At 70.6% G+C, this 56,609-nt stretch carries 52 protein-coding genes and 1 riboswitch (1 of these 53 running past the window's edge); of the genes, 26 read left to right on the top strand and 26 right to left on the bottom strand.

The features are described from left to right. Positions 1-321, bottom strand: partial view of a sugar kinase gene (locus ABT304_RS10350; protein ID WP_350714952.1) — the 5' end (the start) only. The gene continues 699 nt to the left of window position 1, outside the view; 321 of the gene's 1,020 nt are visible here — the first part of the coding sequence; it begins with the start codon at positions 319-321; its stop codon lies beyond the left edge, outside the window. A 125-nt stretch (positions 322-446) separates the two neighbouring features. On the opposite strand from ABT304_RS10350, the gene ABT304_RS10345 reads away from it, so the two are divergent. The 5 genes from ABT304_RS10345 (at position 447) to ABT304_RS10325 (ending at position 6,081) form a co-directional block, all read left to right on the top strand. Continuing rightward, positions 447-1,778 carry a type III PLP-dependent enzyme domain-containing protein gene (locus ABT304_RS10345; RefSeq protein WP_350714951.1) on the top strand — a complete coding sequence of 444 codons (1,332 nt, stop codon included), beginning with the start codon at positions 447-449 and terminating at the stop codon, positions 1,776-1,778. A 12-nt stretch (positions 1,779-1,790) separates the two neighbouring features. Then, complete coding sequence (locus tag ABT304_RS10340) at positions 1,791-3,401, top strand: N-acyl-D-amino-acid deacylase family protein (RefSeq protein WP_350714949.1); 1,611 nt, start codon at positions 1,791-1,793, stop codon at positions 3,399-3,401. Continuing rightward, positions 3,398-4,039: a bifunctional 4-hydroxy-2-oxoglutarate aldolase/2-dehydro-3-deoxy-phosphogluconate aldolase gene (locus ABT304_RS10335; protein ID WP_350714947.1), complete on the top strand. Its 642-nt coding sequence runs from the start codon at positions 3,398-3,400 to the stop codon at positions 4,037-4,039. Before ABT304_RS10340 ends, ABT304_RS10335 begins: the two co-directional genes overlap by 4 nt. A gap of 37 nt (positions 4,040-4,076) precedes the next feature. Continuing rightward, positions 4,077-5,465 carry a GntP family permease gene (locus ABT304_RS10330; protein ID WP_350714945.1) on the top strand — a complete coding sequence of 463 codons (1,389 nt, stop codon included), beginning with the start codon at positions 4,077-4,079 and terminating at the stop codon, positions 5,463-5,465. Between the two features lie 157 nt (positions 5,466-5,622). Further along, positions 5,623-6,081: an OsmC family protein gene (locus ABT304_RS10325; RefSeq protein ID WP_350714943.1), complete on the top strand. Its 459-nt coding sequence runs from the start codon at positions 5,623-5,625 to the stop codon at positions 6,079-6,081. A gap of 56 nt (positions 6,082-6,137) precedes the next feature. Here ABT304_RS10325 and ABT304_RS10320 read toward each other — a convergent pair whose 3' ends face one another. From ABT304_RS10320 to ABT304_RS10310, 3 genes are read right to left on the bottom strand one after another with little or no spacing between them, the layout of a single operon-like run. Further along, entirely contained in the window at positions 6,138-6,674 is a 537-nt protein-coding gene (locus ABT304_RS10320; protein ID WP_350715099.1) for an HIT family protein, read from the bottom strand. A gap of 54 nt (positions 6,675-6,728) precedes the next feature. Next, on the bottom strand, positions 6,729-8,612 hold the full coding sequence (locus tag ABT304_RS10315; protein WP_350714941.1) for an FtsX-like permease family protein: 1,884 nt from the start codon (positions 8,610-8,612) through the stop codon (positions 6,729-6,731). Further along, positions 8,609-9,400: an ABC transporter ATP-binding protein gene (locus ABT304_RS10310; protein ID WP_350714940.1), complete on the bottom strand. Its 792-nt coding sequence runs from the start codon at positions 9,398-9,400 to the stop codon at positions 8,609-8,611. The genes ABT304_RS10315 and ABT304_RS10310 overlap by 4 nt, the downstream gene beginning before the upstream one ends. A 110-nt stretch (positions 9,401-9,510) precedes the next feature. On the opposite strand from ABT304_RS10310, the gene ABT304_RS10305 reads away from it, so the two are divergent. The 3 genes from ABT304_RS10305 to ABT304_RS10295 all read left to right on the top strand — a co-directional run bounded on the left by ABT304_RS10305 (position 9,511) and on the right by ABT304_RS10295 (position 13,058). Beyond that, the gene (locus ABT304_RS10305; RefSeq protein WP_350714938.1) at positions 9,511-10,782 is read left to right on the top strand and encodes a sensor histidine kinase; all 1,272 of its coding nucleotides are present in this window, start codon (positions 9,511-9,513) and stop codon (positions 10,780-10,782) included. Continuing rightward, on the top strand, positions 10,761-11,423 hold the full coding sequence (locus ABT304_RS10300; RefSeq protein ID WP_350714936.1) for a response regulator: 663 nt from the start codon (positions 10,761-10,763) through the stop codon (positions 11,421-11,423). The genes ABT304_RS10305 and ABT304_RS10300 overlap by 22 nt, the downstream gene beginning before the upstream one ends. A gap of 111 nt (positions 11,424-11,534) precedes the next feature. Next, on the top strand, positions 11,535-13,058 hold the full coding sequence (locus tag ABT304_RS10295) for a hypothetical protein (RefSeq protein WP_350714934.1): 1,524 nt from the start codon (positions 11,535-11,537) through the stop codon (positions 13,056-13,058). Between the two features lie 3 nt (positions 13,059-13,061). Here ABT304_RS10295 and ABT304_RS10290 read toward each other — a convergent pair whose 3' ends face one another. From ABT304_RS10290 to thrS, 5 genes are all read right to left on the bottom strand, one after another. After that, positions 13,062-14,114 carry a M36 family metallopeptidase gene (locus ABT304_RS10290; RefSeq protein ID WP_350714932.1) on the bottom strand — a complete coding sequence of 351 codons (1,053 nt, stop codon included), beginning with the start codon at positions 14,112-14,114 and terminating at the stop codon, positions 13,062-13,064. A 57-nt stretch (positions 14,115-14,171) separates the two neighbouring features. Further along, complete coding sequence (locus tag ABT304_RS10285; protein ID WP_350714931.1) at positions 14,172-14,879, bottom strand: TetR/AcrR family transcriptional regulator; 708 nt, start codon at positions 14,877-14,879, stop codon at positions 14,172-14,174. 41 nt (positions 14,880-14,920) lie between these two features. After that, a complete protein-coding gene (locus tag ABT304_RS10280) occupies positions 14,921-16,558 on the bottom strand; it encodes an FAD-dependent oxidoreductase (protein ID WP_350714929.1) in 1,638 nt (545 codons plus the stop codon). 82 nt (positions 16,559-16,640) lie between these two features. Then, positions 16,641-17,636 carry an AurF N-oxygenase family protein gene (locus ABT304_RS10275; RefSeq protein ID WP_350714928.1) on the bottom strand — a complete coding sequence of 332 codons (996 nt, stop codon included), beginning with the start codon at positions 17,634-17,636 and terminating at the stop codon, positions 16,641-16,643. Between the two features lie 281 nt (positions 17,637-17,917). Further along, positions 17,918-19,906 (bottom strand): threonine--tRNA ligase, encoded by a 1,989-nt coding sequence (gene thrS, locus ABT304_RS10270; RefSeq protein ID WP_350714926.1) that lies wholly within the window; start codon positions 19,904-19,906, stop codon positions 17,918-17,920. A 243-nt stretch (positions 19,907-20,149) separates the two neighbouring features. Here thrS and ABT304_RS10265 point away from each other — a divergent pair, with 243 nt between their 5' ends. The 8 genes from ABT304_RS10265 to ABT304_RS10230 all read left to right on the top strand — a co-directional run bounded on the left by ABT304_RS10265 (position 20,150) and on the right by ABT304_RS10230 (position 29,082). Beyond that, positions 20,150-21,148: a hypothetical protein gene (locus tag ABT304_RS10265; protein WP_350714925.1), complete on the top strand. Its 999-nt coding sequence runs from the start codon at positions 20,150-20,152 to the stop codon at positions 21,146-21,148. A gap of 37 nt (positions 21,149-21,185) precedes the next feature. After that, positions 21,186-22,340 (top strand): zinc-binding dehydrogenase, encoded by a 1,155-nt coding sequence (locus ABT304_RS10260; RefSeq protein ID WP_350714923.1) that lies wholly within the window; start codon positions 21,186-21,188, stop codon positions 22,338-22,340. A 158-nt stretch (positions 22,341-22,498) separates the two neighbouring features. After that, entirely contained in the window at positions 22,499-23,797 is a 1,299-nt protein-coding gene (locus tag ABT304_RS10255) for a DEAD/DEAH box helicase (RefSeq protein WP_350714922.1), read from the top strand. Between the two features lie 57 nt (positions 23,798-23,854). Then, positions 23,855-25,222, top strand: a complete 1,368-nt coding sequence (locus ABT304_RS10250) for a sensor histidine kinase (protein ID WP_350714921.1) — start codon at positions 23,855-23,857, stop codon at positions 25,220-25,222. After that, positions 25,219-25,890, top strand: coding sequence for a response regulator (locus ABT304_RS10245; RefSeq protein WP_350714919.1), 672 nt, complete (start codon positions 25,219-25,221; stop codon positions 25,888-25,890). The genes ABT304_RS10250 and ABT304_RS10245 overlap by 4 nt, the downstream gene beginning before the upstream one ends. A gap of 86 nt (positions 25,891-25,976) precedes the next feature. Then, positions 25,977-26,858: an ABC transporter ATP-binding protein gene (locus tag ABT304_RS10240; RefSeq protein WP_350714917.1), complete on the top strand. Its 882-nt coding sequence runs from the start codon at positions 25,977-25,979 to the stop codon at positions 26,856-26,858. Continuing rightward, positions 26,855-28,042 (top strand): ABC transporter permease, encoded by a 1,188-nt coding sequence (locus tag ABT304_RS10235; RefSeq protein ID WP_350714915.1) that lies wholly within the window; start codon positions 26,855-26,857, stop codon positions 28,040-28,042. Before ABT304_RS10240 ends, ABT304_RS10235 begins: the two co-directional genes overlap by 4 nt. Positions 28,043-28,188: 146 nt before the next feature. After that, complete coding sequence (locus ABT304_RS10230; protein WP_350714913.1) at positions 28,189-29,082, top strand: SMP-30/gluconolactonase/LRE family protein; 894 nt, start codon at positions 28,189-28,191, stop codon at positions 29,080-29,082. Positions 29,083-29,094: 12 nt separating this feature from the next. Here ABT304_RS10230 and ABT304_RS10225 read toward each other — a convergent pair whose 3' ends face one another. From ABT304_RS10225 to ABT304_RS10215, 3 genes are all read right to left on the bottom strand, one after another. After that, a complete protein-coding gene (locus ABT304_RS10225; RefSeq protein WP_350715097.1) occupies positions 29,095-30,054 on the bottom strand; it encodes a lipid kinase in 960 nt (319 codons plus the stop codon). A gap of 73 nt (positions 30,055-30,127) precedes the next feature. Then, positions 30,128-30,889 carry an MOSC domain-containing protein gene (locus ABT304_RS10220; protein WP_350714912.1) on the bottom strand — a complete coding sequence of 254 codons (762 nt, stop codon included), beginning with the start codon at positions 30,887-30,889 and terminating at the stop codon, positions 30,128-30,130. A gap of 8 nt (positions 30,890-30,897) precedes the next feature. Beyond that, positions 30,898-31,689 (bottom strand): isocitrate lyase/PEP mutase family protein, encoded by a 792-nt coding sequence (locus ABT304_RS10215; RefSeq protein ID WP_350714910.1) that lies wholly within the window; start codon positions 31,687-31,689, stop codon positions 30,898-30,900. Positions 31,690-31,752: 63 nt separating this feature from the next. On the opposite strand from ABT304_RS10215, the gene ABT304_RS10210 reads away from it, so the two are divergent. Continuing rightward, positions 31,753-32,658 (top strand): cation diffusion facilitator family transporter, encoded by a 906-nt coding sequence (locus ABT304_RS10210; RefSeq protein WP_350714908.1) that lies wholly within the window; start codon positions 31,753-31,755, stop codon positions 32,656-32,658. 12 nt (positions 32,659-32,670) lie between these two features. Here ABT304_RS10210 and ABT304_RS10205 read toward each other — a convergent pair whose 3' ends face one another. After that, positions 32,671-33,354 (bottom strand): TetR/AcrR family transcriptional regulator, encoded by a 684-nt coding sequence (locus ABT304_RS10205; protein WP_160022780.1) that lies wholly within the window; start codon positions 33,352-33,354, stop codon positions 32,671-32,673. 108 nt (positions 33,355-33,462) lie between these two features. Continuing rightward, positions 33,463-33,777 carry a DMT family transporter gene (locus ABT304_RS10200; protein WP_160022778.1) on the bottom strand — a complete coding sequence of 105 codons (315 nt, stop codon included), beginning with the start codon at positions 33,775-33,777 and terminating at the stop codon, positions 33,463-33,465. Between the two features lie 10 nt (positions 33,778-33,787). Beyond that, positions 33,788-33,851, bottom strand: a riboswitch (guanidine-III (ykkC-III) riboswitch). 104 nt (positions 33,852-33,955) lie between these two features. Between ABT304_RS10200 and ABT304_RS10195 the strand changes: the two genes are divergently transcribed. Together ABT304_RS10195 and galK are read left to right on the top strand one after the other, a co-directional pair. Beyond that, a complete protein-coding gene (locus tag ABT304_RS10195) occupies positions 33,956-34,531 on the top strand; it encodes a LysR family substrate-binding domain-containing protein (RefSeq protein WP_350714906.1) in 576 nt (191 codons plus the stop codon). 128 nt (positions 34,532-34,659) lie between these two features. Continuing rightward, on the top strand, positions 34,660-35,820 hold the full coding sequence (gene galK / locus ABT304_RS10190; protein WP_350714904.1) for a galactokinase: 1,161 nt from the start codon (positions 34,660-34,662) through the stop codon (positions 35,818-35,820). 22 nt (positions 35,821-35,842) lie between these two features. On the opposite strand, the gene ABT304_RS10185 is transcribed toward galK, so the two are convergent. From ABT304_RS10185 to ABT304_RS10170, 4 genes are all read right to left on the bottom strand, one after another. Further along, positions 35,843-36,772 (bottom strand): patatin-like phospholipase family protein, encoded by a 930-nt coding sequence (locus ABT304_RS10185; RefSeq protein WP_350714903.1) that lies wholly within the window; start codon positions 36,770-36,772, stop codon positions 35,843-35,845. Between the two features lie 74 nt (positions 36,773-36,846). Continuing rightward, positions 36,847-37,383 (bottom strand): nucleosidase, encoded by a 537-nt coding sequence (locus tag ABT304_RS10180; protein WP_350714901.1) that lies wholly within the window; start codon positions 37,381-37,383, stop codon positions 36,847-36,849. A 19-nt stretch (positions 37,384-37,402) separates the two neighbouring features. Continuing rightward, positions 37,403-38,617, bottom strand: coding sequence for an acyl-CoA dehydrogenase family protein (locus ABT304_RS10175; protein WP_160022764.1), 1,215 nt, complete (start codon positions 38,615-38,617; stop codon positions 37,403-37,405). After that, complete coding sequence (locus ABT304_RS10170) at positions 38,617-39,981, bottom strand: acyl-CoA dehydrogenase family protein (protein ID WP_350714900.1); 1,365 nt, start codon at positions 39,979-39,981, stop codon at positions 38,617-38,619. The genes ABT304_RS10175 and ABT304_RS10170 overlap by 1 nt, the downstream gene beginning before the upstream one ends. A 95-nt stretch (positions 39,982-40,076) precedes the next feature. Between ABT304_RS10170 and def the strand changes: the two genes are divergently transcribed. Beyond that, entirely contained in the window at positions 40,077-40,691 is a 615-nt protein-coding gene (gene def, locus ABT304_RS10165) for a peptide deformylase (protein WP_350714898.1), read from the top strand. Here def and lhgD read toward each other — a convergent pair. The 3 genes from lhgD to ABT304_RS10150 form a co-directional block, all read right to left on the bottom strand. Further along, the gene (gene lhgD, locus ABT304_RS10160; protein ID WP_350714896.1) at positions 40,688-41,872 is read right to left on the bottom strand and encodes an L-2-hydroxyglutarate dehydrogenase; all 1,185 of its coding nucleotides are present in this window, start codon (positions 41,870-41,872) and stop codon (positions 40,688-40,690) included. The two genes, def and lhgD, sit on opposite strands and share 4 nt — an antisense overlap. After that, on the bottom strand, positions 41,869-42,216 hold the full coding sequence (locus ABT304_RS10155; protein ID WP_350714894.1) for a YciI family protein: 348 nt from the start codon (positions 42,214-42,216) through the stop codon (positions 41,869-41,871). The genes lhgD and ABT304_RS10155 overlap by 4 nt, the downstream gene beginning before the upstream one ends. 110 nt (positions 42,217-42,326) lie before the next feature. After that, the gene (locus ABT304_RS10150; protein WP_350714893.1) at positions 42,327-43,226 is read right to left on the bottom strand and encodes a patatin-like phospholipase family protein; all 900 of its coding nucleotides are present in this window, start codon (positions 43,224-43,226) and stop codon (positions 42,327-42,329) included. Positions 43,227-43,451: 225 nt separating this feature from the next. Here ABT304_RS10150 and ABT304_RS10145 point away from each other — a divergent pair, with 225 nt between their 5' ends. Further along, on the top strand, positions 43,452-44,126 hold the full coding sequence (locus ABT304_RS10145; protein WP_350714891.1) for a Pr6Pr family membrane protein: 675 nt from the start codon (positions 43,452-43,454) through the stop codon (positions 44,124-44,126). A gap of 96 nt (positions 44,127-44,222) precedes the next feature. Further along, positions 44,223-45,176 carry an NHL repeat-containing protein gene (locus ABT304_RS10140; protein ID WP_350714890.1) on the top strand — a complete coding sequence of 318 codons (954 nt, stop codon included), beginning with the start codon at positions 44,223-44,225 and terminating at the stop codon, positions 45,174-45,176. Positions 45,177-45,248: 72 nt separating this feature from the next. On the opposite strand, the gene ABT304_RS10135 is transcribed toward ABT304_RS10140, so the two are convergent. Continuing rightward, positions 45,249-46,220, bottom strand: a complete 972-nt coding sequence (locus ABT304_RS10135; protein ID WP_350714888.1) for a GNAT family N-acetyltransferase — start codon at positions 46,218-46,220, stop codon at positions 45,249-45,251. 41 nt (positions 46,221-46,261) lie between these two features. Beyond that, positions 46,262-47,251 carry a LacI family DNA-binding transcriptional regulator gene (locus ABT304_RS10130; protein WP_502890309.1) on the bottom strand — a complete coding sequence of 330 codons (990 nt, stop codon included), beginning with the start codon at positions 47,249-47,251 and terminating at the stop codon, positions 46,262-46,264. Between the two features lie 208 nt (positions 47,252-47,459). Here ABT304_RS10130 and ABT304_RS10125 point away from each other — a divergent pair, with 208 nt between their 5' ends. The 4 genes from ABT304_RS10125 (at position 47,460) to ABT304_RS10110 (ending at position 52,255) form a co-directional block, all read left to right on the top strand. Continuing rightward, entirely contained in the window at positions 47,460-48,728 is a 1,269-nt protein-coding gene (locus tag ABT304_RS10125) for an extracellular solute-binding protein (RefSeq protein ID WP_350714884.1), read from the top strand. A gap of 112 nt (positions 48,729-48,840) precedes the next feature. Next, positions 48,841-49,764 (top strand): carbohydrate ABC transporter permease, encoded by a 924-nt coding sequence (locus ABT304_RS10120; RefSeq protein WP_350714883.1) that lies wholly within the window; start codon positions 48,841-48,843, stop codon positions 49,762-49,764. Beyond that, on the top strand, positions 49,748-50,626 hold the full coding sequence (locus ABT304_RS10115) for a sugar ABC transporter permease (protein ID WP_350714881.1): 879 nt from the start codon (positions 49,748-49,750) through the stop codon (positions 50,624-50,626). The genes ABT304_RS10120 and ABT304_RS10115 overlap by 17 nt, the downstream gene beginning before the upstream one ends. A 15-nt stretch (positions 50,627-50,641) precedes the next feature. Then, a complete protein-coding gene (locus ABT304_RS10110) occupies positions 50,642-52,255 on the top strand; it encodes a glycoside hydrolase family 13 protein (RefSeq protein WP_350714879.1) in 1,614 nt (537 codons plus the stop codon). Positions 52,256-52,355: 100 nt separating this feature from the next. Here ABT304_RS10110 and ABT304_RS10105 read toward each other — a convergent pair whose 3' ends face one another. The 3 genes from ABT304_RS10105 to ABT304_RS10095 are packed head-to-tail and all read right to left on the bottom strand — an operon-like array spanning position 52,356 to position 56,307. Next, the gene (locus ABT304_RS10105) at positions 52,356-54,377 is read right to left on the bottom strand and encodes a hypothetical protein (RefSeq protein WP_350714877.1); all 2,022 of its coding nucleotides are present in this window, start codon (positions 54,375-54,377) and stop codon (positions 52,356-52,358) included. After that, positions 54,374-55,561, bottom strand: coding sequence for a 5'-methylthioadenosine/S-adenosylhomocysteine nucleosidase family protein (locus ABT304_RS10100; RefSeq protein ID WP_350714875.1), 1,188 nt, complete (start codon positions 55,559-55,561; stop codon positions 54,374-54,376). The genes ABT304_RS10105 and ABT304_RS10100 overlap by 4 nt, the downstream gene beginning before the upstream one ends. A gap of 38 nt (positions 55,562-55,599) precedes the next feature. Continuing rightward, positions 55,600-56,307 (bottom strand): NUDIX hydrolase, encoded by a 708-nt coding sequence (locus ABT304_RS10095; protein WP_350714874.1) that lies wholly within the window; start codon positions 56,305-56,307, stop codon positions 55,600-55,602. Positions 56,308-56,609 lie beyond the last annotated feature (302 nt).

The raw sequence follows: 56,609 nt of genomic DNA, 5'->3' as shown, positions 1-56,609 counted from the left end.
GTAGTGCATGCGGCTGCCGCCGGGGGCGGGGTCCTTGACGTAGAGCCCGGTCGGGCGCTCGGGATCGCGCTCGGCCTCGACGATCACGCCGCGGCCGGTCAGGTCGTCGGTCACGACGTCGCCGAACGGGTCCTGACCGAGGCGGGAGACCCAGGCGGTCCGCACCCCGAGGGCGGCCAGGGCGCCGGCCACGTTGGCCTCGGCGCCACCGACCGAACGGCGCAGGGTCGTCGCCGCGGCGAGCGGCTGGTCGCCCTCCGGACGCAGGACGACCATCGCCTCCCCGAGACAGACCACTCGCACGTCTCCGCTACTGCCCACGGATGGAGCTCCTCCCCTGTTGGTTCATCGCCGAGCCGTTGACGCCCGGTGTGCCCGATGCTACAACTAACGAATCGAAATACGCAATCACCGTTGCATAATGCGCAACGAAGGAAGGACGGGCCATGGATCACCCGGCAGCCCACATCGACACAGCGGCCGTCGCGGCGCTGCGCGAGGAGCGGGTCGACTGGCGCCACAAGGCGATCCCACCCGCGCTGTGGGGACGTACGGTCGCCGAGGTGCTCGAGGCGGCGCCCCGGCTCTCGCAGCTGCCCACGCCCGTGCTCTCCCTCTCCCGCGTCGCGATGACCCACAACCGTGACGTGCTGGCCGCCTGGTGCGCGGAGCGCGGCATCGCCCTGGCTCCGCACGGCAAGACCACGATGGCTCCGCAGCTGTGGGCCGAGCAGCTCGCCGCCGGCGCCTGGGCGATCACCGTGGCGAATCTCCCCCAGCTCGCCGTCGCCCGCGCCTTCGGCGTCTCCCGGGTGATCGTGGCCAACGCGATCGTCTCCCCGCTCACCCTGCGCTGGATCTCCGACCAGATCACCGAGGACGCGGGACTGGAGGTGCTGGTGTGGGCCGACTCGCCACGGACGGTGGCCCTGATGCACGAGGCGCTCGCCGCCCATGCCGCCGAGGCCGGGCCACGCCGACCGCTCGGCGTCCTCGTCGAGCGTGGCGCCACGGGCGGACGCACCGGCGCCCGTGACGAGGAGACCGCGGTCGCCGTGGCCGAGGCCGTCGCGTCCTCACCCCACCTGGAGCTCGCCGGGGTCACCGGCTACGAGGGCGCCCTGGCGCACACCACCGACGAAGCCGCGCTCGGCGTCGTCCATGCGTACGTCGACAGCCTGGTCTCCCTGCACCGGCGGATCACCGGCCTGCTGCCCGCCGGTCGGACGCCCGTGGTGAGCGCCGGCGGCAGCGCCTACTTCGAGCAGGTCGCCGACGCGCTCGCGCCGCTGGTGGCCGGCGAGGAGGCTCGCGTGGTGCTCCGCAGCGGCGCCTACATCACCCACGACGACGGCTTCTACCGCGGCATCTCCCCGCTGGGGAGCGCGCCCCGCACGACCGGCCCCGCCCTGCGCAGCGCTCTCCACGGCTGGGTGCGGATCTCCTCCCAGCCGGAGCCGGGGCTCGCCCTCTTCGACGCGGGCAAGCGCGACCTGCCCTTCGACGAGGGCATGCCCGAGGCGCAGCTGCTGCGGGCACGGACGACCGGCTCCCCCGCGACCCCGCTCTCGGGGGTCGCCGTGACCGCGCTCAACGACCAGCACGGCTTCCTCCGCTGGGACCCCGCCACCGAGGCGCCCGTCCTGATCGGCGACGAGCTCCGTCTGGGGCTCTCGCACCCGTGCACCGCCTTCGACAAGTGGGGCCTCATCCCGGTCCTCGACGACGCCGACGCCGACGACCCGCTCGTCGTCGACCTCGTGCGCACCTGGTTCTGAGAGGACCCCGCCATGACCGACCTGCTCATCCGGGACGCGACCGTCATCGACGGCAGCGGCGCTCCGGCCTTCCACGCCCACGTCAGCATCGACGCCGGGCGGATCACCGGCATCCACACCGATGCTCCGGCACCGGTCGCGCGGCGCACGATCGACGCCGCCGGGCGGGCGCTCACCCCGGGGTTCATCGACATGCACGCCCACTCGGACCTGCAGATCCTGGTGAACCCCGACCACACCGCCAAGGTGAGCCAGGGCGTCACGCTCGAGGTCGTCGGGCAGGACGGCCTCTCGTTCGCACCCGCCGACCCGGCGACGCGCGCCCACCTGCGCAGGCAGATCGCGGGCTGGAACGGCGAGCCGGACGACTTCGACTTCGACTGGGACACCGTCGCCGGCTACCTGGACCGGCTCGACCGCGGGATCGCGTGCAACGCGGCGTACCTCGTCCCGCAGGGGACGCTGCGGCTGATGGTCGTCGGTCCGGACAACCGGCCGGCGACCGCTGCTGAGATCACCGAAATGGCCCGGCTGCTCCGGGTCGGTCTCGAGGAGGGCGCGGTGGGGATGAGCAGCGGCCTGACCTACCCGCCGAGCATGTTCGCCGACGACGAGGAGCTGGCCACGTTGTGCCGGGTGGTCGCCGAGGCGGGCGGCTACTACAGCCCGCACCACCGGTCCTACGGGGCCGGTGCGCTGGAGGCGTACGCCGAGATGATCGAGGTCGCCCGGGCCTCGGGGTGCGCGCTGCACCTGACCCACGCGACCATGAACTTCGAGCCCAACCGCGGACGCGCCGGGGACCTGATCGACATCATCGACGCGGGGTTGGGCGACGGGGTCGACATCACCCTCGACACCTACCCCTACCTCCCCGGCGCCACGACGCTCAGCGCCGTGCTGCCCAGCTGGTCGACCTCCGGCGGCCCCGACGCCCTGCTCGCGCGGATCGCGCACCCCGGCGATCGTGCCCGGATAGCGCACGAGCTCGACCATATCGGCACCGACGGCTGCCACGGCTGCGTGACCGACTGGCGCACGATCCAGATCAGCGGCGTACGCAACCCGGAGCTGTCGCGTCACGTCGGCCGGACCGTCGCCGAGATCGCCGCGGAGTCCGGCCAGGTGGCCACGGACGTCTTCTTCGACCTGCTCGTCCGCGACCGGCTGGCCACGACGATCCTCCAGCACGTCGGCCACGAGGAGAACGTGCAGACGATCATGCGACACCGCACCCACTGCGGCGGCAGCGACGCCATCCTCGTCGGCGATCGCCCGCATCCGCGCGCGTGGGGCACCTTCCCCCGCTACCTCGCCCGCTATGTACGCGAGCTCGGCGTGATCGACCTGGTCGACTGCGTCCACCACCTGACCGGCCGTCCCGCGGCCAGGCTCGAGCTGCACGAGCGCGGACTCGTCCGGGAGGGGTACGCCGCCGACCTGGTGCTCCTCGACCCCGACACGGTCCAGGACACCGCCACCTTCGAGCAGCCGCGGCAGCAGGCGTGCGGCATCGACTGGGTGCTGGTCAACGGCACCGCCGTCATCGAGGACGGCCACCGCACCGACGCGCTTCCCGGACGGGCGCTGCGCCGCACCGACGAAGGGACCCGACCCCGATGAGCAACCACGTGATCGAGACGCTGCGGGCCGACCAGGCACTGGTCGTCGTACGCGCCTCCCGGCTCGACGACCCCGTCGCGCTGTGCCACGCACTGGCCGCCGGGGGCATTCGGACCGTCGAGCTGACCTACACGACCCCGGGCCTCACCGATCTCCTCGCCGAGGTCAGCGCCCGGGTCGACGCCGACGACATCGTGGTCGGCGCCGGAACGGTGCTGAGCGCCGATCAGGCTCGCGCCGCGCTCGCGGCCGGCGCCCGGTTCCTGGTGACGCCCGGCCTGCCGCCGGAGGCGGCGGAGATCGTCGCCGAGGGTCGTGCCGCAGGTGCGGCCGTCGTCCTCGGTGCCCTCACCCCGACCGAGGTCCTCACCGCGACCGCGCTCGGCGCCGACGCGGTCAAGATCTTCCCGGCGCGGGCCGTCGGCCCGCGCTACTTCTCCGACCTGCGGGGGCCGTACCCCGAGGTCGCTCTGATCCCTTCCGGCGGAGTCGACGAAGACAACGCCGCGGAGTTCCTGCGGGCCGGCGCCATCGCCGTGACCGCTGGGACGTCGGTGGTCCAGCCCGCCGACGTCGACGAGGCCCGGTGGGAGCAGATCACCACCAACGCCGCCCGGTTCCGTGCAGCTCTGCGCTGAGTCCATCCCCCACCCCTGACCCGAGGGAGAACCAACCATGCATTGGCTCCAGACAAGCACCACCGGCCTGCTGCTGCTCTGCGCAGCGGCGATCGCCGTGCTCCTCTTCCTGATCATCAAGGTGAAGCTCGAACCGTTCATCGCCCTCTTCATCAGCGGCATCGGCCTCGCCGTCGCGGCCGGCCTCTCCGTCGAGCAGATGGTGGGCACCGCGCTCTCCTCGAAGGAGTCGCTCATCGAGACCGGCTTCGGGGGCGTGCTGGGCCACATCGCGCTCATCATCGGTCTCGGCACCGTGCTCGGGTCGCTGCTCGAGCGGTCCGGCGGCGCCGACGTCCTCGCCGCGAGGCTGATCGGCATCTTCGGCGAGCGTGGCACCCCGGTCGCGATGGGCCTGGTCGGCCTGATCTTCGGCATCCCGGTCTTCTTCGACATCGGCATCTTCGTGCTCGCGCCGCTGGTCTACGTCGCGGCTCACCGCGGCGGCAAGTCGCTCGTCCTCTACGCCCTCCCGGTTCTCGCGGGCCTGTCGATGACGCATGCCTTCCTGCCTCCCCACCCCGGCCCCACGGCGCTGGGCGGCCTCCTCGGCGTCGACCTCGGCTGGCTGATCATCATGGGCCTGCTGTGCGGCCTGCCCGCGTTCGCCGCGGCCGGGATCCTCTTCCCCATGTGGATCGCCCCGCGCGTCCAGGTCTCGGTGCCCGAGGAGTTCCTGGTCGCGGAGACCGAGGCGGAGCAGGACAAGACGCCCACCACCCCGGTCGCGCTGCCGCTCGTCCTCGGGGTCATCGCGGTGCCGCTGATCCTGATCCTCGGCGCGACCTTCGGCACGATGCTGCTCGAGCCGGGCCGGCTGCTCAACGTACTCACCTTCCTCGGCAACCCCGCGGTCGCACTCACCATCGCCGTACTCCTCGCCTTCTGGCTGCTCGGCATCCGGCGCGGGATGAGCATCGAGGAGATCTCGGAGTTCACCGGGGCCTCGCTGCGGCCGGTCGGCATGATCTTGCTCGTCGTCGGCGCCGGCGCCTTCTTCGGCGCGGTGATCTCCGCGACCGGCGTGGGCGCCGCGCTCGCCGAGGTGCTCTCCGACGCGGGCCTGCCGATCCTGCTGCTGGCCTACGTCATCTCCTGCGCGCTCCGGATCGCCCAGGGCTCCGCGACCGTGGCGATCGTGACCACCGGCGGCATCATCGCGCCGACCCTCGGCACCGGCTATTCGCAGCCCGAGCTCGCGGTGATCGCGGTCGCGATCGCCGCCGGCTCGATCATCCTCAGCCACGTCAACGACGGTGGCTTCTGGATCGTCTCGCGCTACTTCAACCTCACCGTGAAGCAGACCCTGGCGACCTGGACGGTGCTGGAGACGGTGCTCTCGATCGTCGGGTTCGCGGCTGCCGCCGTGGCCTGGGCGATCGTCTGAGGTCGCTCTCCGCAGGGCCTGGGCTGCCATGCCTGGGCCCTGTCGGGACCCCCTCGAGGCGGCGTCGCGGATGCAGGGTGCGACATGGGCCGTCGGGCCCTCGCGTCTGGGACGTCCTGCTCTGTCCACACCCAGGCGCCGAGACGACGCTCGAATCATGGATACCAGCACAAGCACACCGTCGTCCGCCGCCCCGATGACCTACACGGTCACGGGTCGCTCGATCGCAGGCGGACCCGCTCAGGTCGACGCTGCCAGCGAAGCCGTCCCCCTGGACGCCAGCTGGGGTGCGGCACCCTCCGAGCTGCCAGGTCCGGCACATCTGCTCGCCGCGGCGCTGGCGGCGTGCCTGCTGAAGAACCTGGCTCGTGCCAACGACCTGCTGTCGTTCCAGTACGAGCGCGCCGAGGTGCAGGTCACCGCCCGCCGCCAGGATGCCCCGCCGAAGTTCACCGAGTTCGTCTACCAGCTGCGGCTGGTCACCAGCGAACCCCAACGCCGTCTCGACCTGCTGCAACGCAACCTGGCAGGCTACGGCACCGTCTACAACACCCTTGCCGCCACCTGCGACGTCCACGGCACCATCGTTGTCATTGCCTCCTCGGACGCACACTGACCTGGGCCGGGGCGCCGTCGAGCGTGGCGGTGGTCCATCCCGACTATCTGCGGTGACTAACCCCAAGCCTGCGCGAGCAGGTCGCGGGTGTCGGTCAGCAGCTGTGGCAGGGTCTTGGTGCGGCCGATGATCGGCATGAAGTTCTGGTCGCCGACCCAGCGGGGAACGATGTGCTGGTGCAGGTGCGCGGCGATGCCGGCGCCGCCCGCGGTGCCCTGGTTCATCCCGATGTTGAAGCCCTCGGCCCGCGAGACGCCGGCGAGGGTGCGTACGGCCTGCTTGGTCAGCACCGCCATCTCGGCGGCCTCCTCGTCGGTGGTCTCGACGTAGCCGGCGATGTGGCGGTAGGGGCACACCATCATGTGGCCCGGGGCGTACGGATAGAGGTTGAGCACCACGAAGCAGGTCTCTCCGCGGTGGACGACCAGGCCCTCGGCGTCCTCGAGCGTCGGCACCCGGCAGAACGGGCACTCCGTCTCCGAGGGGTCGGTGGGCTTGTTCTCGCCGCGGATGTAGGCCATCCGGTAGGGCGTCCACAGCCGTTCCAGACCGTCGCCCTCGCCGATGCCGTCCTGGGTGAGTACGCCGTCCATCTCTGTCACGCGGCAAACACTACTTAACCCCTCGCAGGCCCCTTCAGGACAGGCTCAGTCGGACGCTTCGCCGCTCCGCAGCGTGTACGCCCCGGCGACGGCGGCGGCGAGCAGCACGACCAGGCAGGCCGCCGTGATCCCGGACAGCGCCTGCCACGGGAAGGTCAGCGGCGCCTCGGGCACGTCGCGTACGACCGCCTGCCGCATCAGCCAGCCGGTGAACCCGGTGACCGCGCCGCCGACCAGCAGAGCACCGGCGCCGGTGAACACCGTCTCCCAGAGCGCGGTTCGGCGAACTTGGGCAGGGGTCGCGCCGACCAGCCGGGCGGTGGCGGTCTGGCGGCGGCGCTGGCTCGCCCCGATCAGGACCGCGTTGACGGCCGCGATCGCGGCGTAGACCCCGGCCGGGCCGAGCATCACCCACAGCACGACCGTGTTCATCTCGCGCGCCTCGGCCGAGACCGCTTCGACCCACTCCTCGCCGGTGCTCACCTCGGCCCCGGTCTCCCGGATCGACCGTGCGGTCGCGGCGACGTCCGCGCCGGCGTCGGTGCGCACGAAGACCGTGCCGGTGTCGCGGGCGACCCTGTCGATGCGTGGCAGGTCGTCGGGCACGATGATGTCGCTCCACAGGTTCGGGGCATCGGGGACGACGGCGACCAGGCGCACCTTGACGACCCGGCCGTCGATGCGCATCCGGCGGACCTGGCCGACCCGGCCGCCGAGGTCGGTGACGTAGGAGGCGGTGACCGCCATCGCCCGGCCGCGCAGGTCGGTGAGACTCCCCCGCGTCGCCCGCAGGCTGCGCGTCGCGGCAGCACTGGAGACGTCGACGACCTCGACGTCCTCGGGACCGCCCCCGAACCCGACCTGCGCCGTGCGGCGTACGTCGCTCACCCCGACCCCGGGCACGTCCTGGATTCGCTCGGGGCGGTCCGCCTGCTCGACGACCAGCTCCGACCTGAGCGCGGCCCGGTCGGCGCCCTCGCTCCAGTCCGCGGTCGCACCGACCGCGAGCACCATCGAGCCGGCCACCGCCATGATGGCCACCACCGGAGCCGCCACCGCGGCGGTCATCCGGCTGCTGGTGCGGGCGAGGTCACGGGCCAGGTGCGCCGCCGGGTCCCGGTGGGCCACCGTGGCACCGGCGTACGCCGCGAGCTCGGTGTAGAGCAGCCCGCCCACCGCGTTGGCGCCGATCACGGCGACGATCGGCAGGAACATGCCCACGAGCAGGGCGAACAGCAGCGGCATCTCGGGAGCGAGCACGGCGGTCGCGACCAGCGCGCCGGCGGCGGTGAGCGCGACCAGAGCCTGGACGACCGTGGGGCGTCGTCGCTCGAGGACCGCGTCGCGGAGCGCCTCGACCGGCTGCGTACGTCCCGCCCGGGCGCCCGCGCGCCAGGCCCCGACCAGGGCGACCCCGACACCGCAGGAGGCGGCGATCGCCCATCCCGTGCCCTGGCTCGGCATCGCGAGCAGGACCGGGGTGACCCCGGCCTGGTGCAGGATGCGCAGCACCGGCACCGTCACTGCGGTGCCGAGCAGGCAGCCCGCGACCGTTCCGACGGCCGCGACCGCGAGCGCCTCTCCGAGCAGCAGGGTCCGCACCTGGCGCGGGGTGGCGCCGAGCAGACGGAGCAGGCCGAGCTCGCGTCGGCGGGTGGCCACCACGAACCCGAAGGTCGAGGAGACCACAAAGAGCGCCAGGAAGAGCGAGATGCCGGCCATGATGCCGAACAGCGACCCGAGGTCGTCGATCTGCGTCCGGGTCTGCGGGTCCAGCCCGTCGGTGGCGGTGCCGAGCGCTCCCAGCATGTTGGTGGCGAGGGTGATCAGGGCGATGCCACCGGCGAGAGCGACGGCGGCCCCGGCGTACGGAGGCCAGGACTGGCGCAGGCTCTTCAGGCTGTGCGCGACCATCGCGACGACGCTCATCGCAGCGGCTCCAGCTCGGCCATGCGGGCGGCGATCCGGGCGGCGTCACTGCGCTCCATCTGCCCGACAATCCGGCCGTCGGCGAGGAACAGCACGCTGTCGGCGTACGAGGCGGCGAGCGGGTCGTGGGTGACCATCACGACCGTCTGCGCCGGCCCGTGGGTCACCGGCGCGTCGACGAGGTCGCGCAGCAGCTCGAGCACGTCGCGTCCGGCGTGACGGTCCAGCGCACCGGTGGGCTCGTCGGCGAAGAGCACCGCCGGCCGGGCATGCAGCGCACGCGCGATCGCGACGCGCTGCTGCTGGCCGCCGGAGAGCTCCGGCGGCCGCCGCCTGGCGAGCCCGTGCAGACCGACCTGCTCGAGCGCCCCGATCACCTGAGCGCGATCCGGGCGCCGCCCGGCGAGGCGGGCGGGCAGGGCGACGTTGTCGTACGCGGTGAGTGCGTCGAGCAGGTTGTACTGCTGGAACACGAAGCCCATCATCTGTCGGCGCAGCTTCGTCAGCGTCGTCCGGTTCAGGCCGGCCAGGGCGGTGCCTGCGACCCGGACGCTGCCCTGAGTGGGCCGGTCGAGGCCGGCGGCGATCTGCATGAGCGTGGACTTGCCCGATCCCGAGGGGCCCATGATCGCGGTGAACGTTCCCGCGGCGAAGGCATGGCTCACGCCCCGCAGCGCGTCGACCTTGCCGGAGCGGGAGCGATAGCTGCGGGTGACGTCGTCGAGCACGACGGCGGGCGGGCCGGGCGGCCGGGGAGCGTGGACGGCGTCCGGGATGGTGGCGGTCATGGTTTCCAGCAAACGCCGCCTACGCGGCGCGCACACGGGCGCAGACGCCACGGCGAGGTAGCGCGTGCGCTACCCCGCCGCGGGGTCGTGAGTGCCTAGGCTCGAGGGTCATGAGACCTCCACCCGACGTCTGGGCCGCGCTGCGCTCCTCGCCCTGGCGGCTGCTCGCCTCCAGCTGGCCCTGGCGCGCCCTGGCCTACCTGGCCTCCGGTGCGCTGGTCGGTCTCGTCGTCGCCGTCCTGCTGTTCGTGCTGGTCGGCGTCGGACTGCTCACCCTGGTCATCGTGGTCGGGGTGCTGGTGCTCGCCGGGATTCCGCTGCTGGCGGCGCTCGTCGCCGACGTGGAGCGCGTACGCCTCCGGCTGGTCCTGCCCGAGGCACGTCCGGAATCGGCCGAGCCTGCGCCGATCGCCTGGAGCGACCGGCTCCGGGCACTGCGCCGGCTGCGGATCTCCGGACCCGAGGTCGGCTACACCGTGCTGTTCGCCACGGTCATGTGGCTGGTCGACGCCGTCGCGCTCAACCTGATCATCACCATCCCGGGTGTGCTCGTGCTCGCCCCTGCCCTGGTCCGGATCGACGGTCCCGTCGCCTTCGGACCCTGGCAGCTCACCACGCCCACCGAGGCCTGGATCGCCGTGGCCCCGGGGCTGGTGCTGCTGATCGCCGGCCTGTACGCCGCCACCCTCCTCGCCGCCGCCCAGGCCAGCCTGGCGCGGCTCCTGCTCGAACCGGCCCAGGCCAGGCTGGCCGCGGCCGTCGCCGACCTGCGCCGGTCCCGGGTCGACCTCGTCGACGCCTTCGAGACCGAGCGCAGCCGGATCGAGCGCGACCTGCACGACGGCGCGCAACAGCGGCTGGTCGCGCTGACCATGACGCTCGGCCTGGCCGAGCTGGAGGTGCCCGAGGGGTCCGGGCTCGACCTCGTCCGGCAGGCCCACGCCCAGGCCGAGACGGCGCTGGCCGAGCTCCGCGCCACCGTCCGCGGGATCCATCCGCGGGTGCTGGTCGACCACGGGCTCGCCGCTGCCGTCCGCGAGCTCGCCGACGCCGCCGGGCTGCCGGTCTCGGTCGACCTGCGGGTGGACGGCCGGTTGCCGGCGCCGGTCGAGGCCGCGGCGTACTTCGTGGTCGCCGAGGCGCTCACCAACGCGGTCCGCCATGCCGATGCCCGCTCCGCGCGCGTGCAGGGGCAGGTCACCGGTGACCGGCTGCAGGTCTGCGTACGCGATGATGGGGCCGGCGGCGCCACCGTGCGTCCCGGGGGCGGGCTCGCCGGCCTGACCACCCGGCTGGCCGCCCTGGACGGCACGCTGGAGGTCACCAGCCCGCCGGGCGGACCGACGGAAGTGAGGATGACGTGCCCGACCGTGCTCCCCTGAGGATCGTCCTGGCCGAGGACGCCGCGCTGCTGCGCGAGGGCCTCCTCGCCATCCTCGAGCGCGCCGGCCACGAGGTCATCGCCGCGGTCGGCGACGCCGACGCCCTGCTCGCCTTCACCGACCACACCCGCCCCGACGTGGTGATCACCGACATCCGGATGCCGCCGACCCACACCGACGAGGGGCTGCGCGCCGCCGCCGAGCTCCGCCGACGGCACCCCGACCTGGCGGTCCTGGTGCTCTCGGCCTACGTCGCCGACGCCTACCTCGCCGAGCTCCTCGACACCACTGGTGGGGGCGGTATCGGCTACCTGCTCAAGGACCGGGTCGGCCACGTCCGGGACTTCCTCGACAGCCTGGACCGGGTGGCCGGCGGCGAGACCGTCGTCGACCCCCAGGTCGTACGCGGCCTCCTCAACCGGCACCAGCCGGACGGTCCGCTCGAGGTGCTCTCGGAGCGCGAGCGAGAGGTCCTGGGCCTGATGGCCGAGGGGCGTACCAACGGCAGCATCGCCACCGCGCTCTTCGTCTCCGAGGCCGCCGTGCGCAAGCACGTCGGCAACATCTTCGCCAAGCTCCACCTCGACCCCACCACCGACCGACGCGTCTCGGCCGTCCTCGCCTACCTGCGCGAGGCCTAGACCGACCAACCCGGCACTGGCTTGGGTAACGGTCATAGAGTGGGAACACCCCACGACGTCGCGCGCAAGCGGCTCCATCGCCCTTGATCCAGCCTCACCCAGCGTGCCGAAGTGACCACTCCCGTCAGCGACCGCACCTCTGCGTCGACGCCAGCGAGGCCCGGCGGCAGCGCCGCACGCTTCGCAGGCAGAGGCTGGACAGACACCGCGATCGTGCTGGTCGCTGCTCTGCTGGCGACGGCCGCGTGGCTGCCCTTCCTCCACCGGCCGCTGACCTCGGACGAGAGCGGTTTCCTGATGCTCGCCGAGCAGTGGCGGCCGGGCCGTTCGCTGTACGGGGACTACTGGGTCGACCGGCCACCACTGCTGCTGTGGCTGTTCACCATCGCCGGCCACCTCGGGCCTGTGGACGTGACGAGCTCCGGGCTCGTCGCCCCCGGGCTCAAGCTGCTCGGCGCCGTGGCCAGCGGGATGTCGGTGGTCCTGGCCGGCGTCCTGGCGAATCAGGTGTCCCCTGGCCATCGCTCAGCGCGGCTCGCGACAGTCGTGCTCGCGGCCGCACTGCTGTCGAGCCCGCTGCTCGGGATGTCAGCGGTCAACGGCGAGCTGCTCGCGGTCCCGTTCGTCCTGCTCGGTCTGGTGTGCGCGGTGACGGCGATGCGCAGATCATGGGGATGGCGTACGGCCGTGCTCGCCGCCGGGGCGGGGGCAGCCGGCATGGCTGCCGCTCTGGTGAAGCAGAACTTCATCGACGTCTTCGTGTTCACAGCCGTCCTTGTCGCGGTGTCCCACGGGCGGGTTCCCCGGTTGTGGGAACGGGCCGCCACGTTCGCGGGCGGCGCCGCGGTGCTGCTCGGCGCGGCCGTCCTCGGAGCCTGGGCGCGGGGCACCTCCGCGCCGGAGCTGTGGAGCGCGGTCGTGGTCTTCCGTATCGAGGCCGTGGCGACGATCGACGGCTCGGCATCGTCAGAGACCGTTGCCCGGGGCATGCTGCTCGCGGCGGCGTCGCTGGGCAGCGGTGCCGCCGTGGTGCTCGTCATCGCGTTCGCCGCAGTCTTCATGCGCGGGGCGCCGTTGGCCGGGCCCGTGCTCGCCATGACCGCGTGGGAGCTGTTCGCGATCGCCGCGGGCGGCAGCTACTGGCTGCACTACCTGACCGGCATCGTTCCCGGCCTGGTGCTGCTCGTCGCCATCGCCCGACCCGGTCCGCGGTCCGGTCCGGCACTGAGCTGCGCCGTGGCGTACTCGGCCGCGGCCGCCGTCGCGGTCTGGACGTCGTGGGTTCTCGTGCCACCGCAGATCACACCGGAGAGCCGGGTCTCCTCCTACCTGCGCGAGCACGCGCGCCCCACCGACGCTGTCGTCGTCGGCTTCGGGCACCCCGAGATCATCGCTGCGAGCGGACTGGACAGCCCGTACGAGAATCTGTGGAGCCTCCCGGCGCGTGTCCGCGACCCACACCTGGCCCAGCTGCACGGCGTGATGGCCGGGGCCTCGGCGCCGCAGTGGGTGGTCGTCCACGGCGACAGTCTCGACACCTGGGGGCTCGACGGCGACCACGCGCAGCAGTATCTCCAGCGGCATTACGCCAAACGTGCCAGCTACGACGACTGGCACGTCTGGCGGCGCCGCTGATGATCAGAAGGTGATCCCCCGGGCGGCGAACCGGTCGCGGACCAGGTCGGCGGCGGCCTGGCCGTCGCGAGCAGCCGCTGCGGCGTACGTCTCGGCTGCGGCGGCCTGGAAGCTGGTGTCCGGGGCGTAGGAGAACTGGGAGTAGATCAGCGTGGTGTCCCAGTCGCGGGTGGAGAGGCCGAGTGCCTCGTAGCCCTCGCGGATCTCCCACAGCGCCTGGCTCCAGATCTGGCCGTCGTAGTGGACCTGGTTGCGGCGGTCCTCGAGGGTCAGGTCGAGGTGGAAGCTGCGGATGCAGTGCGGGGCGTCGGTGTAGGAGGTCGCGTCCCAGTCCATCGGGCAGGACGGGTCGGCGGCGACCGGCCAGCCGAACTCCGCGGCGGCGTCGAGCCCGACGGTCACGGCGAGGTAGTCGCCGAACGACTCCCCGATCGCGCCGGCGTCCAGGCTGCTGCCGTAGCCGGGCACCTGGGTGGCGTGGACGGCGTGGCCGTACTCGTGGACGATCACCTCGGCGTCCTCTGCGTCGTCGACACCGCCCTTGCCCAGCCGGATCCGGTAGGGCTTGTCGGTCTGGTAGGAGTTGTCGCCGCCGTACTGGTTGATCTTGACCGAGAACGGCTGGTTCAGGACGCCCGGGAGCGTCTCGCCGAAGCCGAGGGTGTGCAGGTAGGTCTGCGCCCGGGTCACCCAGAAGTAGCCCATGACCTGCTCGAACTGGTCCTGGTGGCGGTCGTAGGAGTAGCTGTTGGTCGTGGAGTACGCAGGCGTGCCGGTGCTCGACTCGACGACGGCGTAGTCGCCGCGGAGGTAGCCCGAGCCATCCAGGTGGGTGAGCGGCACCTCGGCGTAGGCGCTCTCCGGGACGGCGCTCGCGGCGTCCTTCTGGTCGGCCAGGTCCTGGTCGTTGCTGGACTGGACCGGGTTCACCATGAACACGCGGGCGCTGCCCTCGGAGGAGCCGCTGCCCGGGGCCGCGGTCACCGGGCTCAGCGGGACGGCGAACCCGGCGGTGGCCGCCAGTCCGGCGGTGACGGCGATCGAGAGTCTGCGCATGTGGGGCATGGTCTTCTCCTGGAATGAACGGCCGTGTGGCCGGGTGATACCGGGAGGCTATACCGCGAGGATGTCCTTGGACAGGAGTTCTTCCAGAGGAAGGTCGGGGTCGAGCTCGATCCCGAAGCCGCGAGCATGGCCATCGATGACGAACCAGATGGAGCGAGCGGTGAGCCGCTCCAGCGTCTCGGCGGGCAGCCGGTCGCCGGTGCGGGTCAGCCAGCGGCGTACGGCCCCGAAGACCGCGCCGACCAGACCGTAGATCAGCGGGTCGAGGGCCTCGGCCTCCTCCTCGGTGGGCGTGCCCCCGAGGGCGAGGACGGCGGTGCCGACGATCGCCGAGATCCGGCCGGCGAGCTGCTCCATGCCCTGCTGGAACGGGCCCTCGTCGTCGCCGCCTTCGATGTCGTGGTCAGCAGCGAGGTGGAGCGCTGGATGTGCCCGCGCCCAGTGGATGTAGGTGCCGATGATCCGCTCGATGATCTGCGGGACCGTGCCGTCGAGGGTGATCCCCGGCAGCAGATCGGACCAGAGCCCGTCGAGGATCGCCTGCTGGACGGCTCGGTCGAGGTCGGCGCGGTCCTCGAAGTGGCGGTAGATGACCGTGCGGGACAGCCCGGCGCGCACCGCGATCTGCTGCACCTGCACGTCGGCGCCGGGCTCACCGGCCTCGATCACCGCGATCGCGGCGTCGATGATCTGCTGGCGGCGCTGCTCGTTGTGCTTGCTCCACCGGTCCTGCCGACCATCGCGCTTCTCGGCCACCGCTTCTCCCCCTGATCCCGTGACGTTTGTCGAGAGCGTTTTCAGCGCTCCTTGCGACGCCCAAGAGAGTATCGGGGTTTCCGTGACTTCGCGGCGATGCCCCGCATCTCCTCGACATCGGTGATCTTCACCCGCGGACGACCGGACTCGGCGCCACGTCGCTTCTCCTCGCGGTCGATCGCCTGCCAGCCGGCCAGGTCGACCATGCCGGGCTGGCGGCTGCGTACGACCGCGGAGATCTCGGCGGCGTCACCGACCGGAGCCGGGATGCGGTCGGTGTCGAGGTCGTCGAGCAGCTGCTCGACCGTCTCCTCGGCGTCGGACTTGTTGGTGCCGATGAAGCCGTTGGGACCACGCTTGACCCAGCCCGCGACATAGACGCCCGGGAGCACCCGGCCGCGCTCGTTGGGGACGGTGCCGGTCGCGGCGTCGTAGGGGAGGTCGGCCACGGGCAGCCCCTTGTAGCCGACCGCGCGCAGCAGCATCCCGGTCTCGAGGACCTCGGTCTCGCCGGTGGGAACCGCCCGGACGACGCCGTTCTCGTCGCGCTCGAGGCGGTTGCGCCCGACCTCGACCCCGGTGACCCGGCCCTCACCCAGGACGCGCACCGGCGAGCTGAGGAAGCGAAGGACGATCGTACGCAGCTCCGGGCGGACCTCGCGGCCGGCGAGCTCGCGCAGCAGCCGGGTGGTGGTCTCGCCGCCGGCGAGCGCCTCCTCGATCGGCAGGTCCCCCGTATCGACGATGACGTTGATCCCGGTGTGGCCCATCAACCCGACCAGCTCGGGCACGGTGAAGGCCGCCTCCCCGGGCCCCCTGCGCCCGAGGACGACGACCTCCTTCACCGCGCTGTCGCGCAGTGCCGCCAGCGGTCCCTCGGCGACGTCGGTCCGGGCCAGCCGCTCGGGGTCCTCGGCGAGGATCCGGGCGCAGTCGAGCGCCACGTTGCCGTTGCCGACCAGGACGACCCGACGCGACGGGAGGGACTCCACATCGAGGTGGACGGGCAGGTCCTGCTTGTCCGGATGGCCGTTGTACCAACCGACGAAGTCGGTCGCGCTCAGCGAGCCGGGCAGGTCGTCGCCCTCGATCCCGAGGGCGCGGTCGCTCGCCGCGCCGACGGTGTAGACGACCGCGTGGTAGCGAGCGGTCAGCTCGGCATGGGAGACGTCCTTGCCGACCTCGACGCCCAGGAAGTAGCGGAACCCGGGCTGCGACTCGATCTGCGCGAAGAGCTTCTCGACCTGCTTGGTGTTCTGGTGGTCAGGGGCGACACCGGCCCGGACCAGGCCGTACGGCGTCGGCAGCCGGTCGAAGACATCGACGGAGATCTCGGGGTGCTTGAGCAGCTCGTCGGCGGCGTACATCCCCGCCGGCCCGGCGCCGACCACCGCGACCCGGAACGGTCCGGTGCGGGTCAGCCGGCGCTGGGGGTGGACCAGGGCGAGCGGGGTGCGGTCCTTGTGCGGGAAGACCTCGAAGTACTCCGCGTTGATCGCCAGGAACGGCGTCTGCGCGGCCGTCAGGGTCGTGTGCGGGACGATCGCGTCGGCCGGGCAGGCCGTGACACAGGCTCCGCAGTCGACGCAGCTCTTGGCGTCGACGTAGAGCATCTCGGCCTCGCCGAAGCCGGGCTCGCCCGGGGCGGGGTGGATGCAGTTGACCGGGCAGGCGACCACGCACGAGGCGTCCGCACAGCACGACTGAGTGACGACATGAGGCACTTTGGGACTACCGTTCTAGGGCGTCGGGCTCAGGGGATCAGTAGGACGCCGCGCGCGGCTCGGCGCGGAAGCGCGAGGCGCGGCCGTCGATGCCGGTCATCCTCCACAGCAGCTTGGCCGGGCCCTTGCGGATGCCGAGGTTGTCGGCCAGGAGGCGTACGTCACCGAAGAGGTCACGCAGCAGCTTCTCGGACTCCTCCGACTTCCACCAGATCTCGCGGGCGACCTCGTCCGGGATGCCCATGTCGTGGCGGGCCTGCTTGCTCGGGACCATGATCACGTCGCAGAGCAGGCGCATGATGATCGGGAACAGGTAGGCCAGCAGGGTCTTCTTCACCCGGCCGAGCTCGGGCACGTGCTGCTCGAGGTACTGGTGGGCGAAGCCGATGTGGCGCGCCTCCTCGGCGATGTGGATCTGCATCACCCGGTTGGCCACGGGGTGGCTGCCGCCAGCGCGCATCGCGCCCTTCTGCAGGTGGTCGATCGGCTCCTCACCGGCGAGGATGCCGGTGAAGAACGCCTCCGGGAACCAGGCACCCGCCGAGGCGAGGAGCGGCACCAGGACCTTGTAGTAGGTCGGCGCACCCGCCACGTCCGGGTTCACCCGGTTGACGAGCTCCTGGAACATCTGGGTGTGGTGGGTCTCCTCGGTCACCTCGTGAGTCGCGTAGCGGAACTCCGGGTTGTTGTTCTTCGACCAGACCAGGTGGTTCATGACGCCGCCGATGAGCAGCTGCTCGAACTGCAGGCCGACCTTGGCGACCTGGGCCCAGCGGTACATCCCGATCTCGATCTGGCGTTCCTTGGACAGCGCCTTGTACCACGGGTGGGCACCGATCTCGTCGGCGTCGTTGAGGATCCAGCGCTCGTCGCCCGGCAGCACCGCGAGCTCGTCGGAGTCCCAGTCGATGTCCTTGAACGGGTCGAAGTGCACCTCCACCGAGGCCTCGGACAGCGTACGAAGCGTGTCGAGGTAGGCCTGCTTGCCCTGGCGGACGTATCCAGTGGACTTCTCATCCTGAACGGCGGTCATGACGATCGCTCCTTCACCGTTGAGTTCTACGTTGAGCTGCTAACGACGTGACCCACGTTACCCGGACACGCGTCCCGATAACAAGAGTACGCGCGACTTCGTGTCACGTTTATCTTCCGGGCACACGAAAGCGCCCCGTCCCTTCTTGGGGACGGGGCGCTGGACGATCACGGAGGCCGGATCTCGACCCGCCCGTCGCTCCCGCTCGCAAGCTCGCGGAAGCGGGGCTCGCTCGATCTCTTCGCGTTGTGACCCTGCTCGTTCCTCGCAGGGTCACAGGCTCAGACCTGCTCGTGCGACTCCACAGCGGCGACGATCCGCTCGATCGCCTCGTCGACCGGGATGCCGTTCTCCTGGTGGCCGTCGCGGTAGCGGAAGCTGACCGCGCCCTTCTCGACGTCCTCGCCACCGGCGATCAGCATGAACGGGATCTTCTGGAGCTGGGCGTTGCGGATCTTCTTCTGGAAGCGGTCGTCGGACTCGTCGACCTCGACCCGGATGCCCTTGGCCTTCAGCTTGGCGGCGACCTCGTAGAGGTAGTCGTCGAACGCGTCGGCGACCGGGATCCCGACGACCTGTACGGGGGCGAGCCACGGCGGCATGGCTCCGGCGTAGTGCTCGACCAGCACGCCCAGGAACCGCTCGATCGAACCGAACTTCGCCGAGTGGATCATCACCGGCTGCTGGCGGGTGCCGTCGGCAGCCTGGTACTCCAGGTTGAACCGGTCTGCGGCGGGCTGGTTGAAGTCGTACTGGACCGTGCCCATCTGCCAGGTCCGGCCGATGGCGTCCTTGGTCTGGACGGAGATCTTCGGCCCGTAGAAGGCCGCACCGCCCGGGTCGGGCACGAGGTCGAGACCGGTCTCGGTCGCGACGTCCTCGAGGATCTTCGTGGCCTCGGCCCAGTCCTCGTCGCTGCCGACGAACTTGTCCTTGTTGGAGTCGTCGCGGGTCGACATCTCCAGGTAGAAGTCGTCGAGACCGAAGTCCTTGAGCACGGTCAGCATGAAGTCGAGCAGGTGCTTGACCTCGGCCGGCGCCTGCTCCTTGGTGCAGTAGGAGTGGGAGTCGTCCTGAGCGAAGCCGCGCACGCGGGTCAGCCCGTGGATGACGCCCGACTTCTCGTTGCGGTAGACCGACCCGAACTCGAACAGTCGCAGCGGCAGCTCACGGTAGGAGCGCCCGCGCGAACGGAAGATCAGGTTGTGCATCGGGCAGTTCATCGCCTTGAGGCGGTAGTCCTGGCCGTCCACGTCCAGCGCCGGGAACATGCCGTCGCCGTAGTAGGGCAGATGGCCCGAGGTGTGGAAGAGCTGCTCACGCGCGATGTGCGGGGTGCCGACGTACTCGAAGCCGTGCTCGATGTGCTTGGCGCGTACGTAGTCCTCCATCTCCCGCTTGATGATCCCGCCCTTGGGGTGGAAGACCGGGAGGCCGGAGCCGATCTCGTCGGGGAAGGAGAACAGGTCGAGCTCGCGGCCGAGCTTGCGGTGGTCGCGGCGCTCGGCCTCCTCGATCCGGGCCAGGTGGGCGTCGAGCGCCTCCTTGGACTCCCAGGCGGTACCGTAGATGCGCTGGAGCTGCTTGTTCTTCTCGTCGCCGCGCCAGTACGCCGCCGCGCTACGCATCAGCTTGAAGGCCGGGATCCGCTTGGTGGTCGGCAGGTGCGGGCCGCGGCACAGGTCCTTCCACGCGATCTCGCCGTTGCGGTCGAGGTTGTCGTAGATGGTCAGCTCGCCGCCGCCGACCTCGGCGCTGGCCCCTTCGGCGGCGTCGGCAGCCGAGCCCTTGAGGCCGATCAGCTCGAGCTTGTAGGGCTCGTCGGCCAGCTCGACGCGGGCGTCGTCGTCGGTGGTGACCCGGCGGGAGAACTTCTGGTTGGCCTTGATGATCTTCTTCATCCGGGACTCGATCTTGTCGAGGTCATCCGGGTGGAACGGGGTCTCGACGTCGAAGTCGTAGTAGAACCCGTCGGTGATCGGCGGTCCGATGCCGAGCTTGGCCTCCGGGAAGAGCTCCTGCACCGCCTGCGCCATCACGTGCGCGGTCGAGTGGCGCAGGATGTCGTGGCCGTCCTTGGAGTCGATCAGAACGCCCTCGACGGCGTCGCCGTCGACCAGCTCGTAGGCGAGGTCCTTCAGGTCCTGCCCGACCCTGGCCGCGATCACGTCGGGGTTGTCCGCGAAGAGCTCCCACGCCTTCGTGCCCGTAGTGACCGCCCGTTCCTCGCGCCCGTCGGGGGTGAGTACGGCGATCTTGATCTCGGACACGGATGCTCCTGTGGGTTCCAGTGGTGTGTGGACCGCGATGCTCGCGCGGCGTTCCGATCGTATCCGCCGCCGGCGGCGGACTGCGAATGGGTGAACCCGTGTCAGATACGGTCGTGGGACAGGCGCGCAGCGGCCCGGACGGTGCCGAGTCCTCGACCCGGTCGACGAGAACCCGTGGGGGCATGCGGCTAGAATTCCGAGCCTCGATCGACGTCCATCCCAGTCCTTGATGTGAAAGGCCTCGTGCTCCCCACCACCGGCCCCAAGTCCCGTCTCATCGACCCTTCTCGCCGGGTGCGCCGGTTACAGCGGCTCACGTCGGCGGCGACCGTCCTGATCACCTTGGGTCTCGGCGCCCTGGCGATGCTGTTCCCAGCCACCGTCGTGGCGCAGCACGCGGCCGACCGGTGGAACAGCGGGCAGTGGGCGGAGGTGAGCGTGGTGGAGCGGTGCGAGTTCGACGGCGGCACCGGCGAGATCACCTCTTGCCGTGGCCAGTGGCGCGTCGACGGCGAGCGGGTCACCGGAAGCATCCACGGCACCCTCCGCGACATCGGGCGCGACCCCGACCCGTCGAAGGCGACCTTCCGGATGTGGGTGGTCGACTCAGACGCCTACGGAGAGCATGCGATCAACCCATGGCCGGCCCGCATCCTCGGGATGGGCCGGGACCCGGTGCTCTGGGGCGGGATCGCTCTCACGGTGCTCGGACTGGTGGTGCTGCCGAGGCGGCGAGCGTGGCTGCGTACGCCTGGCGAGGAGACGCTCACCGAGGACCTCGGCATCCGGCTGAGCACCCACCCCGCGCACGGACGGGCGTGGCTGGCACCGGTCGGGCTGGTCCTCGGACCGGCGCTCATCGCGTTCGGGGCCTGGGTAGCCACTCGGCCGAATCTGCCGATGGTGCTCGTGCTGGCCGGGGGTCTGGTTGCGCTCGCCGGGCTGATCCTCGGGTTCCGGCTGGCCTGGCTCGGGCTGCAGCGCCCGGTCGCGGTCGACCTCGGGCTCTATGAAGGCGGCCTGGTCCTGGAGTACGCCCGCCACACCGACGTCATCCTCTGGGAGGACGTGATCAGCATCGACACCGGTGTCGTCGACGAGCGCAAGGCCAACCCGCGCATCGACGTCACGCTGCACCTGGTCACCGGCGCCGCGCTTCGGCTGCCGCGCGTCGACCACCAGCACTCGTTCACCGCTCACCTGCACCGGATCTCGTCCGCCGGATCGCTGCCGACTGGTTGAGACCGGGTGCGGACGGGGTGAGGTAGCGTCGGCGTCGATGAACCAGATGCGCGCAACCGTGGTCCACAAGGGTGAGCTCTCCGTGCGGTCGGTCCCGCGTCCCGAACCCGGGCCGGGACAGCTGCTGATCAAGGTGCTGCGCGCCGGGATCTGCGGCTCCGACCTGCACGTCCGAGAGCACGCCGAGGAGCTCAACGAGGTGGTCACCGAGATCGGCTACACCACCGCGATGACGCCGGATCAGGAGATCGTGCTGGGCCATGAGCTCCTCGGCGAGGTGGTGGCCTACGGCCCGGAGACCCGCGGTCGCTGGGAGCCGGGCACGTCGGTGACGGCGCTGCCGGTGCTGCGTACGGACGGGGCGGTCCACATGGTCGGCTTCGACGTCGACTCCCCCGGCGGTTTCGCGGAGTACTGCGTCGTCCAGGAGGCCTTCACCTTCCCGGTGCCCGACGGCGTCTCGCCCGACCAGGCCGTGTTCACCGAGCCGCTGGCGGTCGCCTTCCACGCCGTACGCCGGGGCGCAGTCTCGGCACGACGGCCGGCCGTCGTCATCGGCTGCGGTCCGATCGGGCTGGCCGTCATCCTCATGCTCAAGGCGCAGGGGGTGAAGACGGTGGTCGCCTCCGACCTCTCCCCCGCGCGGCGCGCGCTCGCGGTGAAGTGCGGTGCCGACGTGGTCGTCGACCCGCGCGAGTCCTCGCCGTGGGACGCCTACAAGCAGCGCGGTCCGGTCAGCTCGCTGACAGACTACCTGGGCTTCGGGATCGACGCGATGCAGGTCGTACGCCGCATCCCGCTGCTCCCCTGGGAGACGGTGCTGCTCAACGCCGACCGCCTCGGTCAGTCGCCGACCGGTCCGGTCGTCTTCGAGTGCGTCGGAGTGCCGGGGATGCTCGAGCAGATCATGACCGCGGCGCCGCTGCACACGCGCGTCGTGGTCGTCGGGGTGTGCATGGAGCCGGACACGATTCGGCCCGCGATCGCGATCCACAAGGAGATCGACCTGCGGTTCGTGTTCGGCTACGACCCCGCGGAGTTCGCGCGCACGCTGGAGCTCATCGCCGGCGGGAAGGTAGACCCCTCGCCGCTGCACACCGGCACCGTCGGTCTCGACGGCGTCGCCCAGGCCTTCTCGGACCTGGCCGACCCGGAGACGCACGCGAAGATCCTCGTCGATCCGTGGACGTGACCCGAGACACGGCACCGACGATTCTGGTGGATGGATCACCTACCGGTAGTATCTGATCCATCAGCGGCCCGTTCCGGTCTTGCCCCCGGCCGCTCTCGCCGAACCCTTGGACTCGGTAACTCATTATGGCGAGACACCTCGCTTGAAAAGTTGACTCCTTGTCTCAGCAGTCCTTCAGCGCGCTCGGCGTGCCCGCAGACCTCACCGCCGTCCTCGATCACCACGGCATCACCACCCCCACCCCGATCCAGGCCGCGACCCTGCCGGACTCCCTCGCCGGGCGCGACGTGCTCGGTCGTGGGCGGACCGGCTCGGGCAAGACGTACGCCTTCCTGCTGCCGCTCGTCGCCCGCCTCGCGGGTGGCGCCAAGGCGAAGTCCGGCAAGCCGCGGGCGCTCGTGCTCGCCCCGACCCGTGAGCTGGTCCGTCAGATCGAGGAGTCGCTGCGGCCGCTCGCCGCGGAGGCCGGCCTGAGCGTGCAGACCGTCTTCGGTGGTGTCGGGCAGAACCCGCAGGTCATCGGCCTGCGCAAGGGTGCCGACGTCGTCCTCGCCTGCCCCGGCCGGCTCGAGGACCTGATCGCGCAGCGTCACGCCGACCTGTCCTCGATCGAGGTCACCGTCCTGGACGAGGCCGACCACATGGCCGACCTCGGCTTCCTGCCCGCCGTGCGGCGCCTGCTGACGATGACGCCGAAGGGCAGCCAGCGCCTCCTGTTCAGCGCCACGCTCGACAAGGGCGTCAACGTGCTGGTCAAGCAGTTCCTCCAGCAGCCGGTCGTCCACGAGGCCGACTCCGCGCAGTCGCCGGTGGCCGAGATGGAGCACCACGTACTCCACCTCTCCGCCCGTGAGCACCGCATCCCGGTGCTCGCCGACCTTGCCGCCGCTCCCGGCCGCACCGTCGTCTTCACCCGCACCAAGCACGGCGCCAAGGGCGTCGCCCGCCAGCTCGGCCGCGCCGGCATCCCGGCCGTCGAGCTCCACGGCGATCTCTCCCAGAACGCCCGGGTGCGCAACCTGGAGGCCTTCCACTCGGGCCGGGCGACCACCCTGGTGGCCACCGACATCGCCGCCCGCGGCATCCACGTCGACGACGTCACCCTCGTCGTCCACGCCGACCCGCCCGCCGAGCACAAGGCCTACCTGCACCGCTCCGGCCGTACGGCCCGCGCCGGCGCCTCCGGCACCGTGGTCACCCTGATGCTGCCCGACCAGGTCAAGGACGTCCGTACGCTCACCCGCGCCGCCGGGATCAAGCCGACCACCACCCGTCTCGACGGCCCCTCGCACCCGATCCTGGTCGAGCTGGCTCCCGGCGAGCGCACCCGGCCCGGCCCGTTCGTGCCGGTCGTCGCCCAGCCCCCGCGCCGCCCCGCCGGCGAGGGCACCGGCAACCGGAAGAGCCGCCCCGGCTCGCGCGCCCGCAAGCGTCAGCGCGCCACCGGCAGCCGCTGACCCCAACTCCGACTCGAGACTGAGGACGGCGCCCGACCCTGGAACTAGGGTGGCCGGGTGAATGTGCACGACGACGGCTCCTCCGGCCGGCTGGCGACCTTCTTCGCGACCGACGACGACTGGGAGCGGGAAGGCTCGATCACGCTCGGCGACTGGCTGGTCGGCGCGGTCGTGCTGGTCGCGAGCCTGGTCACCCTGGAGCTGATCCGAGGAGTCGGGACGCTCGACTCCAGCGACGCACCGACCTGGGTCGAGTGGACGGCGGTGGTGATCGGCGCGGCGCTGCTCGTCTTCAGGCGGCGCTTCCCGCTCACGATCGCGCTCCTGGCAGGGCTGCACATGTTCGTCACCGGGGTGTGGCTCCCGACCGTGATGGGGCTGCTGCCGATGCAGATCATCTACTTCGTCGCCTTCTTCGCCGGAGCCGCCTGGGCACGGCGCCGACGGGACATGGTGGTCGTGATGGGGCTGATCACCCTGTTCATGTTCGCCTGGCTCTCCTGGCAGTTCGCGGTCGGCAGCGGCATCGACGAGATCCGGGAGTCGACCGCCGACGCGGAGGGCTCCTCGCTCATCGGGCCGGTGACCGCCTACGTACTGCTCACCACCTTGATGAACCTGCTCTACTTCGCCGGTGCGATCGTCGGCGGCCAGGTCGCCTGGCGGGGCGCACGGCAGAAGGCCGAGCTCGCCGAGCAGGCCGCGACCATCGCCGCCCAGTCCGGGCAGCTGCAGCGCCGCGCCGTGATCGACGAGCGGCTGCGGATCGCCCGTGAGCTGCACGACGTCGTCGCCCACCATGTCGCGGTCGTGGGCGTCCAGGCCGCCGCCGGGCGCAAGCTGCTCGAACGCGGGCGTCCCGATGACATCGAGGGCGCCGCCGAGGCGCTCGGCAACGTCGAGGCATCCGCGCGCGAGGGCGTCACCCAGATGCGCTCGCTGCTCGGCACGCTGCGCGACCCGGCCGGCGACGAGGAGACCGAGGGCCCGGAGGTACGCCGTCCCGAGCCGCGCCTCGAGGACCTGCCCGCGCTCCTGGACGAGGTGCGCGAGAGCGGGCTGCAGGTCGACTACGAGGCCGTCGGGCCGGTCGAGGACCTCTCGGTTCCGCTGGCGCACTCGGTCTACCGGATCGTCCAGGAGGCGCTGGCCAACGTACGCCGCCACTCCACCGCCGACCGCGCCCAGGTCGTGCTCCGCGTCGACCGCGCGGCGGCCGCGCCGTACGCCGAGGTCGAGATCACCGACAACGGCCGGCCTCGGCACGGCACCTCCGGCAGCGGCCTGGGTCTGCTGGGCGTACGCGAACGCGCGGCCGTCCGGAAGGCGGAGGTCGACATCGGGCCCAGAGCGGTGCAGGGGTTCCGGGTCCGGGTGCGGTTCCCGCTCGACTCCCTCGTCACGTCGGCGGGAGCGGCGCGATGATCCGGGTGCTGCTCGCCGACGACCAGCAGCTGGTGCGCTCGGGGTTTCGTCTCATCCTCTCGATGGAGGACGACATCTCGGTGGTCGGTGAGGCCTCCGACGGCGCCGACGCGATCGCGAAGGCGCGCGAGCTGCGGCCCGACGTGGTGCTGATGGACGTACAGATGCCCGGCACCGACGGCATCGAGGCGACACGGACGGTGGTCGCCGAGGGGCACGCCAAGGTGATCATCCTGACCACCTTCGACCGCGACGACTACCTCTTCGACGCGCTCGCCGCCGGCGCGAGCGGCTTCCTGCTCAAGAACGCCGACCCCGACTCCCTGGCCGAGGCGGTGCGGGCCGCCGCCGATGGGCATGCGCTGCTCGCCCCGGAGGTCACGATGCGCGTGATCGGCCGGGTGACCAGCGACAACGCCCCGTCGGCGCCGAGACCGAAGCCGCCCCGGGAGCTCGACCTGCTCACCGCCCGCGAGCGGGAGGTGCTGCTGCTCATCGGCGAGGGATTGAGCAACAACGAGATCGCCCGCCGGCTGTTCCTCACCGAGGCCACCGTGAAGACCCACGTGTCGGCCTGCCTGGCCAAGCTGCAGCTGCGCGACCGGGTGCAGACCGTGGTCTTCATCCACCGTCACGGCCTGCTCCCCGCCGGCCCGCCCAACGGGTGAGTTCGAGCTCATCCTCGCGACGGATCCGCCCGGCGCGGCGCTGAAATAGCGTGGGTCTCGTTCGTTTCCAACGCAGAGGAGATTCGATGCTCGAGGTCAGCGGGCTGACCCGCCGCTTCGGCGAGATGGTCGCCGTCGACGACGTGTCCTTCCCGGTCCCGTCCGGTGGGCTCACCGGGTTCGTGGGCGGCAACGGTGCCGGGAAGACCACCACCATGCGGATGATCATGGGGGTGCTGGCCGCGCACGCCGGGACGGTCTCCTGGCAGGGGCACAAGGTCGCCCGCGAGGACCGGCGGCGGTTCGGCTACATGCCCGAGGAGCGCGGCCTCTACCCGAAGCAGCCGATCCTGGACCAGCTGGTCTATCTGGCGCGGCTGCGCGGCATGCCCACCGCCGACGCGCGCCGGGAGATCACCGTGCTGCTGGAGCGGTTCGGACTCGGCGGTCGCACCAAGGATCCGCTGGAGAAGCTGTCGCTGGGCAACCAGCAGCGGGTCCAGATCATCGCCGCGCTCGTCCCCGCGCCGATGGCGCTGATCCTCGACGAGCCGTTCTCCGGGCTCGATCCCGACGCCATCGACGCGATGGCGGACCTGCTGCGCGAGCATGCTCGCGACGGCGTACCCGTCGTCTTCTCCTCCCACCAGCTCGACCTCGTCGACCGGCTGTGCGACCGGCTGGTGGTGATGGCCCGCGGCCGGGTGGTCATCCAGGGTACGGGTGAGGAGCTGCGCGCCGACGCCGCGCTCCGCTACCGGCTCGTGCTCGACGGCGACGCCGGCTGGGTACGCGACCTGCCGGGGCTCCACGTCCGCGACGTCTCGGGCCCTGAGGCCGAGATCGAGGTCGTCTCCACCGGTGCCGAGCAGAAGCTGCTCACCGAGGCCACCAGCCGCGGCAACGTGCTCGACTTCCACCGCGTCGTACCCCGTCTGTCCGAGATCTACCGGGAGGTCACCGCATGACCACGTCGAACGCCCGGAGCCAGCCCGTGTGGCAGATCGTCGCGCGCCGCGAGATCGCGGTCCGCGCCACCGACAAGTCGACCCTGATCGGCACCGCGGTGATGCTCGCGGTGATCGTGGGCGTGCTCGGCTTCACCGCGTGGAGCGAGAGCCGTGAGAAGACCTACGACCTCGCCTACTCCACCACGGCCTCGCAGGCGATGGTCGAGGGCATCGCCGAGCGCGCCTCCGACATCGACGAGAAGGTACGCATCGTGCCGGTCGCCGTCGACGACGCGGACGCCGCCCGGCACGCGCTCGAGGAGGAGCAGGCCGACGCCTATCTGCGTCCGGCCACCGACGGCTGGACGCTGGTCACGCTCGAGGATGCCGACTCCGAGCTGCGTGACGTGGTCAGCCAGTCGGTCGAGGCGATCGTCCTGGCCGGCAACGCCGACGCGGCCGGCACGACCGCGACCGAGCTGACCGAGGGCTCGGCGGTCGGAGTCGAGCAGCTCGAGGGCGACAGCGAGCTGTCCGCGATCCGCTACGTCGTCGGGTACGCGCTCGCGATCGTCTTCTACTTCGCCTCGATCATGTTCGGCATGACCCTGGCCAACAGCGTCGTGGAGGAGAAGCAGTCGCGGATCGTGGAGATGATCGCCGCTGCCGTACCGCTGCGGCAGCTCCTCGCCGGCAAGATCATCGGCAACGCCGTCATCGCCGTCGGGCAGATGCTGATCTATGTGGCCGTCGGACTCGTCGGGCTGAGCCTGACCGACTTCAGCTTCGCCCTGCCGGCCCTGTCCGGTGCGATCGGCTGGTTCGTGGTCTTCTTCCTGATCGGCTTCGTGGTGCTCTCGACCCTGTGGGCGGTCGCGGGCGCGCTCGCCTCCCGCACCGAGGACCTGCAGTCCTCCTCCACCCCGATCACGATGCTGCTCATGGTCATGTTCTTCGGCGCCCTCTACCTCGACGGAGTCGGGGAGCAGATCGGCTCGTACGTTCCGCCGCTCTCGGCCGTGCTCATGCCGATGCGCCTGGTCGAGGGCACCGCGGCCTGGTGGGAGCCGATCATCGCCGTGATCCTGCTCCTCGCCTTCGGCGTCGCCCTGGTACGCCTCGCCGAGCGTCTCTACAGCCGCGCCCTGCTCCAGACCGGCGGCCAGCTCTCCCTCAAGGCCGCCTGGCGCCTGGAGGAGTAGCCGAGCCGTCGCCCCCGTCGGCCGAGACGTCACTTGCGTCGGCCGAGATGTCACCGCGGTGCCATCTCGCTTCGCGTGAGTGACTTCTCGCCCGACGTACCTGACTTCTCGGCATGATGGGGGCAGTCGACCTGAGGAGCATGGACATGGCCCGAGAGATCACCACCGTTGTGGAGGACATGCACTATCTGGAGTGCCCGCGGTGGCACCAGGACCGGATCTGGTTCGTGGACTTCTACTCCCACAAGGTCTACTCGGCCCAGGAGGACGGGTCCGATCTCCGGGTCGAGGCGGACGTGCCGGGGCAGCCGTCGGGGCTGGGCTGGCTCCCCGACGGGCACCTCCTGGTCGTCTCGATGCGCGACCGCCGGATCCTGCGCCGCGAGTCGGACGGTTCTTTGGTGACCCATGCCGACCTCAGCGGCCATGTCAGCCACCACCTCAACGACATGGTGGTGGACGAGCAGGGCAGGGCGTACGTCGGGAACTTCGGCTTCGACATCATGGCCGGCGCCGACGTGGCGCCGACGGTGCTGCTGCGGGTCGACCCGGACGGGACGGTGGCCGAGGTCGCCGACGACATGTGGTTCCCCAACGGCAGCGTGATCACCGACGACGGCACGCTGATCGTCGACGAGACCTGCGGCAACCGGATCAGCGCGTTCGACATCGCGGAGGACGGGTCGCTGAGCAACCGGCGGACCTGGGCGAAGTTCGGTGAGCTCAGCACGCACACCGCGTTCGCGGAGGCGATGGGCGATGCCGTGCTCGCGCCCGACGGCTGCTGCCTGGACGCCGAGGGCGCGGTGTGGACCGCCGACGCGGTCTTCGGACGTCTGGTCAGGGTCGCCGAGGGCGGCGAGATCCTCGAGCAGATCGAGCCGGGTGGCGGCGTCTTCGCCTGCATGCTGGGCGGCAGCGACGGCAGGACCCTGTACGTCTGTGCCGCTCCCGACTTCTTCGAGGAGCCGCGCAAGGCCAACACCGAGGCACGGCTGCTGGCCATCCGGGTCGATGTGCCCCGGGCGGGACGCCCCTAGTCCCGCTCGTCCTCAGCTCTGGACGTCAGGCGGCGGGCCGTCGAGGCGGCCGGCGCGGCTGCGGATCGGTACGGCGACGTGGAGCGCGTTGCTCTCGAGGGTGAAGTCGGTCGGCGTCTCGGTGACGATCTCGCCGTCGAGGTTGACCGGCATCGCCTCGTCGGTCGTGATCCGCACCGCCGAGGTGGTCACGTGGTGCACCTGGTCGTGCTCGATGAAGTGGCCGCTCCTGAGCAGCCGCGCGATGGAGACGTGGTCGCGCATACGGCCCCGGACGATGGCGTAGACGTCGAGGAGGTCGTCGTCCACCGAGGCGGTGGGCGAGACGGTGTTGCCGCCGCCGTAGTGACGGCCGTTGCCGACCGCGACCTGGAGCAGGTCGTCGAGCTCCACCGTGTCGTGGTCGCCCTCGGGGAACTCCAGCCGCGCGGTGAAGGGCCTGTGGTGGCGGTAGGCCTGCAGCGTCGCCACGGGGTAGGCCGCCGGCCCGATCAGCTTCTTCAGGCGCGGGTTCAGGGCCTCGGTCACCGCGACGGAGAGACCGAAGGAGGCGACGTTGAGGTAGGCGTGGCCGTTGGCACGCCCGATGTCGACGTTGATGACCTTCCCCTCGAGCATCTGCTCGACCGCGGTCTGCGGGTCCTGGTCGAGCTCGAGGGTGCGCGCGAAGTCGTTGGCGGTGCCGAGCGGCAGCACCGCCAGCACGACGTCGCTGCCGGCGATCCGGGCCGCGGCGGCACCCACCGACCCGTCGCCGCCGCCGATGACGAGCAGGTCGGGCATCTCGGCGGCCACCTTGTCGAGCGTGGCCTCCAGCTCCTCCCCCGAGTGGACTGCGTAGGAGTGCACGTCCTCGATCCCTGCGGACCGCAGCATCTCCTCCGACGACGCCAGCGCGTCCTGTCCCCGGCGCGAGCCGGCGTTGACGACGAGGGCGACCTTCACGGAGTCGCGCGACAACAGCGATTGCATATCCACATCAGGAGCGTACGCAGTCCACCTGAGTCCGCGCTGGCCCGTTCCTGTGCGTGGCCTGTGCGGCCGGCTACGGGCCCACGGTGCCGGGCGTGACCACCTCGGCGAAGACCCCGAACGCCGGCTCGCCGGCGCGGTTGAGCGGGCGGTGCGAGGCGAGCGTCTTCAGCAGACGTACGTCCCGCTCCCCCGTCTCCGGATGGCTGTCGATCACGGCGCAGCGTGGGATGGGTACGCCGATCCGGAGCGTCGCCCCGCCGACCCGGATCTCCCGGCCGAGCCAGGTCTCCTCGGCGTAGGGCTCGTCGGTCTCGACCACGAGGTTCGGCCGGAAGCGCGCGGCGTCCAAGGCGTCCGCCCCTACTTGGCCAGCGAGGTCGCGCAGGGACGCCGTGGTCACCACCGACACCGAACCGGCGAAGACCACGTCGCCGCGACGCGCACGGGCCAGCCGCACCGGCCGGCCGAGCCACCTCGAGAACAGCGCCGCGTGCGGGCCGCCGAGCAGCTCCAGCTCGACCTCCCTGCCCCAGTAGTCGCAGGTGAGCCGCTCGCCCGTCGCGCCCGGCTCCGCCGTGGCGGTCTCGCCGTGGGGCAGCTCGACCTCGAGCCGATCGCCGGCCAGGTCCGCCCGCACGGCGACCAGCGAGGGGTGCTGCACGGTCCGCAGCACCCGCCCGCGGGCCGGGGCGGTCTCGTCGACCGACACCAGCGCGAAACCGCGGTCTCCCACGACCCCCTGGGCGTCGAGCTCCACTCGGTCGTGGGGCAGGTGCCTGGTCCCCTTGATCGGCGCGAACCCCGCTCGCACGACCTTCAGCTCATCGATCACGGGGCCAGTCAACCAGCACTGCGAAAGGCCTTGGCACCCTCGGCCGCCAGCTCCGAATAGCCGGTCGTGCCTGCGCCGAGCAGCTCCTCCGCGGCCCGCTTGACCGCCCCGAGGGCGGCGAACGCGAACGCGCCACCGACAGAGATGCGCGCCGCGCCGACCTCGGCCAGCTCGGGAACCGACGGGCCGCCCGGCAGCAGCAGGACGTTGACCGGGCGGTCGACGGCATCGACCAGGCGGCGTACGTCCTCGACGGCGATGACGCCGGGAGCGAAGAGCACATCGGCGCCGGCGTCCTGATAGGCCAGGAGGCGGGCGATCGTGTCGTCCAGATCGTCGCGGCCACGGATGTGGTTCTCGGCCCGGGCGGTGAGGACGAACTGGTCACCAGCAGCCCCGGCCGCGGCGGCGACCCGCTCGGCGGCCTCCTCGATGGAGTAGATCGTGTCCTTCTCGTTCCCGGCGTAGTCCTCGATGGACCCGCCCGCCAGGCCGGCGGCGACGGCGAGCCGGAACGTCTCCTCGACCTCGGCCGTGGTGCTGGCGAAGCCCGCCTCCAGGTCGGCCGAGACGGGCACCTCGACCGCCTCGACCAGCGCGGTGGCGTGCGCGATCACCTCGTCGCGGGTGACCTGGCCGTCCAGACGGCCCAGGGTCGCGGCGTACCCGCTGCTGGTCGTGGCCAGCGCCGGAAAGCCCAGCGAGGCCAGGACCTTCGCCGAGCCGGCGTCCCAGGCGTTGGGCATCAGCAGCGGGCTTCCGGGGACGTGCAGCGACAAGAACTCATCGGCCTTCGACATGGCTGCACCATCCCACGACCGCCTGCTGAGCGCACGCGAGAATCCGACCTAGACTCATCGAACATGGGGCACGATCACGAACACATCTCACCCGCGGCGGACCGGCGCTACCTGATCGCCGCGATGTGGCTCCTGGGTGTGTTCCTGATCGGCGAGGTGACGGTCGCGATCCTCGCCGACTCGCTCGCGCTGCTGGCCGACGCCGGCCACATGCTGACCGACGTCGGCGCGATCGCGGCGGCGCTGTGGGCGATGCGGCTGGCGGCGCGGCCGGCGCACGGCCAGTGGACCTACGGCTGGAAGCGCGCCGAGATCCTCTCCGCGGCGCTCAACGGCATCACCCTGCTGGTCTTCGCCGCGGTCGTCGGCGTGGAGGCGATCCGGCGCCTGATCGACCCGCCCGACGCCGAGGGCTGGCCGATGCTCGTGGTCGCGCTCGTCGGCTGCGGCGTCAATATCCTCGCGGCCGCCCTGATGGCGCGCGCCAACCGCACCTCGCTCAACGTCGAGGGCGCCTACCAGCACGTCCTCTCCGACCTCTACGGCTTCATCGGCACCCTCGTCGCCGCGGTCGTCATCCTGCTCACCGGCTGGACCCGGGCGGACCCGGTCGCCTCGCTCGTGGTCGTCGCCCTGATGACGTACGCCGGGGTCTGTCTGCTCCGCGACAGCGGCCGGATCCTGCTCGAGGGTGCGCCGGCCGAGGTCGACGTCGAAGACCTGCGCCGGCACCTGCTCCAGGTCGACCATGTCGTCGAGGTGCACGACCTGCACGCCTGGACGGTCACCTCGGGCCTGCCCGCGGTCTCCGCCCACCTGACCCTGCTCCCGGAGTGCTTCCTCGACGGCAGCGCGCCGCAGGTCCTCGACCGGGTCCAGGCCTGCCTGGCCGGTCACTTCGACGTCGAGCACTCCACCTTCCAGCTCGAGCCCGAGACGCACCTGGCCCACGAGCCCGGGATGCACTGAGGCTCGCTGAGGTCAGGCCCGCGCGAGCGCGGTGAGAGCCGCCTCCCGCGCCTGCTCGATCGCGTCCTCGGCGACTCCGCACAGGCGCAGGCAGGCCGAGGCGATCGTGGCGACGGTCGTGCTGCCGACCCGGTCCTCGCGGCGGAGGCTGACCACGCTCTCGACCATCTGCACCAGGAGCTCGCCGAGCCCGGGCTCGCCACTGCTCGCCGAGACCCGCTCCCCCGCGGCGCGCTCCGCGACCCGGCTGTAGCCGGCGACGAGGTCACCGCGGAGATGGCCGTAGCGGTCGTAGACGGGCGAGGCGATGACGTCGGGCAGGCGGTAGAGCATGCCGATGTTGTAGGGCATGGCGACCAGCGCGCTCATGTCGCTGACGGCGAGGGCGTAGAGGCCGACGTCGGGCGTGACCGACCCCATCCCGGCCTCGATCTTCCCGGCCTGCTCGACCCGGTCCTGGACCGAGCGCTCGAGCAGCACCGCGAGGATCTCCTCCTTGCTGCCGAAGTGGTAGTAGATGGAGGCCTGTCTCAGCCCGGCACCGTCCGCGATCTCGCGGGTGGTGGTGCCGGCATAGCCGCGGCTCACGAAGAGCTCGGCAGCGGCAGCGAGGATCTGATCTCGGGGGTTCGCCGCGATCTTTCCGGGGAGCAGCCGTGGACGGCCGCGACCCGGGCGCGGCGAGATCTGTGACACCGTGGCATCGCCTTTTTCTGTCGTGCGATAGATAACATTGGAGAGGGTAAGTTTCGCACTCATATCGAAAGAGTCAAGCGCCCGAGCACGTGTCCGCCCTCGAACCGGTCAGTGCGTGAGCTTGAGCCCGACGACACAGCCGACGAGCGCGACGATCAGCACGACGCGTACGGGGCTGATCGCCTCGTCTCCCGCCACCATCGAGTAGCCGACGGTGAGCGCGGCGCCGATCCCGACCCAGACCGCGTAGGCAGTGCCGATCGGCAGGGTGCGCATCGCCATCGCGAGGCCCACCAGGCTGCCGATCAGGGCGACGCCGAAGACGATCGACGGGACCAGCCGCGAGAACCCCTCAGTTCGACCCAGGGCGAGCGCCCACACGGCCTCGAGGACACCGGATACCACAAGAAAAAGCCAGGACATGACCACTCCAGACGGCCGTCTTGTCGCGCTTCCGGGTACGGCTCCCTCGTCCGGCAGCCGGTCTCGGCTGACGTCTTCGACCTTAGCAAACCTGTCACACGATAGAAACTTCGCAGCAGCATGCAACGACGCGTTCTTCAGCGCGGGACTCAGCACCGATCGATGAGAGGATGCGCAGGTGACCTTCACCGTCGGCTTCGTCACCGGAGCCACCCCCGACAAGTGGGCCCGGATCTGGCGAGAGCGCAGCCGTGAGCGGCTCGAGCTGGTCCCGGTCACCGAGGAGGACCAGGAGCGGCTGCTGCGCGAGGGCGAGCTCGACATGTGCCTCGTACGCCTTCCCGTGGACCGCGACGGCCTCCACTGCATCCCGCTCTACGAGGAGCAGCCGGTCGCGGTGATGAGCCACGAGCACCTGCTCTCGCTGCTCGATGAGGTCACCCTCGACGACCTCGCCGAGGAGCAGCTCGTCCTCCCGGAGCGCGGGGGCTGGAAGCCGTCCGCGGAGCAGCTGAAGTGGCCTGCGATGAGCGAGAAGGATGCCGTCGAGACGGTCGCGGCCGGCACCGGGATCGCGATCCTGCCCATGTCGATCGCCCGCCTCTACCACCGCAAGGACGCCGTCTCCCGGCCGGTGACCGGCATCGAGCCCACGACCGTCGGCCTGGCCTGGCTGATCGACAACGACGACGAGCGGGTGCAGACCTTCATCGGCATCGTCCGCGGCCGCTCGCGGAACTCCTCTCGCCACTGAGGCCCCCGGCAAATGCCAGGGGGAACGCCTGGCGACATCTGCTCCGCCTGGATCCCATTCCGGGTGATCGCGGTCTACTGAGCGACCCGGGTCCGCGCGGGCCGCGCACACGCGGCAGACTTTCCCCCATGCTCGAACCGACCGACCTCTCCGCGCGCGCGATCGAGGCGCTGCGTACCACCTTCGGCGCCGAGGCAACAGTGGTCGGGAGGGCGCCGGGACGGGTCAACCTGATCGGCGAGCACACCGACTACAACGCCGGGCTGGTGCTGCCGGTCGCACTCCCCCACGCCACCTACGCCGCGGCCGCGCCGCGCACCGACGGCGTCATCCGGATCGCCACGGGCCAGGAGCCCGAGCTGTTCACCGGTCACATCGATGAGCTCGGTCCGGAGATCGAGGGCTGGCCCGCGTACGTCGCGGGAGTGCTCTGGACGCTGCGGGAGGCCGGCCTCGTCACCGGTGGCCTGGACATGCACCTGGAGTCGTCGGTCCCGCTCGGCGCGGGCCTGTCCTCGTCGGCGTCCGTCGAGTGCGCCACCGCGGTGGCGGCGCTCGGCATCGCCGGCCGGACCCTCGACGAGGACCTGCAGCGAGCGGTCGTCGCGGCCGGGATCCGGGCCGAGACCGAGGTCGCCAAGGCGCCGACCGGCGGGATGGACCAGTCGGTCGCGGTCTTCGCCGAGGCCGGCGGTGCGCTGCTGATCGACTTCGACTCCGGCGCGCACCGCAGCGTCCCGCTCGCCCTCGGCGAGCGCACGATCCTGGTCACCGACACCCGGGTCAAGCACCAGCTGACCGACGGCGGCTACGCCTCCCGACGTGCCCAGTGCGAGAAGGCCGCCGCCGACCTCGGGCTACGCTCGTTGCGCGGGGCCACCCTGGACCAGGTCGAGTCCCTCGACGACGAGGTCGTACGCCGCCGGGCGCGCCACATCGTCACCGAGATCGCCCGCGTCGAGCCGACCGTGACCGCGCTCGGCGGCGGCGACTGGGCCGCGATCGGTGAGCTCTTCGCCGCCTCGCACGCCTCGATGCGCGACGACTTCGAGATCTCCGTCCCCGAGCTCGACCTGGCCGTCGCGACCGCGGTCGACGCCGGTGCCGACGGTGCCCGGATGACCGGTGGCGGCTTCGGCGGATCGATCGTCTCGATCCTTCCCCGCGATGCGGTCGAGGCGGTCGGTGCCGCGATCGACAAGGCCTTCGCCGGGGCCGGCTACGGCGCCCCGGGCCACCTCATCGCCGAGCCGTCGGCGGGCGCGATGTTCACCGAGTTACCTCGGTGAGCATCCCGGCCCGCCCGCCGACTCAGACCAGCCCCGCCTCGGCCAGCATCCGGGTCGCCGTGCCGGTCGCAGCCTGACGGGCCGCGCGAAGCAGATCGACGTCGGTCTCGGTACGACCCGGGATCGGGTCGCCCGCATCGGGCGCGAAGGTGAGCGTGTGTACGCCCGCACAGTTCCCGGCCCTCATCTCGGCGACCGTGCTGCGGTAGCGCTCCGGGCGGGTCCGGTAGAGCTCGCCGAGCTCCGGGTTCACCCGGCGCAGGTAGCGCTCGATGACCCGGTCGGCCGGACCGTAGCTGGGCGCCGTCCCGAACGGGCGGGTCACCAGCACGATCGCGTGCGTCGCGCCGAGCGCCGCCGCCGCGGCGACCGGCACCGCTTCGATCAGGCCGCCGTCGAGCCAGCGGCGGCCGCGTACGGTCACCGGGAGCCCTCCGGCAAGGGGCAGCTGGCTCGAGGCGATCACCGAGTCCGCGAGGTCGGTGGGATCGCTGAAGTCCGTGAGCGGGACCGCCTTCGCGGTCACCACGTCGGTGGCCACCGCAGCCAGCCGCGGCGCCCCGTCACGCAGCGCCAGCGACCACTCGAACAGCTCCGCCGAACGTGCGGTGATCCCGCGGGTGTCCACCATCGACTTGCGCCGCAGCATCCGCCCCGCGCCGATGTACTCGGGCGAGGCGAACACCGAGGCGTACGACTCGCTGAAGGCGCCGATCGTTCCGGCCGCCACCGCGGTCGCGTTGGCCGCGCCGGCGGAGGTGCCGACCACCAGGTCGACCGCATCCACCAGGCCCTGGTCGGCGAGCACCGCGGCCATCGTCGCCGACAGCATCCCGCGCATCCCGCCGCCCTCGATCACGAGGGCCAGGGTCGCCCCGTCATCCTTGTTCCCGCTGTCCCGGCCACGACGGGACCGGAGCAGCTCGACCACTCCCGATTGCAATGCGTCCACCCCTGGATTGTGATGCTACTGGGGAGTAGGACGTGGCATCGGGTCGCTCCGACACGCCCGGACAGGGGCGCACGTCACACGTTGGCGGCGAGCCAGGCTCCCAGGTCGCGGGCCGAGCGGTCGACGACGTCGGCCCAGTCGAGGGCGGTCTCGTCGGCGTTGTCGGAGACGTGCTTGACCACGCGTGCCGGGACACCGGCTTCCCGGGAGGCCCAGGCGACGGCGAATGCCTCCATGTCGACCAGGTGAGCGCGCTGGGCGAGCTCGGCGCGTACGACCGTGTCGGTCACGAAGAGGTCGCCGGTGGCGCAGACGATGTCCGACTCGCCGACCTCCAGCGCGTCCTCGACCGGGTGACCCAGTGCCCGGATGGCGGCGGAGGAGAAGTCGTGGTTGAGCACGGTCCCGACCTCGTAGGTGCCGGTGTGACCGTCGCGCAGCGCACCGCAGGAGCCGATGTTGACGACCTGCCGGATGGTCTTGTCGGACGCCAGCACACGCGAGACGGCCGAGGCGGCCGCCACCTTCCCCATCCCGGTGATCACCACCTTGAGTCCGGAAGGAACATGGGTCGCCTCGGCCTTGGTCGCCGACACCACAAGAACGCTCATGGCGCCGAACCCTACTGACCTACTTGAGCTCCGCCGACGAGAGCCCGAGGACCCGTCGTGCCACGATCAGCTGCTGGATCTGCTGGGTGCCCTCGAAGATGTCGAGGATCTTCGAGTCGCGGGCCCACTTCTCCAGCAGCTCACCCTCGGAGTAGCCGATGGTGCCGGCCAGCTCGACGCAGGACAGGGTCACGTCCGAGCCCATCCGGCCGGCCTTGGCCTTCGCCATCGAGGCTTCCTTGGAGTTGGGCTGGCGGTTGTCGGCCATCCAGGCCGCCTGGAGCATGAGGAGATAGGCGCCCTCGTAGTCCGACTCGAGCTGGATGAACTTCGCCGCGGCCGCCGACTGCAGGTGAGCGGGCCGGTCGTAGTCGATCTCGACGCCGGCCTTCTCGAGCAGGTCGCGGGTGTAGTCGAGCGCCGCGCGGGCGCAGCCGACCGCCATCGAGGCGACCAGAGGACGGGTGTTGTCGAAGGTGGCCATCGCACCGGCGAAGCCCTCCTTGACGTTGATCTCGGGGCTGCCGAGAAGGTTCTCCGCAGGCACCCGGCAGTCGGTGAAGGTGATCGTGGCGGTGTCGGAGGCCTTGATCCCGAGCTTGTGCTCGAGACGCTCGACCTTCATCCCCGGCGTGCCCTTCTCGACCACGAACGACTTGATCGCAGCCTTGCCGAGCTCCTTGTCGAGAGTCGCCCACACCACGACCGCGTCGGAGCGGTCACCGGAGGTGACGAAGATCTTCTCGCCGTTGAGCACGTAGTGGTCGCCGTCGAGGGTGGCCGTGGTCTTGATGTTGGCCGAGTCGGAGCCGGTGCCGGGCTCGGTGATCGCCATCGAGGCCCAGATGCCGTCGAAGCGCTCGTGCTGCTCGTCGTTGGCGACCGACGCGATGGCCGAGTTGCCCAGGCCCTGGCGCGGCATCGCCAGCGTGAGCCCGACGTCGCCCCAGCACATCTCCGAGACGGAGAGGACCGAGGACATGTTGGCGCCGTTCTTGACCTTGCCGTCGTCGGGCTTGGAGTCGCGGCGTACGCCGGTGGCGCCCGCGCCCTCTCCCTGCCCGGACTCGGCCAGGCCATCGGCCATGGCGGCGAGCATGTCGAGCTCGGTGGGGTACTCGTGCTCGGCCTTGTCGTACTTGCGCGAGATCGGTCGCAGCATGTTCATCGCGACCTGGTGCACCTGCTCGCGCAGCGGCTTGAGCTTCTTGGGGTCTTCCAGATTGATGGCCATCAGACCAGCACCGTGCCTTCCATGATCCCGATCGCACGCAGGTCGCGGTACCACCGCTCCACCGGGTGCTCCTTGACGAAGCCGTGACCGCCGAGCAGCTGAACGCCGTCGAGGCCGATCTGCATGCCCTTGTCGGCACACAGCTTGCGAGCCAGCGCGATCTCGCGGGTCGCGTCGATGCCCTGCGCGACCCGGCTGGCGGCCTTGTAGGTCACCAGACGCATCGCCTGCAGCTCGATCGCGATGTTGGCGACCATGAACGCCACCGACTGGCGGTGGGCGATCGGCTCACCGAAGGCCTCGCGCTCCTTGACGTAGGGCGTCACGTAGTCGAGGACTGCCTGGCCGACGCCGATGGACAGCGCGCACCAGGCGAGGCGGGAGAGCCGCACGGCCTCGGTGTAGGTCGAGCCGTCGGTCTCGCCGAGAACCGCCGCGGCGGGCACCTTCACGTCGGTCAGCGTCAGCTTGGTCAGCGAGGCGGCGCGTACGCCCATCGCCGGCTCGGACTCGATGATCAGGCCGTCGGTCGAGGACTCGATGAGGAACAGCACCGGCTTGCCGTCGAGGGCGGCGCCGACCACGAAGAGCTCGGCCTCGGCACCGCGGGCGACCAGCGACTTGGCGCCGTTGATGACGTAGCCGTCGGCGGTCCGGGTCGCCGTGGTCGACGGAGAGAGCACGTCGAAGAGGACCTTGTCCTCGTTGAGGGCGAACGCGGCCGCGGGCACGTTGCCCTCGGTGAACGACGGCAGGTACGTCTGCTGCTGCTCGTCGGTGCCCCACAGGCCCAGCGCGGTCGCGACCGAACCGGGTGCCAGGGCGGCGACGGCCAGGCCGAGGTCGCCCTTGGCGAGCGCCTCGGCGACCAGCGTGCCGGCGACCGCGGAGCGGGTCTCGGAGATGCCGCCCAGCTCCTCGGGGACACCCAGGATCGGCAGCCCGATCTCCAGGCTCGACTTGAGCAGATCGTCCGGTGCAGCGCAGGCCTCGTCGGCCTCGGCAGCGGCGGGACGTACGACCTCGGCGGCGAACTCGGTGACCACGTCGACGAGCATCTGCTCGTCCTCGCTCGGGGTCAGGTCGAAGACGCCCTGGGGGATGGCGTTGGGCACGCGCACGCCCGGGGCGCCCCGCTTGCCCTTCTTCTTGAACGCCCGGCTGGTCGCCGCGATCGTCTTGAACCCGCCACGGGTCACCGTGAAGACGACCTGCTCGGTCTGCTTGCGGACACCGAGCCGGTCGAGCGCAGGGCTCTGCGAGAGCTTGCGCAGACCGGCCACGGCGAACCCGATCGGATCGCGCGACTCGCCGGACGGGACGCCGTTGGCGATCCCGCCACGTAGGCCTTGGAGGATACTCATGGGTAGAACTGTAACTTGGAGTTACAACGCGGTCTACACTTCGGGGTGGTGATGGCGGTAACAAACCACGCACGACTTATTTATAGGCTTGGCACATGGCCGACTCCTCGCTCGAATCCCGTGCTCCGCTCGCGCCCCACGGCGCCCTGCCCGAGGGCGGGAAGGTGCGTCCGATGACGCGCTGGGGAACCCCGGTCATGCACCGGCCCAAGAAGAAGGTCGAGGTCTTCGACGCGGCGCTGGCCGAACTGGCCGCCGACATGGTCGCGACGATGTACGCCGCCGAGGGCGTAGGCCTGGCCGCCGACCAGATCGGCGAGGACGTCGCGATCTTCGTCTTCGACTGCCCCGACGCCACCGGGCAGCGCACTGTCGGCGTCGTCTGCAACCCGGTCCTGACCCTGCCCGAGGGCGAGGACCGCCACCTCGACGTCGACCTGGAGGGCTGCCTCTCCTTCCCTGGCGCGTTCGTGGACTGCGCCCGCCCCGACTGGGCCGCGGTCGACGGTCTCGGCCTCGACGGGGAGCCGGTCCACTTCGAGGGCAACGGCCTGCTGGCCCGGTGCCTCCAGCACGAGACCGACCACACCAACGGCACCGTCTTCGGTGACCGCATCTCCGCCAAGGCGCGCAAGAAGCTCACCAAGGAGCACGACCGCCTGGCCAAGGACTACCCCGCCGAGTGGCCCGCGGGAGACACCGTCGACTAGGACATCCGGTCGACGACGTACTCGGCGATGGCGAGGCTGGAGGTCGCGGCCGGACTCGGCGCGTTGCGCACCGACGTGATGCCGTCGGCCTGGTGGATGACGAAGTCGTCGACCAGCGACCCGTCCCGCTCGACGGCCTGGGCGCGCAGCCCCAGCCCCGCGCGGGTGACGTCCTCCGCGCCGATCTCCGGCACGTAACGCTGGGCCTCGCGCATGTAGGCCTGTTTCGACAGTACGCCGCGAAGCTCGGTGAATCCGGTGCGCCAGTGCTCCGCGGCGAACCGCCAGAACCCCGGCCACGCCAGCGTGTCGACGAGGTCGCGGGGAGTCAGCGACGTCCGACCGTAGCGTCGGCGGCTGAGCGCCAGGAACGCGTTGGGACCGACCTCGAGACCACCGCTCACCCGACGGGTGAAGTGCACCCCGAGGAACGGGTAGCGCGGGTCGGGGACCGGATAGACCATGCCCCGGACGAGATCCTGTTTCGCGGCACTGACCTGCATGTACTCACCCCGGAACGGGACGATCCGGGGCGCCTTCGGGCCGCCGGTCAGCTCGCCGAGGCGGTCGGACTCCAAGCCGCCGCAGACGACCAGGTGGCCGACCCGGGTCCGGCCGGCGGGCGTCTCGACCTCGATCCCGCCCGTGACGCGACGGATGCCGGTGACCTCCTCGCCGAGGCGTACCTCTCCCCCGCTGCCGGTGATGGAACGACCCAGCGCCTCGGCGACGGCGACATAGTCGATGATCGCGGTCCTCGGCGAGTGCAGGGCGGCCAGCCCCGCCGCGTACGGCTCGATCTCCTCGATCTCCTCGGGGCCGACTCGCCTCAGGCCCGGCACGCCGTTCTCGGTGGCCGTCTTCTCCAGCGCGTCGAAGCGCCCCATCTCGGACTCGTCCACCGCGACGACGAGCTTCCCGCACGCCTCGTAGGGGATCTCCTGCTCGGCGACGAACTCCTCGAGCAGATCACGCCCGCGGGTGCAGAGCCGGGCCTTGAGGCTCCCGGGCTTGTAGTAGATGCCGGCATGGACGACCCCGGAGTTGTGGCCGGTCTGGTGGGTGCCGAGGGCGGCCTCCTTCTCGAAGACGATCACCGTCTCGGCCGGGCGGCGGCGCAGGAGCTCCCGCGCCACCGCCAGCCCGACGATCCCGCCGCCGACGACTCCGGTCGTGGTCACTGCGCCTCAGCCCCCGGGAGCATCTCGCGGACCTGCATGGTGGCGCGGCACGCCGAGGCACACTTCCCCGCCCACATCAGTGCCTCGTCGAGGGTGTCGACGTCGACGACGATGAAGCCACCGAGGTGCTCCTTGCTCTCCGGATAGGGACCGTCGGTGACCACGCCGGTCTCGTCGACGGTCCAGGCGTCCTCGTGGCCACCCTTGATCCCGCCGCCGAAGACGAACGCGCCGGCGGCGATGGCCTCACGGGTCATCTCGGAGGCGGCCGCGGCGATGTCGGCCACCTCCTCCTCGCGGTAGTCCATCGCCTCGTCGCGGAACGAGATCAGATACCTGGTCATCTGCCACCTCCTGGTTTCGGGCAGCGCTGATCGCCACCCCTCACTCGCTCCACGAACGGGCCTATCCGACTTCGACAGGTCCTCGGGAAGAACGTACGCCGCGGCTGCCCTCATCGCCTCCAGAACTCGGTGATCTTCTCGGCAGCGCGAAGGCCCTGGCGATGACCTGCCCGAGCCGCGGGCGGTCGGGTCGCCGGGTTCATCATGTTGTCGCCGAACGCCTCCAGCGACTCCGCGTCGGGAAGAACCGTCGCGACGGTGCTCCCGCCTCCGCGCAGCTCCTCGACCTGGGCGGCGAGGTCACTGCGCCATCGGGCCGGGTGACGCGTCCGGCCACCCAGCGGCGAGAGCACGAGCACGCGCTCGTAGCCCGCCGCCAGGTCGGCGTTCTCGCTCGAGCGCCGGTAGCCGCCGTCGATGTAGCGACGCCCGCCGATCGCGTACGCCGGGCCACCTGCGCAGCTGGCCGCGACCGCGTCGACCAGGTCGACGCCGCTGTCGCGGTCGAGCTCGACGGGCTCGCCCGTGTCGGCGTCGACCGTCGTGAGGAGGATGTTGCTCTCCGGCCAGTGCGGGCGCGGCAGTCGGGCCGCGACGGTCTCGCGCCAGCGCTCCCGCCCGGCGCCACCCGCGGTCGCGGCGAGCTCGATCGCGTCCGCGCCGATCCGGCGCCGCATGTCGGGCAGGTCGGCCGATGCCGCGATGATCGCGTCGGTCCGCTCGAGGTGGGCCCAGGAGATGGGGCCGCGCGGTCCTGACGGGGCCTGGGGAATCGGTGTCGAGAGGACGCCGGCGAGCAGGTCGGCCGGGCTCGCGGCGCTGATCTGGGCCGCGGCGGTCGCGCCGGCGGAGGTGCCGATGACCAGATCGGCACCGGTCACGTCCAGCCCGCCTTCGAGCAGGCCGGCGACGACGCCGATCAGCCAGGCATTGCCTGCCGATCCGCCACCGCCGAGGACCAGGGCGCGCATGTCGGGGAAGGCTGGTCGCGAAAGAGAGGTCGTGTTCATGGGAGTCGCCTTTCGAAGCGTTTCCGCAGGCGCTCCCGGTAGCCGGCCCGGGTCTGGGCTCAGCTGCGCGATCGCGGGCGGCGGGGAGCACCCTCTGTGGACGTTGCGTACACGGGACTCACCTCCTGCCGTCGGATCACGATCGCGGCGACGTTAGCACGGACACGACGTGGCACACCTCGAATTAGCGCCACGATCGGCACACCGCGGCCTTACGGTGAGTCCGTGACGAAGACCTGGTCGATCCTGCGCCTGGCCATGGCCGCGCTCATCCTCGCCGCCATTCTGGCCGAGTTCCGCAACAGCCTGCGCATCGTGCCCGCCGACGGCTCCAGCACCTCGACGGTCCTGGTGAACTTCTTCAGCTACTTCACGATCGAGTCGAACCTCTTTGCCCTGGCGGCGCTCGTGGCCGGCGGAGTCTGGGCACTGACCCGGACCGGTCAGGAGCCGGTGTGGATCGCCGTGCTGCTCGCCGCGGCCACGACGTTCATGGCCATCACCGGGATCGTCTACAACCTGCTGCTGCGCGGGCTGGCGCTCGCCACGACACCCTGGGCCAACGAGGTGCTGCACCTGATCGGCCCGGTGTTCCTGGTCGTCGACCTGTTCTTCGCTCCCCCGCGCCGACGGCTGCCCTGGCGCGCCGTCGCGGCCGTCATCGCGTTCCCGATCGTGTGGGTGGTCTACACCCTGACCCGCGGCGAGTACGTCGTGGCCCCGCTCACCGGGGACGGCTGGTGGTACCCGTACCCGTTCCTCAACCCGCACCTGCAGGGCGGCTACCTGGTGGTCTCCTTCTACGTCGTCGGCATCGCGGCGGCGTTCACCCTCGTCGCCTGGGGCGTCGTCGCCATCGGGCGGCGGCGGGACGTGCCGGAGCCGGTGGCGGTCGGCTAGACGTTCCGGCAGCAGGGTGCCCCGAATAGGGGATTCACACCACCGCTCGCGGGGCGCATCGTGAAGGCGAGGTCTTCCTGCGATCGGAGCTCGACCATGCGTCTCCCCACCAGACTGCTGTCAGTAGCAGTCGTCCCGCTTCTCGTCGCGCTTCTCGTCGCGCCCGCCGTGGCCGCGCCGCGTCCGTCCTCGATCCCCCTTCCCGACGACTTCCAGCCCGAGGGCATCGCGATCGGCGAGGGCAACACCTTCTACGTCGGCTCGCTGCTGGACGGAGACATCTACCGCGGCGACCTCCGCAGCGGTGAGGGCTCGACCTTCATCGACCTCGAACCCGAGGACGGCCGGGTGGCGGTCGGCATGCGGGTCGACAAGGCACGCCACTGGCTCGTCGTGGCCGGCGGTGCGACCGGCCGTGCATGGGTCTACGACACCCGGGACGGGTCGACCGTCGACGAGCTCGAGCTCGGCCCGGCCGCGACCACCTTCAGCAACGACGTCGCGATCACCAGGGACGCGCTGTACTTCACCGACACGTTCGCGGCCCTGATCTACCGGGTCCCGATCCTTCCGGACGGATCGTTCGGCGCGACGGAACCGATCGAGGTGACCGGCGTTGCCGCTCAGACCGGCGACTTCGGGCTCAACGGCATCGACTCGACCCACCGCGGGTGGTTGATCGTCAACCACAGCGCGCTCGGCATCCTCGCGCTGGTCGACCCGGAGACCGGCGTGAGCCAGGAGATCCCGCTGACCGGCCCCGCTCTGGTGCCGGGCACCGTCGACGGGCTGCAGCTCGAGGGCCGCACCGCCTGGGTGGTGCAGAACTTCGCCAACTCCGTGGCCCGCGTGAAGCTCTCGCCGGACCTCACCAGCGGCGAGGTCGTCGAGGTGATCGAGTCCGACCTGTTCCGGGTGCCGACCACGGTCGACCTCCACGGCAGCACGCTCGCCGTGGTCAACGGCCGGTTCGACCTCGGCTTCCCGCCGCCGTTCGGTCCTGGAGCACCTCCCGGCACCGAGTTCGACGTGGTGCAGATCCGTCCGTGACATCCGCGCGTCGACCGCGTCGCACAGGTCCGCCAGCCGCTCGGAGTCGGTGCTGAGGTGCCCCGACCGGGCTCAGCCCTCCCGGATCATCCAGCGCTCGGGCGCGGGCAGCGGCTCCCAGCCGTACTTCGCGTAGAGCTCGTGTGCGTCCTCGGTGGCGAGCAGGGTCCGGCGGATGCGGTACGGCTCGAGGTCGGCGACGACGCCCTCGATCAGCAGCTTGCCGATCCCCTGGCCGCGGGCGCCCGGGTCGACGATGACGTCGCACAGCCAGGCGAAGGCGGCGAAGTCGCTGACCACGCGGGCGAAGGCGACCTGGTTCCCGGCCGCGTCGTAGACGCCGTAGCAGCGCGACCCCTTGTTGGCCGCGTCCTGCACCTCTCGCGTCCGGTCGCTGGCCCAGTAGGACTGCGCGAGCATCCGGTGCACCCAGTCGGGGTCGATCCGGCTCTGGTCGGCGGAGAAGGAGTACGTCGCGGGCTTCTCGCTCGTCGCCGGCTCCGCGCTCAACAGGCCGAGCAGGTCGTCCGGCTCGGGCTCGGGTCGCGCGACCTGGGGCGCGACGGCGGGCGCCTCGACGGCCCCCGCGAAGCCCGGCCCGGGGTCCGGCGTACGACCCGCCTGATAGGCCAGCGCGGCACCGTTCGCGAGCCTGTCGGCGGCCTCGTTGAGCGGGTGTCCGGAGTGGCCCTTGATCCACTCGAACCGGACGTCACGGCCCTGCATCGCCGCATCGAGATCCTTCATGATCTCGACGTTGAGGACGGGCTTGCCGTCGGCCTTCTTCCAGCCCTTGCGCTTCCAGCCGGCCATCCACTTGGTGACCGAGTTGATGACGTACTTGGAGTCGCAGTAGACCAGCAGCGGCTCGCCGGTGTGCGCCGTCTGCCGCAGCAGGTCGAGGACCGCGGTCAGCTCGCCCTGGTTGTTGGTCCCGTGCGGCCAGCCGCCACAGGCCCAGGTGGACTCGTCCACATACCAACCCCACCCCGCGGGCCCCGGGTTCCCGAGCGCCGAACCGTCAGCAGCAGCCACAATCGTCACGCGCCCATCCTGCCAGCCGCGTGCCGGCCCGCTCCGGGCGGTCAGGGGTTGACGCGGGGACCGGAAGCCGTGGAGCCGCGGACGACCAGCTCGGGGTGGAAGACGAACTCCGAGTGCGGGGTGCCGGTGCCGGCGATCTCGTCGAGGATGGCGCGGACCGCGGCCTGACCCATCGCATGGACGGGCTTGCGGACGGTGGTCAGCGGCGGGTCGGTGAAGGCGATCAGCTGGGAGTCGTCGTAGCCGACCACGGAGACGTCCTCCGGCACCCGCAGACCACGCGAGCGGGCGGCACGGATGGCGCCCAGCGCCATCATGTCGCTCGCGCACACGATCGCGGTGAAGCCCTCGTCGAGGAGCGCGGAGGCCGCGGCCTGGCCGCCCTCGAGGGTGAAGAAGGAGTCGCGGATGTGGCCCTTCTCGATCTCCTCGGCGCTCAGCCCGAAGCGGTCGGCCATGGTGGTCACGAAGCCCTCGATCTTGCGCTGGACCGGGACGAAGCGGCGGGGCCCGACGGCCAGGCCGATCTTGGAGTGGCCGAGCGTGGCGAGGTGGGTGACCGCCAACTGCATCGCCTCGCGGTCGTCGGGCGAGATGAACGGCGCCTTGACGTCGGGGGTGAACCCGTCGAGCAGGACATAGGGAACGCCCTGGGCGCGCAGCTTCTCGTAGCGCGTCATGTCGGCGGTGGTGTCCGCGTGCAGGCCGGAGACGAAGATGATCCCGGTGACACCGCGGTCGACGAGCATCTCGGTGAGCTCGTCCTCGGTCGAGCCGCCGGGCGTCTGCGTGGCGAGCACCGGGGTGTAGCCCTGCCGGGTCAGTCCCTGCGCGATGACCTGCGCGAGCGCGGGGAAGATCGGGTTGTCGAGCTCGGGCGTGATCAGGCCGACCAGACCCTCGCTACGCTGGCGCAGCTTCACCGGACGCTCGTAGCCGTGGACGTCGATCGCCGCCAGCACCGCCTCCCGCGTGGCCGCGGCCACCCCGGGTTTGCCGTTGAGGACGCGACTGACCGTCGCCTCACTCACGCCCGCATGGGCCGCGATGTCAGCAAGACGGGCAGAGGCTGGTGTTATGGGCACGATCACATCATGCCCTCTTCCTACACGGCCTGCAAGAACTTTCAGCAAGCTTGCAATTTTTGCTGAAAGGCTCTTACATTCTCCTCGACGCGGGGTTACCTTCGTCACACCACCGGGCGGATCCCTCGCCCGGCCCCATATCGAAGGAGAACTCATGCGACGTGGCATCGTGGCCACCGCAGTGGCGGCATCGCTCGCCCTGGCGGCAACGGCATGTGGCGGTGGCAGCGGCGACAGCAGCGACGGCCCGGTCACCATCACCTGGTGGGACACCTCGAACGCAACCAACGAGGCGCCGACGTACCAGGCCCTCGTCAAGGACTTCGAGAAGGCCAACCCGGACATCAAGGTCAAGTACGTCAACGTGCCTTTCGACCAGGCACAGAACAAGTTCGACACCGCGGCCGGCGCCAGCGGCGCTCCCGACGTACTGCGCGCCGAGGTCGGCTGGACGCCTGCGTTCGCGCAGAAGGGCTTCCTCGCTCCCCTCGACGACACCGAGGCGCTCGAGGACAAGGACGCCTTCCAGCCCAACCTGATCAAGCAGGCAGAGTTCGACGGCAAGACCTACGGCGTCCCGTTCGTCACCGACACCCTCGCGCTGGTCTACAACAAGGCGCTCTTCGAGAAGGCCGGCATCACCGAGGCGCCCACGACCTGGGACGAGCTCAAGGCCGACGCCGCCACGATCAAGTCCAAGACCGGTGTCGACGGCTACTGGGGCTCGACCTCCGCCTACTACGCGCAGCCGTTCCTCTACGGCGAGGGCACCGACACCGTCGACGCCGAGGCCAAGAAGATCACCATCTCCTCGCCTGAGGCCAAGAAGGGCCTGACCACCTGGCAGGGTCTCTTCAACGGCGAGGGCCTGCACAAGGCGGACACCACCGCCGACGCGTACGCCCACATCCAGGACGCGTTCGTCAACGGCAAGGTCGCCGCGATCATCCAGGGCCCCTGGGAGATCACGAACTTCTACAAGGGCTCGGCGTTCCAGGACAAGAACAACCTGGGCATCGCCACCGTCCCGGCCGGCTCGACCGGCGAGGCCGGCGCCCCGACCGGCGGTCACAACCTGTCGATCTACGCCGGTTCGGACGAGGCGCACCAGGAGGCCTCCGCGGCGTTCGTGAAGTTCATGACCTCGGCCGAGACCCAGGCCCAGATCGCGCTGAAGAACTCCACACTGCCGACCCGCGACGACGCCTACACCGACGAGGTCAAGGCCGACCCGGGCATCGCCGGCTTCCAGACGGTGCTCCCGGCCGCCCAGCCGCGACCCGAGCTGCCCGAGTACTCCTCGCTGTGGGGTCCGATGGACCAGGAGCTGCCGAAGATCGCCTCCGGCGCCGAGACCCTGGACAAGGGTCTGGCCACGCTCGAGACGGCCTTCGCCGACCTGCTGCCCGAATTCTCCAAGTGACCCAGTTCCAAGTGAGCCAGGAAGACCACGTCATCCGATGACTCTGACAGCACCAGCGCCCGCCGCCGAGACCCCGCGGTCTCGGCGGCGGGCGCCCCGCCCCGTCCAGCGCATGCGAGATTCCTACCGCCGCTACTGGTACGCCTACGCGATGGTCGCGCCCGTCGTGATCGTGCTCGGCGTGCTCGTCGGCTACCCGCTCCTGCGCGGCTTCTACCTGACCCTGACCGACGCCAACAGCCTCAACTCGGCGCGCACCATCGGCGTCAACACGATCGATGCGACGTACAAGTTCATCGGTCTGGACAACTACGCCGAGATCCTGTGGGGCCCGGCGGCGTACGACCGCTTCTGGTCCCACTTCGTGTGGACCATCGTCTGGACCGTCACCTGCGTCGTCCTGCACTACGTCATCGGCCTCGGCCTGGCGATGCTGCTCAACCAGCGGCTGCGCGGACGCGTGGCGTACCGCCTGCTGCTGATCCTGCCCTGGGCGGTGCCGACGTTCGTCACCGTCTTCGCCTGGCGGATCATGCTGGCCGACGCCGGCGTCATCAACTCGATGCTCGACACGATCGGGCTCGCCTCGCCGAGCTGGCTCGAGGACCCGACCTGGCAGCGTACGGCCGCGATCATGGTCAACACCTGGTGCGGCGTGCCGTTCATGATGCTCTCCCTGCTCGGCGGGCTGCAGTCGATCGACGAGAACCTCTACGAGGCGGCCGAGATCGACGGCGCCAACGCCTGGCAGCGGTTCCGCCACGTCACCCTGCCGGGGCTGTCGTCGGTGAGCTCGACCGTCGTGCTGCTCGGCGTGATCTGGACCTTCAACCAGTTCGCGATCATCTTCCTGCTCTTCGGCAACACCGCGCCGGACGCGCAGATCCTGGTCACCTGGGCCTATCGACTCGGATTCGGGCAGCAGCCTCGCGACTTCGCCATGTCGGCGGCGTACGGCGTGCTCCTGCTCGCGATCCTGATCGTCTTCACGTCCTTCTACTACCGGTGGTTGAAACGCAATGACCAGCTCGCCTAGCCTCAACGCGCCCAGGACGACCCACCGCCGCCGCGGAGAACTCGGCCCGGTCGCGCGGGTGGGCACGCACGTGACGCTCACGGTGGCGTCGCTGATCGCGCTCTTCCCGATCGTCTGGCTCGTCTACCTGTCCCTGGGACCCGACAAGGACGACTACCTCCACCCCGGCGGGATCTTCGCGAAGGCGACGCTGGACAACTACTCGTTCGTGCTGACCAACACCGCCTTCTTCAACTGGCTGTGGTCGACGCTGGTGGTCGCCGGGGGCACGACCCTGTTCGGCGTGATGTCGGCGGCGACGACCGGCTACGCGGTCTCCCGGATGCGGTTCCCCGGCCACCGGCCGCTGATGTGGGTCCTGCTGCTGACGCAGGCGTTCCCGATCGCGGTGCTGATCGTGCCGATGTACGAGATCTTCTCCCAGCTCCGCCTGGTCGACTCGCACCTCGGCCTGATCCTGGTCAACTGCACCACGATCGTCCCGTACTGCTCCTGGCTGCTGAAGGGCTATTTCGACACCATCCCGGTCGAGCTCGACGAGGCCGGCATGATCGACGGACTCACCCCGTTCGGTACGTTCTGGCGGCTGATCCTGCCGCTGGCTCGCCCGGGTCTCGCGGTGGCCGCGTTCTACGCCTTCATCACCGCCTTCGCGGAGGTCGCGTTCGCCTCGACGTTCCTGCTGGACGACTCGAAGTACACCTTCGCGGTCGGGCTGCAGAGCTTCGTCAGCGAGCACGACGCGCAGTGGAACCTGATGGCTGCCACCGCTGTCCTCATCGCCATCCCCGTGACCATCTTCTTCTACCTCGTCCAACGACACGTCGTCACCGGTCTGACCGCCGGCGGCGTCAAGGGCTGAAAGGGCTACTTCTCCATGAGCAGCACCGAATGGTGGCGTGACGCCGTCATCTACCAGGTCTACCCCCGCAGCTTCGCCGACAGCGATGGCGACGGCACCGGTGACCTTCCCGGGATTCGGTCCCGACTCCCCTACCTCCGTGACCTGGGGGTGGATGCGATCTGGCTGAGCCCGTTCTACGCCTCACCGCAGGCCGACGGGGGCTATGACGTGTCCGACTACCGGGCGGTCGACCCTCGCTACGGGACGTTGGACGACGCTCGCGCGCTGATCTCTGCTGCCCACGAGCTGGGTCTGAAGGTCATCGCCGACATCGTCCCCAACCACTCCTCCTCGGAGCACGTGTGGTTCCAGCAGGCGCTGGCGGAGGGACCGGGATCGCCGATGCGGTCGCGCTACCACTTCCTGCCCGGACGGGGTGAGAACGGCGAGGAGCCGCCCAACGACTGGGACTCGATCTTCGGCGGTCCGGCGTGGACGCGGGTTCCGGACGGCGAGTGGTACCTCCACCTCTTCGCTCCCGAGCAGCCCGACTTCAACTGGAACTCCCCCGAGGTGCACGCGGAGTTCCTGGACATCCTCCGGTTCTGGCTCGATCTCGGCATCGACGGCTTCCGCATCGATGTCGCCCACGGCCTGGTCAAGGCCGAGGGCCTGCCGTCCATCGGCCACGCGGAGCAGCTCCACCTGCTCGGCAACGACGAGATGCCGTTCTTCGACCAGGACGGCGTCCACGAGATCTACCGTTCGTGGCGCCGGGTCCTGGCCGACTACCCGGGCCGGATCTTCGTCGCCGAGGCGTGGACGCCGACGGTGGCACGGTCGGCGAACTACGTACGCCCCGACGAGCTGCACCAGGCCTTCAACTTCGAGTACCTCGACACCGCCTGGGACGCCGCGGCTCTGCGCAAGGTCATCGACAGCTCGCTGGACGCCATGCGTCCGGTCGGCGCTCCTGCGACCTGGGTGCTGTCCAACCACGACGTCACCCGGCACGCCACCCGGTTCGCGAACCCGCCGGGTTCGGGAACCCAGATCCGGACCGCCGGCGACCGTCCGCTCGGGCTCCGCCGCGCACGCGCGGCGACGCTGCTGATGCTCGCACTGCCGGGATCGGCGTACGTCTACCAGGGCGAGGAGCTCGGCCTGCCCGACGTCACCGACCTGCCCGACGAGGTCCGCCAGGACCCGTCCTTCCACCGCGCCAACGGCCAGGACGGCTTCCGCGACGGCTGCCGGGTGCCGCTGCCGTGGACCCGCTCCGGCTCATCCTACGGCTTCGGCGACGGTGGATCGTGGCTGCCGCAGCCGGCGGAGTGGGGCGAACTGAGCGTCGAGGCCCAGACGGGTGTCGAGGGTTCGACCCTCGAGCTCTACCGCTCCGCCATCCGCACCCGCCGCGACGTCCCCGGCCTCGGCGCCGGCGACGCGGTGACCTGGCACGACGAGGCCCCCGCCGGTGTCCTCTGGTTCGAGCGTGACGGCTTCGCCTGCACGGTCAACACCACCAAGGAGCCCGTACGCATCGCCGCCCCCGGCCGCGTACTCCTCTCCTCCTCGGGCCCGATCCCGGTGGCCGACGGCACCGCCGCCCTCCCCGGCGACACGACCGTCTGGTGGAAGATCTAGCCGAGGCGTCAGCCCGGTCGGCCGAGTTGGCAGCGTGGTGCCAACTCGGCCGACGCAACTGACGTCCCGGACGACCGGACTGACGTCTCGGCGGGGAGGTTCAGGCCCGGGCGTGACGCCTGATCCAGCCCTTCCCATCGGCTCCGATGCCTTCGAGGAGCCGCAGGGCGTGGTCGAATCCGGTGGCGTCCAGGTTGAGCCTGACCAGCTTCACCAGGTCCGGGTCGGGCGGCGCCTGGGTGGTCTCGCCGTCGCCCAGACCGCCGTCGGCCTCGCTGCCCACCGCCTCGGCTGCGATGACGCCCTCGGCGACGCGGATCTCGCGAGGCTCCCCATTGTTGAGCATCACCGCGAGCACACGACCGCCGTTCACCTCCTCGATGACCTTGACCGAGGTGATGCTGTCGAGCTGGAAGTTCTCCCGGGAGACCTTCCCGATCTCGCCGGTCCTGAAGTCGAGATCAGCGGTGACCTCGCGTACGCCGTCGACGGTGACGAGATAGATGCGGAGCTGATACTTCGAGTAGCGCCACGGACCGTCGTCGACCCGCCCCCGCCGCCACCCGGGTCCAGGCTGGCGGATGACGGCGTTGGAGACGACCTCGCAACGCTTCCATTTCGCGTCCTCGAGCACCTTGCCGATGAGCACCGTGATGTCGCTGAGCAGCCAGGTCTCCATCTCCTGCTCGGTCGGCATCTGGTCGCTGATGGTCTGTTTCCAGCGCTCGAACTCCTGGCGGCGCCGGTCGAGCAACGCCGCCGCCTCCGCCTCGTCGTCGGCGGCGCTCCTGCGGGCACGGTAGAGGCGGTAGCCGACGCCCACCGCGAGACACCCGCTGACCAGTACGACCAGGAGTACGACCTGGCCGGCGAGACTGCTTGCCCGGAACAGCACCACCGCGGCAGCGACCGCGACCGCGAGAGCGCCGAGGAAGCGAAGAGCCGCTCGCCAGTCGGGCCGGCGCGCGGCACCGAGGTCGTGGAACGTACCGGCCTCGAAGCTCCGCTTGTCCTCGATCGCGTGATAGCGGATCAGCCAGTGCAGGCTCTCGGCGCAGGTCCGCTGCTCGCGGAACGTCTCCGCGAGCTCCTCGCGCAGCCGCTGCCTGACCCCTGCTGTCAGGTCGAGCCACTCCTGCGCCGACAGGTCGGCCGGGCGGTGTCTGGCGTAGTAGAAGTTCATCGAGTGGCGCAGCTGGGAGACGAAGCCCTTGCCGTCGCGGGACCCGTCCTCGGCGAACCCGTTCCCGTGATGGCGGCGCTCGTTGAGGCTGACCCGGTCCGCGCGGTACATCCAGCCGAAAAGGTCCCTGCCCAGGACCGCTCCGGCCACCAGGAGCACCATGAGCGCGGCGACGCCCCACGGACTCCCACCGCTCAGGGTCAGCCACCCCAGGATGCTGACGGCGAGAGCGCACACGGCGACTCCGGCGACCTCCGCCGGGTGTCCTTCCGGCGCTTCGTAGCCAGCCGCCGGGGCGCCGCGGCGAGGCATCGCCGGCGTCGGCTCGAAGTAGACCCGGGCCCGGGCAGTCCGCTCGTTGGCGAACCGTGCCACCCGGGCCCGCTCCAACGTACGCTCCCACAGGCGCTGGGCGGTGACCCCTGCGAGCACGTCCACGAGGTGATAGCTGATCTTGTCGAGGAGGTCCTCGTCCAGCTCGTGGAGCGCTGCCTCGGCCGCGACCGCATCACCGGTCGCGCCGTCGAGCAGGTGCTGGATCAGCAGACCCAGCGCCTGCAGGGCCGCGGTGTAGCGATCCTCGGGGTCGTAGAAGTCGAAGGTCAGCATCGCCGCTCTGAGCCGATCACGCTCGTCCTCGCCGAGATCGCGGAAGGACCGCTTGCTGAACATCGCCAGCAGCCAGTGGAACTGAACCTCCGCCTGGTCGTGGCGGCGCCTGATCGCCTCGCTGATCAGCTCTTCGGCTCGCCGCGGGGAACCCGCTTCGAGGTAGCGCCGCCCGACGATGTAGCGCTGCTCGGCGGTGTCCTCGGGCGTGATGTGGAAGTGGCGGTTGTGGTGGTGGATCTCGTAGGCCTGGTTCTCCACGATGCTGCCCGGTTGGGCGATGTTGTGCGCCGCGCCGGGTCCGGGTTGGCCGGAGTCCCCCGTCCTCATGCCAGCCCCTGGAGCGCAGCGACCGCGAGCGCCACCTTCGTTGCGACCGCGGCCGTGTCGGAGACGATCCCGCTGAGCTTCTTGAAGGCGAGGATCGCCTCGGTCCGGCAGGAATCGTCCTCCTGGTTCGCGAGCGACTCGGCGACCTCGAGCTCCCCACGGGCAGCCTGGTACGTCCTTCTGTCGAGGTCCCCGGCAGCGTGATGCATGATCAGCAGCGCCCGCAGATCCGCGATGATCTCGGCGAGCTCCGCCTCGGCGCCCCGGTGGATCGCAGGCGCCATCTGCAGCGTGGTGGCCCCCAGCGTGTGACCCTGGGCGCCGACGGTGCCCCCGACGTTGATGTTGGAGACGATGCCGCTGCCCCCGGGACGTACGCCGTCCCGCTCCGAGGACACCCTGTCGGCCCCCGCACGGGCGCGCGGGACGACCGGCGACGCCTCGAGCAGGGCGACCGCGAGCTCGATGGTGAACGCCGCCGCGTTGGCCGCGGCGCGCGGCTGCCAGTGGAGATCGTTGCCGACCGTCTTGTCGCCGCCGGCTCGGTCGCTGATCCCGCGTACGACACCGACCGGGAGGCGGTTGAGGTGACCCGCCTCAGCGATGCCTGCGCCCTCCATCTCGATGGCCGCGGCATCGTTGTAGTGCTGGTTGATCCATCTCGCCTCCCGGGAGATCCGCGACTTCTGGACCACCTCACCGGCGGCGATGGGGCCACACCTGACTGCCGGGAGGCTCGAGCCGGCCGGGAGTCGCTTGATCCAGTCTCGTCGCCGGACGATCTCGCGGACCTCCTCGCTCACCGCATGGTCCAGCTTCCACGACTCCGGTCGCGCCCGGAGGCCGTGGTCCTCCCCGGCGGCGCTGTGGTAGGCGTAGATCTTGGAGCCGACGACCACGTCTCCCAGCTCGATCGAGTCGCGAAGCGCACCGGCGACGCCGGAGAAGAGCAGCGCGACAGGTCGGAAGCGGTTGATCGCGCGCTCGGCCAGCGCTGCGGCCGCTTTGTTGCCGGCACCGGTCCGGCCGATCACGACCCGGCAGGACGTGCCGCGCACGGTGCCGATCTCGTAGTGGGTTCCCGACTCCGGACGCTCGGGCTCGGGGTCGACGAGATGCTCGCGCACCGCGTCGTACTCGATATCAAGGGCGGTCAGCACGACGGCTACCCGTGGCTCAGTCATGGCTTCTCCTTGGTGTGGTTGGAACTCGGTTGTCGGTCTCACGCGGTGTGACCCGGTGTTGCTCGGTGTGAGACGGCGTCATGGGGACGGATGATCGGTGGGTTGAGCACCGAGGCATGCCCGGCCCGGAACAGGCGCGCCGGCCGGCCTCCGGTCGTCCTGCGCTCGCCCCCTGCCGGCTCGATGAAGCCCTGCGCACGCTGGGCCTTGCGGTAGAAGTTGCCGGGATCCAGACCGATGCCCCATACGGCCTCATAGACCCGCTGAAGGTCGGAGATGGTGAAGGTCTCGGTGCAGAACGCCGTCGCGAGGCAGGTGTGCTCGAGCTTCGTACGTGCCCGCTCGATCGCGTCCTCGAGGATCTGCTGGTGATCGAAGGCCAGCCTCAACCGACCCGAGATCACCTCCTCGACCGGGACCCAGGCCGCCTGTGTCGCATCGGTCCCGGCCACCGGCTCGGGCAGCCCCGGCGCGATGGCCAGATAGACCACCGACACCACGCGTCCTCGTGGGTCGCGATCGGGTCTGCCGTAGAAGCCGAGCTGCTCGATGTGCAGCCCCGCCCCGTCCAGGTCGGTCTCCTCGCGCAGCTCACGCAGCGCTGCGTCTCGGACGTCCTCCTCGACATGCTTGAGGAACCCTCCCGGGAGTGCGCGCGAACCACGGAAAGGCTCGTTGCCTCGATCGATCAGCAGCACCTGGAAGCTCGTCCCACGCATCGTGAGGATCACCAGGTCCACCGCCACCAAGACCGACGGTCGAGTTCGTGACGTGTTCGCGGGGACTCATCATCACCCCCCTTTTTTGTCGTAATGACAATAAAAAGTTTAAGGCGAGATCTTGATGTTCGCTTCCATTCTCATTCATTTGTTCCGGATATCGGTACCAAACTGCCGAAGCGTCACTTAGGTCGGCCGAGGCGGCACCTCGGTGACGGCTCGGCCGACCGGAGTGACGGCTCGGCCGACCGGAGTGACGGCTCGGCCGACCGGAGTGACGGCTCGGCCGACCGGAGTGACGGCTCGGCCGACCGGAGTGACGGCTCGAC

Source organism: Nocardioides sp. NPDC000445 (genome assembly GCF_040300245.1).
Taxonomy (GTDB): domain Bacteria; phylum Actinomycetota; class Actinomycetes; order Propionibacteriales; family Nocardioidaceae; genus Nocardioides.
The sequence above is the reverse complement of the archived record's forward strand: the minus strand, read 5'-3'. Positions and strand labels throughout refer to the sequence as shown.

Excerpts from the sequence above, each read along its gene's own strand:
- ABT304_RS10275 (WP_350714928.1), bottom strand. The coding sequence starts at position 17,636 with ATGACCGCCGTTCAGGATGAGAAGTCCACTGGATACGTCCGCCAGGGC.
- ABT304_RS10180 (WP_350714901.1), bottom strand. The coding sequence starts at position 37,383 with ATGAGCGTTCTTGTGGTGTCGGCGACCAAGGCCGAGGCGACCCATGTT.
- ABT304_RS10200 (WP_160022778.1), bottom strand. The coding sequence starts at position 33,777 with ATGTCCTGGCTTTTTCTTGTGGTATCCGGTGTCCTCGAGGCCGTGTGG.
- ABT304_RS10230 (WP_350714913.1), top strand. The coding sequence starts at position 28,189 with ATGGCCCGAGAGATCACCACCGTTGTGGAGGACATGCACTATCTGGAG.
- ABT304_RS10305 (WP_350714938.1), top strand. The coding sequence starts at position 9,511 with ATGAGACCTCCACCCGACGTCTGGGCCGCGCTGCGCTCCTCGCCCTGG.
- def (WP_350714898.1), top strand. The coding sequence starts at position 40,077 with ATGGCCGACTCCTCGCTCGAATCCCGTGCTCCGCTCGCGCCCCACGGC.
- ABT304_RS10310 (WP_350714940.1), bottom strand. The coding sequence starts at position 9,400 with ATGACCGCCACCATCCCGGACGCCGTCCACGCTCCCCGGCCGCCCGGC.
- ABT304_RS10100 (WP_350714875.1), bottom strand. The coding sequence starts at position 55,561 with ATGACTGAGCCACGGGTAGCCGTCGTGCTGACCGCCCTTGATATCGAG.
- ABT304_RS10340 (WP_350714949.1), top strand. The coding sequence starts at position 1,791 with ATGACCGACCTGCTCATCCGGGACGCGACCGTCATCGACGGCAGCGGC.
- ABT304_RS10120 (WP_350714883.1), top strand. The coding sequence starts at position 48,841 with ATGCGAGATTCCTACCGCCGCTACTGGTACGCCTACGCGATGGTCGCG.
- ABT304_RS10125 (WP_350714884.1), top strand. The coding sequence starts at position 47,460 with ATGCGACGTGGCATCGTGGCCACCGCAGTGGCGGCATCGCTCGCCCTG.
- ABT304_RS10150 (WP_350714893.1), bottom strand. The coding sequence starts at position 43,226 with ATGAACACGACCTCTCTTTCGCGACCAGCCTTCCCCGACATGCGCGCC.
- galK (WP_350714904.1), top strand. The coding sequence starts at position 34,660 with ATGCTCGAACCGACCGACCTCTCCGCGCGCGCGATCGAGGCGCTGCGT.
- ABT304_RS10330 (WP_350714945.1), top strand. The coding sequence starts at position 4,077 with ATGCATTGGCTCCAGACAAGCACCACCGGCCTGCTGCTGCTCTGCGCA.
- ABT304_RS10315 (WP_350714941.1), bottom strand. The coding sequence starts at position 8,612 with ATGAGCGTCGTCGCGATGGTCGCGCACAGCCTGAAGAGCCTGCGCCAG.
- ABT304_RS10320 (WP_350715099.1), bottom strand. The coding sequence starts at position 6,674 with ATGGACGGCGTACTCACCCAGGACGGCATCGGCGAGGGCGACGGTCTG.
- ABT304_RS10155 (WP_350714894.1), bottom strand. The coding sequence starts at position 42,216 with ATGACCAGGTATCTGATCTCGTTCCGCGACGAGGCGATGGACTACCGC.
- ABT304_RS10325 (WP_350714943.1), top strand. The coding sequence starts at position 5,623 with ATGGATACCAGCACAAGCACACCGTCGTCCGCCGCCCCGATGACCTAC.
- ABT304_RS10210 (WP_350714908.1), top strand. The coding sequence starts at position 31,753 with ATGGGGCACGATCACGAACACATCTCACCCGCGGCGGACCGGCGCTAC.
- ABT304_RS10260 (WP_350714923.1), top strand. The coding sequence starts at position 21,186 with ATGAACCAGATGCGCGCAACCGTGGTCCACAAGGGTGAGCTCTCCGTG.
- ABT304_RS10140 (WP_350714890.1), top strand. The coding sequence starts at position 44,223 with ATGCGTCTCCCCACCAGACTGCTGTCAGTAGCAGTCGTCCCGCTTCTC.
- ABT304_RS10290 (WP_350714932.1), bottom strand. The coding sequence starts at position 14,114 with ATGCGCAGACTCTCGATCGCCGTCACCGCCGGACTGGCGGCCACCGCC.
- ABT304_RS10235 (WP_350714915.1), top strand. The coding sequence starts at position 26,855 with ATGACCACGTCGAACGCCCGGAGCCAGCCCGTGTGGCAGATCGTCGCG.
- ABT304_RS10105 (WP_350714877.1), bottom strand. The coding sequence starts at position 54,377 with ATGAGGACGGGGGACTCCGGCCAACCCGGACCCGGCGCGGCGCACAAC.
- ABT304_RS10345 (WP_350714951.1), top strand. The coding sequence starts at position 447 with ATGGATCACCCGGCAGCCCACATCGACACAGCGGCCGTCGCGGCGCTG.
- ABT304_RS10110 (WP_350714879.1), top strand. The coding sequence starts at position 50,642 with ATGAGCAGCACCGAATGGTGGCGTGACGCCGTCATCTACCAGGTCTAC.
- ABT304_RS10225 (WP_350715097.1), bottom strand. The coding sequence starts at position 30,054 with ATGCAATCGCTGTTGTCGCGCGACTCCGTGAAGGTCGCCCTCGTCGTC.
- ABT304_RS10115 (WP_350714881.1), top strand. The coding sequence starts at position 49,748 with ATGACCAGCTCGCCTAGCCTCAACGCGCCCAGGACGACCCACCGCCGC.
- ABT304_RS10170 (WP_350714900.1), bottom strand. The coding sequence starts at position 39,981 with ATGAGTATCCTCCAAGGCCTACGTGGCGGGATCGCCAACGGCGTCCCG.
- ABT304_RS10335 (WP_350714947.1), top strand. The coding sequence starts at position 3,398 with ATGAGCAACCACGTGATCGAGACGCTGCGGGCCGACCAGGCACTGGTC.
- ABT304_RS10245 (WP_350714919.1), top strand. The coding sequence starts at position 25,219 with ATGATCCGGGTGCTGCTCGCCGACGACCAGCAGCTGGTGCGCTCGGGG.
- ABT304_RS10175 (WP_160022764.1), bottom strand. The coding sequence starts at position 38,617 with ATGGCCATCAATCTGGAAGACCCCAAGAAGCTCAAGCCGCTGCGCGAG.
- ABT304_RS10240 (WP_350714917.1), top strand. The coding sequence starts at position 25,977 with ATGCTCGAGGTCAGCGGGCTGACCCGCCGCTTCGGCGAGATGGTCGCC.
- ABT304_RS10215 (WP_350714910.1), bottom strand. The coding sequence starts at position 31,689 with ATGTCGAAGGCCGATGAGTTCTTGTCGCTGCACGTCCCCGGAAGCCCG.